Here is a 56,646-nt window from a genome sequence, read left to right on the forward strand (position 1 = left end):
TCGCGCGCGGTAGCGGCGCTGGCGTTGCGCGTGCGCCAGGCGCCCCGCAAAGCTCGCCTGGTAGCGCGTGCCGGCTGCCCGCAGCGAGGCCGCGCGGGCACGCTGGGCGCAGCCGGCGGCGCAATAGCGCTGCCCCCGATCACAGTGGCTGCAGATCAGCACTGCCGCGCGGCACGCGGCACAGAGATAGCGTCGTCCGGTCGACTCCATGGGCCTTGAGGCCCGTGGGAGACTCGACGCCAGCGCCCACTTCGTGAAAGACTACGGGCGCAACGACCGCGCAGCCTTGCGCGGGTGCGGGGCGCGACACTGGGGATGACTTGGCGGTTTGAGCCGGTGTCGCGCCTGCGTTGCCACAGGCCGAGCCCGATTGTGCGCGCATCGGCCACTCGGGTGCCAAACGCCCTCCCTCCCGATTGCACGAACACCCCGCCCGCCATCGGCGCGCCGGGGTCAGGGGCGTTTCCAGTCGCCCTACGGGCGCCTTCCAACGCCCCTGACCCCATCAAGCAAACAGCCGCTATCCGCTCACCAGATCAAGGTCATGCTGTGCCGTGCCGGCGGTGGACGCCGGATTTGTGCGGGAATCGACCGCCGTTAACATGTGTCAGGGGGTATGACCGGGATGAAGGGAAAAACTGTACATATCCGCCGCAAACCGTTGTTTTGCAACAAAAGATTTTGGCTCCTGCGGCGCCGGGATGAAGCCAATATTAGGACTTTCGAGCTGTAAGCGTATGTTTTAAATGTTTAATTATGGTGCGGTGGGCGTTGCGGCTTTCTCGCCGACTCCCGCGACGTGGTCCTGTTTGCCGCTTTGTTTCCGGCGGCTGCCATGACGTAGAAGCTGTGCATGCATGTCCGCAATCACTTTTTCCTGTATGGATAAGGACGCCCGGGCGGCCCCAAGCTCGATTTCCAGGGCTTGACGACGTTCGGCCTGTTCGGCGAGCGTAGCTTCGACCACACTCTTGCCGCGCAGCAGATCCTCGATCTGCAGTTCCCGCTCCGCCAGGCGTTGGCCCAGCGCCTCGACGCGTTGCCCGGTTTCCTTGGCCACCGACAATTCGTCTCGGAGCGATCGCGCCTCCGTCTGAGTCTGGTGAAGCTGCGCATGGGCCTGCGACAACTCGGCCGCCAGGCGGGCGTTGTCCCGGCTGATCCCGGTCAGTTGATCCTGTTTGGTTCCGAGCGTCTGATTCAGTTGCCTCAGTTCGGCCTGCAGGTGCTGGGTCTGCTGCTCATGCTGGCGCTGCTCCTGATCGCGCTGTTCCTTGGCCGCCTGCCGAAAATGGTCCAGGGCTTCGCGGGCGTGACGGTGTTTGTCCTCCAGTGATTGCCGGTGCTGTTCGCCTTGCGCCAGTTGTGACTGCAGATCGGCAACCTGTTGCGCGGCCTGCGCGCGCTGCACGGTCTCCTGTTGCAGCGTGAGTGCCGTCTGGCGATGACGGTCACTCTCCTCGCTCAACAGGGATTCGGTATGCTGCAACTGGGTCTTGAGTGCTTCACCCTCTTGGCGCTGCTGCCGGAGCGCGTCCTTGAGTTGGGCAATTTCGCCGGTATAGCGGGTTTTTGCCTCCGCGATCCGGGCATCGGCCTCTTCGTGCAAGCGGCCGGCCAGCCTGCCGACGAGGTCCTGGATTGCCTCGCTCACGGCAACCTGTGTGCCGCCGGTTCCGCCCTCTTCCTCTTCGATCTCCTTTAAGTAGCGGTGAATCGTTGCCTTTGAGCCGGTATTGCCGAGTTCGACCCGAATGGCGTCGATCGATGGGTGTCGCCCCTGCGCGCGCAACGCGTCACGTGCCCGCACCACCTCGGACTTGTAGATCCCGCTTCTGGCCATCGCGACACCCCTGATTTTTACGTACTGTATTACATGGTACGCCTGTACATACTATTGTCAATGATCGTACGCGTATGAAAATGCATATTACGACACGGGATAATCGCGGATTATCACGCCTGTTGGCCACGTTCTGGGGCAAGAACGAGATTTTCGGTACAACTGCACCGGGAATGCGGTCAGTTCCGGGTCTGTTGCCAGGATCTTGCCTAGAGGTCCGCTGTTCCCGGCCCCGCGCGGCTGGCGAGCAAGGGTGGAGAGGCCGAATCAAATGCCCTCGTCCGAAGTCCCACGCAGGGCACGGTTTGGGCGCGGGCCTCGAGGCCCCTCCAAGATGGCAACGATGTCCTGTCGGCCCAAATTTTTTGCGAGCCAGAGCTCGTCGTGTCCGTCCGCATCGATTTGGTTCCGCTTCGCACCGCCGATCAGGAGATGCCGGACAACTGCTGTGTGCCCCTTGTAGACGGCCCAGAACAAGGGCCACTCCCCGTCCTCGTTCCGCACGTCTGGATTGGCGCCACGGCCGATCAGGAATGAAACGATGTCCGCATGGCCGTTGAAAGCGGCCCAGAAGAGCGGCGTCCATCCCCGACGATCGGGCAGGTCGACTGATGCGCCGTGCGCCAACAGGCCGTCAATAACGGCCCACCGACGGTGATATGCCGCCAGGAAGATCAAGCTGCACCCCTCGGTATCTTGCCAATCGGCGGGAAGTCCGTCCTCCAGCCATCTCAGCACTTCCGGGATCTTGCCCTGGCGAACCGCGTCGAGCAGTTCCGGGGCCACTCGATCGCGCCAGGCTTCGTGATGGACGTCGTCATGCATCGTCTTGGTCCTGACGAGGCGAACCCGGACCCTTGGGGCGTTGATCCGTCGCAACAATCCCTGGCGTCCCGCGCGACAGGCGCATCAATTGAAGTCCTTCTCGTCAGATGTTGATGAGCTGCGCTTCGGGATCGGTGCGTTGCAGTCCTTGAAGTTCACATACACCTTGTCACCGACCTGCAATTGCGCATCGGCAGGCAACTTTGCGGCGCGCGCGTACGGGTGGCCATTGCGCAGAAACGCAACCATCACGTACGGCTTGTCGCCTTCCGCGTCGGACGCCTCGGCCCTGCAGTCATAGAACGAAGGCCGCTTCAAGCTATTCGCCGGACCGATTTCGACAACAGTTCCTTTGCGCCACCCATCGTCCTGCGCGTATTTCCCTTCGAACACGGTGGGGCTCGCACAGCCGCCCAGTCCACCGACGGCAACGGCAACCATTCCTGCCACAAGAGTTTTCATTGGGTCACCTCTGGGTTACATGAGTTGGCCGCCCGCAGCGACGTGCTGCGGGCAAGCGGACGACGTCACTTCAGCGTGAAGCGCGCCGTGGTGGAGGGCTTGCCCGGCAGCGTGACGACGGCCACCAACTTGGTGCCGGCGCCCACCTTGAAGCTTCCCTTGGACTCCAACCGGTCGCCGGCAGGCTTGAGTTCGACTTCCTGTTTGTCGGTGCCGGACAGGAGCGTGAGCTTGGCGCTGCCGTTGGTCACATCAACCGGTTTGCCGTGATCGCGCAGGTGCAGCTGGATGACGTCCGGCTTGGCGACGAGTTCGAGGTCGACATCCTTGACCTCGACCACCAGGCCGCCGTGCATGGACTCATGTTCGTGCGCGTGGTCGTGCTTGTCCGCCGCGAAGGCAGGACCGACGGCCACCAGGGCGGCAAGCGTGATGAGCTTCGAGAGTTTCATGTTTTCTCCTTTCAGGATTCGATTGTGTAAGCGGATCAGCGTCAGAACGCTTCGGCATTGCGGTCGTTGAGCAGGCGCTCGACGTCGCGGCGGCCGAAAAGCCAGAACATCGCCGGGGTGAGGAAGGTATCGAGGAGCGTCGAGCTGATGAGCCCCGAGAAGATCACCACCGCGACCGGGTGCAGGATCTCGGTACCCGGGCGTTCGGCCTCGAACAGCAGCGGTGCCAGCGCAAAGGCCGTCACCAGCGCCGTCATCAGCACCGGCGATAGCCGTTCCAGCGAGCCGCGCAGGATCATCTGGTGATCGAAGCTCTCGCCTTCGATGCGCATCAGATTGATGTAGTGGCTGACCTTCAGGATTCCATTACGCACCGAGATGCCGGCGAGCGTGATGAAGCCGATGAGCGCCGCGACCGACAAGGGCTGGCCGGAGATCCACAGGCCGATCACTGCGCCCACCAGCGCGAGCGGAATGTTGGCCATGATCAGCGCCGAGAGACGCACCGACTTGTAGCGGCTGTAGAGCACGACGAACATCAGCACGAGCGACACGATCGACAGCAGCCCCACGAGACGCGACGCTTCTTCCTGTGCCTGGAACTGCCCACCGAGCGTGATGAAGTAGCCTTCGGGCAGTTTCATGTCGGCCACCACGGCGCGGATGTCCTCGACGATTTCCGAGAGCGGGCGCTGCTGCGCATTGGCCGACAGCACGATGCGGCGCTTGCCGTCGTCGCGGCTGACCTGGTTCGGCCCGTCGCCATCCTCGATCGACGCGAGTTTCGACAACGGGACGTGGCCGGTGGGCGTTTCGATGAGGATCTGCGCGAGCCCCTCGACCGAACGCGCCGATTCGGGCAGGCGCACGACCAGCGCGAAACGCCTTCCACCTTCGACGATCTGGGTGACTTTCTCGCCCTCGACGAGGTTCTGCAGCGCGGCCAGGATCTGCGGTGCCGGCACGCCATAGCGGGCCGCTGCGGCATAGTCGATGCGCACCTTGATCTGCGGCGCGAGCACTTGCTTCTCGATTTCCAGATCCGCGAGTCCGGGGATGCCGGCCAGCCGCGCCCGCAGCGCATCGGCCTGCCCCCGCAGCGTGTCGAGGTCTTCGCCGAAGATCTTGATCGCGATCTGCGAACGCACGCCCGAGAGCATGTGGTCGATGCGGTGTGAGATCGGCTGGCCGATCGCGATCGCAGCGGGCAGGTTCACGAGCCGGGCGCGGATGTCGGCGGCGATCTCCCCCATCGAACGGGTGAGTTCTGACGCCGGCTTGAGCCCGACATCGAGCTCGCTGACGTGCACGCCTTCAGCATGTTCATCGAGTTCCGCACGTCCGCTGCGACGACCAACGTGCGTGACCTCCGGCACCTGTTTCACCAGCACCTCCGCCTGTTGCGCAAGCGCGGTGGACTCGGCGAGCGTCACCCCCGGGTTGAGCCGCATGCCGATCAGCAGGGTGCCTTCGTTGAAGGGCGGCAGAAACGTGGTCGGAAAGAAGGGCACGGCGGCGGCCGCGACGATCACCGCGACTGTGCCGGCGAACACGGCCGCCCTGGGCCGCTCGAGGACGGCCTGCAGACCGTTGCGATAGCGCGCCTTGAGCCAGGCAAGTACGCGCGTGTCGCCATGGTCGAGGGACTTCATGCGCGGCAGCAGATAGAAGGACAGGACCGGGGTCACCGTTACCGAAACGACCAGCGACGCCAACGTCGAGACGATGAATGCCACGCCGAGCGGCACGAACAGCCGCCCCTCCATCCCGGGCAGCGCGAACAACGGCAGGAACACCAGCACGATGATGATCGTCGCGTAGAGGATGGCCGAGCGCACCTCCATCGTTGCATGAGCCACGAGTTCGATCGGGTGCAGGCGATGGTCATGATGCTTCGCGCGATCCTCCTTCAGCCGGCGCAACACGTTCTCGACGCCCACCACCGCGTCGTCGACCAGGCCGCCGATCGCAATCGCCAGCCCCCCGAGCGTCATCGTGTTGATCGACAGACCGAAATACTTGAACACCAGCGCCGTCATGAAGATCGACACCGGGATCGCGGTGAGCGCGATCACCGTCGGGCGCAGCGTGCCGAGGAAGAAGAACAGGATCGCCGCGACGAACACCGAGGCGCCAATCAGCTTGCCCTGCAGCGTGCCGATCGATGCCTCGATGAAGCTCGCCTGCCGGAACGTAACCTGCGGCGCTTCCATGCCGGCGGGCAGCGATTTCTTCATCTCGTCGAGCGCGGCCTCGATCGAGCGGGTGAGGTGAATGGTGTCCGCGGTCGGCTGCTTCTGGATACCGAGAATGACTGCCGGTTTGCCCTCGAAACCCGCATCGCCGCGGCGCAGCGCCGGTGCGAACGTCACGGAGGCAATCTGGCGCAGCAGGATCGGCTGACCGTCGCGTGCCGTGATCGCGAGATTCTTCAGATCCTCCAGGCTCGAGGTGCGTCCGAGGTTGCGGATCAGGTATTCACGCCCGGTGAGTTCGAGGAAGCCGCCCGAGGTGTTCGACGAAAAGCCGCGGATCGCCGCTTCCATCTGTTCCAGCGAAATGCCGAGTTCCGCCATGCGCCGCGTATCTGGCTGCACCTGGAACTGCCGCACTTCTCCGCCGATCGGGATGACCTGCGCGATACCGGGGATGGCCATGAGACGCGGACGCAGCACCCAGTCAGCGTATTCGCGCACCTGCATCGGCGAGATCTTAGCGGTATCGATCGGGATCGCGATCTGCATGATCTCGCCCATCACGGAGCTAATCGGCCCCATGCGCGGAATCACGTCCGCCGGCAGGCCTTCCTCCATCGCCGACAGGCGCTCCGACACCATCTGCCGGGCGCGGAAAATCTCCGTGCTCCACTCGAAGGTCACATAGACGAAGGACAGCCCCGCGCTGGAGATGGAGCGCACCGACTCCACCCCGGGTAGCCCGTTCATTGTCGTTTCGAGCGGGAAGGTGATGAGCTGTTCGACCTCCTCCGCCGCCATGCCGCCGGATTCGGTCATGATCGTGACCGTCGGCTTGTTGAGGTCCGGGAACACGTCCACGGGCGTGCGTGTGAGCGTGAACGCGCCGTAGGCCATCAGCACCAGGCTGGCGATGATCACCAGCAGCCGGTTGCCCAGACTGTTGTCGAGTAGCCATTTGAACATCGGTCAGGCTCCCCGTCAGCGGATCTGGTTGATCAGGGTTGCCGCGTTCGTGGCGACACGCTCCCCGGCCGCGAGGCCCGACGTCACGGCGACGTTCGCCCCATCGAGCGGGGCGATGGTGACGGTGCGCGGCTCGAAGCGTTCCGGCGCGGTCTTGACCCACACGATGATCTGGTTCGCCGGGTTCTTCAGCACCGATCCTGCAGGGACGCTCACGCCCTGCAGCGTGCTGCGCGTCTGCACGAACACCTCGACCGGTTGCCCGACAGCGAAACGCGCCAGGGAATCGCCCGCGGCACCGAAAGCGAGCGGCAGCGCCTGCTCGCGCAGACTGCGCGCCGCGCCGAGGAAGTCGAGCCTCACTCGTTGCTCGCCCACCGCAACGCTCGCGCCGGCCACATCGATGGCGGTGTCGGCATCGTAGGCCAGCGCCTCGACGCGCAGGCGCTTCGGATCGACGATTTCAAACACCAGTTCGCGCGCATCGACGACCTGACCGGCGACGGCGTTGCTCGACGCGATGACGCCCGCGACGGGCGCCACGAGCGCATCGCGATTGCTGAGCCCCGCACCCACCGCCGTCGCGCGGGCCGCGAGACTCGCGAGTTCGCTCTCGGCCGCTTCGATCTCCTTGCGCGGCACCGTGTCGGCGAGCTCCTTCAGCCGCGCCACGCGCTTCTCCGCGAGCACTTTGGCGGCCTGCAACTCGGCGAGCTGCGCCATCTGGTTCGAGCGTTCGATCTGCCCCGCCGACGGCACGACATACGCCAGCACCTCGCCCTTCTTCACGGTCTGCCCGACTCCGGGCAAGCCGCGCGGCCCGGCTTCGAGGCGGCCGGCGACCAGCGCCTGCACTTTTCCGCCCGCGTTGGGGTCCATCACCACTTTGCCGGCGAGCGCCACGGTGCGGGGCAGCTCCCCCGCTTCCGTGACCAGCGTGCGCACGCCGATCTGCCGTTGTGCCGGCTTGGGCAGGAATACGCTGCCGTCGGGCAAGCGTCGCGGACCGTTGCCGCCGACGGGCGCGGAGCCTTCGTCGCCGTGATCGTGCCCGTCGCCAGCGAATGCGTTCCACGATGCACTTGCCGTAACGAGGCACAGCATGACCAGCAGGATTCCCGGTTTCATGCGACACCTCCGGCCGAACGGTTGCGGGCGTTTCCCTTGCGCAGCGCGGCCCAGCCGACCAGTCCGATCACGAGAACGCCGGCGCCGAGCCATCCTGCGTAAGATTGCAAGCTTGGCCCGGCCGATTCGTCGTGCACCTCGGCGGCTTGTTCATGCAGATCCAGCTCGCCCGCAAGAAGGTCCGCGTCTTGTCCGGCGACGACCGTGGCCGTCACGGACACGACCCCGGGCTTGAGTGCGTCCTGCAACGTGGCTTCGAATTCGCCGTCGGCATGGGTTTCGAGGGGGATCGCGTTGCCGTCGAGTTGCAGCTCCAGCGTCGCGTCCTTGACCGGGCTGTTGTCGGTGAAGCGGTCGAGATAGAGTGTGATGTGCTTGCCATCGACCACGCCCACCAGCTCAAAGAGCTCCGAAACGGCGGTGAATCGCGGCAGCGCCGGGCCCGCCACGGGCGCCGGGGCGTCGCCGTGGTCGTGGCCTTCGCCGGCCAGGGCCTGGGGCGTGACGCCCGCAAGGACGGCGGCAAGGCTCCACGCCGCCAGGGTAAGGGAAGCTTTCATGTTCGGGTTCCTGGTGTTCATTCGGGAAGAAGGCCCATGGCCTGCCGCAGCGCGGACACGGCTGCGGCCAGTTCGATGCGGGTACGCGCCACCTGACGCTCGGCTTCGGCGGCTTCGAGTTCGATGCGCAGGCGGGTCGGCAGATCGGTTTCGCCGAGGCGGAACGCCTTCTGGAAGAAACCGCGCGACTCGCGGGCCAACTGCGCGCGCTGTTCGGCAGAGGCGACCAGGGTGCGCGCCGATTCGACCCGGACGCGCGCCGTATCCACTTCGGCCGTCAGGCGTTCGCGTTCCAGCCTCAGCTGGGTTTCGGCTTCGATCGCCTCGGCGCTGGCGCTGGCAACACGGGCGCGGTTGCGGGTATCGGATCCGAAGGGAATGCGTACGCCGATCGTCACCGTCTGTTGCCAGGATTCGCCGGATGCACCGCGCTCACGCGTCGTCGCCAGGTTCAGCTCGGGATTGGCGCGCCCCTGAATCCCGGCGAGAGTCATGCTGCGTTGTGCCAGCTCCGCCCGATCGCGCAGCTCGGCGATGGCCGGATGCCCCGCCCCCAGGGCGACAGGGGGGGCGGCGGGGGCGGGTTCGGCTTCGGCCACGGAAAGTCCTTCCGCGGCAAGCGCTGGTGTCATGCCTGTCAGGGCGCGCAAGTGCTGTTCCGCACCCGCGAGCGCGCCGCTGGCTTCGGCGAGCGACGCTTCGGCGGTCGCCAGCGCTCCGTCCGCCTGATGCTGGTCGGCGCGTGCGAGTTCGCCGGCCCGAACCCGTTTCGACACATCCGCTGCGAGTTCGCGAGCACTGGCAAGCCGCTCGCGGGCGATCAGGACGTCGACCCGCGCACGCTGCCAATCCCAGTACGCGGCCCGCACCCCGGCGGCCGTGCGCAGTTGTGCCGCAAGCGTGCGGCTCGTACTCGCACGCACTTCGGCATCGGCAAGGGCTGCGGTCGATGCGCGTTCGCCGGGCAACCACAGCGGCACCGCGAGGCCAATCTCGTATTCGCGGCTGCCGTCGTTGCGGTGGAGTTGGTCGGTCTTGCCCGACACCTCGAAGGCCGGTGGTTCGGCCGACCAGCTGTCGGCGCTCTCGCGTCGCGCCAGCGCAGCCGCCCGGCGCATGTCGAGCGACTGCGCCTCGGGCTGACGCGCCCACGCGGCGTCGAACGCCTGCCTGAGCGTCGTTACGACAGGCGATGCAGGGGACGCGGCTTGCGCCCACGCCCCGCTGGCCGCGAGTCCGAGCAGCAGGCCCGGCAGCCAGTTGATGCCAATTCTTCGAAACATCCAATTCTCCGTTGATGACAAGACACACGGAAAATCGGCAGGGCGCGATCAGCTCGATCGCAATGGGCGCGCGGCAACACCGTTCAGAACGGTGAAACTGCCGGAATGAGAATGGATGCGACCGCCCTGCCGATCAGGCGGGCTGTCGCCACTTGGGGCGCTCTGGTTCCGAGAAATGCCCGGCAAGGAGCCACACTTGGGCTCCCCCGCGGATCGTCGCAATCGCGAGGTCGAGGGTCGGCAATCCCGTGCCGCTCGGCAACGCGGTGCAACTGGCCGCATGGCAGAAACTGCAGTCGACATCGACTCCGCCGCCCTTGGGCCAGGACTCGTCGTCGACCTCGCTCTGATGTTTATGCTCATGGTGGCCGAGATGGTCCGCCGCAGCACCGGCTTCATGCTCGCAATACGCACTCACAGCCGCCCAACTGAGTTGGATTGGCAGAAACAGCAGGAAGAGAATCGCGAACCAGCGGCGCATGGGGACGGATTGTAGCGGTACGAACGGAAATGAAAAATAGCGTTGCCAACATCTTGTTGCCCGTCATCGTTGCGACGCATGACCGCCCGCCCCGAGGGACCAAGGGCTCCGTGCTCACACCGCCGCGATCATTGCCCGAAGTAGAGTTCGTCCATGCGCGCCCGCTCCTCGGGCGATATGTTCACCAGCTCCTTGAGCACTTGCTCGCGCGTTTTACCCGGGCCGGTATCGCGTGATGGAACGGGCACGCCCCGCTGCAGGTAGAAATAGCTTCCGTCCGCCTTGGCCTGCTCGAGCTCACGCAACACTTCAGCACGCGTCTTGGTGCTCGTCACGTGATCGGGGAAAGAGGTGTAACCCACCTCGCCGCCGGTGAAATGCCATTCCGAGTTCGCCTGAGCGACGCTCGGCACGACCAGGACGACAGCGAGGATAGGGAGGACGGTGGCGGTTCGGATTTTTGACATGATGAGGCTCCTATCGTTGACACGGGATATGCGTCCCGGCGGTGGCCGCTGCATACGCCATGTGCCGGGTACGGGGCGTACTGTAGAAAACCGCCCACGTCGAATCGCGAACAGCCCGATTACGAATTCGTAATGTCGGCGCGCTGCGCTCTTCGAGATAATCCGCGCATGAAGATCCTGGTCGTCGAAGACGAACTCAAACTCGCCGAATACCTGCGCAAGGCGCTGACCGAAAACAGCTACGTCGTCGATGTCGCACACAGCGGCACCGAGGGTCGCTACCTCGCGATCGAAGGGCATTACGATCTCGTCCTGCTCGATGTCATGCTGCCTGGCCTGGATGGTTTCGCCGTCCTGCGCGAATTGCGGCGCGACAAGCACGTACCGGTGCTGATGCTCACCGCGCGCGACAAGGTGGAGGATCGCGTGAAGGGGCTGCAGGCGGGTGCGGACGACTATCTCGTGAAACCCTTCGCCCTGTCCGAACTGCTCGCACGCGTCCAGGCGCTGTTACGGCGTGGCGCCCTCCCAACACCGGGTCAGGATTCCACCGTTCTCAAACTGGCCGACCTCGAACTCGATCTGGTCCGGCGCAAGGCGTCGCGCTCCGGACAGCGCCTCGATCTGACGGCCAAGGAGTTCACGCTGCTGACCTTGCTGCTGCGCCGGCACGGGCAGGTCCTGTCGCGCACGGCACTGGCCGAGCAGGTGTGGGACATGAACTTCGAGAGCAATACGAATGTCGTGGAGGTTGCGGTGCGCCGCTTGCGCAGCAAGCTCGATGACCCCTTCGCGAAGAAGCTGCTGCACACCGTGCGCGGCATGGGCTACGTGCTGGAAGACCGGGAACCCTGAGGATGCGCAATCCGCGTTCGCTGGGCCGCTGGCTGTCATGGTGGCTCGCGGTACAGACCTTCATCGGACTCGGATTCGTCTGCGTCGTCGTGTATGTGGCCACCAGCCTCAACTTTTCTGCGAAGCAGACCGAGGAGCTTCGGCACAAGCAGGACGTGATCCGCCACCTTGTTCGTGAGATCGCGACACCGGAGGAACTGCCGAGCCTACGTCACAAGCTCGACGATTTCTTCATCGGCCATGCCGACCTCAAACTGCGGCTGACCGAGGACGCCGAGACGCTCCTGTACATGACGCCGCCGGCCCCCGAGCCCCCCGCGCACCTGCGTCGGGTTGAATTCGAGATCCCTTCACCGTGGTCGGGCACGGCCGTGCTGCGTGCCGAATTGGCGCTCGACAGCAGTTCCGATGCCCAATTGCTGAGGCAACTGGCGTGGACGTTACTGGCGAGTGCGCTGGCCGGCGCCGTGGTCGTCTCCGCCGGGGGGGCGTGGCTCGTGCAACGCGCGCTGCTGCCCGTTCGCGACCTGGCTCGGCAAGCCGCCGCGCTCAGTCCGGAAAACGTCGGACAGCCGCTGGATGGTTCCGCGCAGGCGCAGGAACTGCAGCCGCTGGTCGCGCAGTTCAACGCGCTGCTCGTGCGGCTGGACAACGCATACTGGCAACTGGAAGGCTTCAATGCGGACGTCGCCCATGAACTGCGTACGCCGCTGGCGACACTGATCGGCGAGACCGAACTCGCCCTGAGCCGCGAACGCGGCATTCCCGAGTTGCGGGACGTGCTGGGATCGAACCTCGAGGACCTGCACCGCCTGGCGAGTCTCGTCAATGACATGCTGTTCCTGTCGAAGGCCGATCGCGGCGAGCGGGCGCGCCGAAGCCCTGTCGGCAGCCTCGCCGCTCTTGCGACCGAGGTGGTCGAATTCCACGATGCAGCACTCCAGGAGGCGGGCGTCAGCGTTCGGGTTTGCGGGGACGGCGGCGGCGGCTTTGATGCGGGTTTGTTGCGGCGGGCGATATCGAACCTCCTCGCCAACGCGACCCGTTTTGCGGAGCGCGGGTCGATGGTTGACGTCGACATCGAGCCGGACGCTGCCGGCGGCGTTCGCCTGTCCGTTAGCAACGTCGGGCCGGTGATTCCTGCGGAACATCTTCCACGCCTGTTCGACCGCTTCTACCGGGCGGACGCGGCGCGCGAACACGGAAGCACCAATCACGGACTCGGATTGTCGATCGTCGCAGCGATCGCGCGCATGCATGGCGGCAAGCCGTTCGCCCGATCGGCCGCCGGCAGGACGACGATCGGTTTCAGTATTCTTGCATTTGCCTCAAGCCGGTAAGCCGTCCAAGTGTGCCGGTTATCTCCGCAACAAGCGGAGTCCATTTGCCACGACCAGCAAACTCGCCCCCATGTCCGCGAATACCGCCATCCACATCGTGGCCTGCCCGCTCACGGTGAGCAGCAGAAACACCGCCTTGATGCCGAGCGCCACTACGATGTTCTGGATCAGCACGTCGGATGTGGCCTGTGACAGGCGCACGAAGGCGGGGATCTTGCGCAGGTCGTCGTCCATCAACGCCACGTCCGCGGTCTCGATCGCGGTGTCCGTGCCCGCCGCCCCCATCGCGAAACCGATGTCCGCGCGGGCCAGCGAGGGTGCGTCGTTGATGCCGTCTCCCACCATGCCGACCTTGCCCCCCTTCCGGTGCGTCAGCAGTGATTCGATGGTGCTGAGTTTGTCTTCGGGCAGCAGATTGCCCCTTGCCTCGTCGATACCCACCGCGCGGGCAATCGCTTCGGCCGTGTGAGTGTTATCGCCGGTGAGCATCAGCGTCTTCACCCCCAGGGAATGCAGATCGGCAATCGCCTGACGGCTCGTCTCGCGCAGCGTGTCGGCGACGGCGAAGATGGCCAGCACCTCTGCATGGTTCGCCAAGAGTACGGCCGTCTTGCCTTGGCGCTCGAGCGTGTCGAGCGCTTTTTCGATGTCGGGTGAGCACAGGCCGATTTCCTCGATCAGTCGATGGTTGCCGAGCTGATAGACGTGACCATCAATGCTGCCACGCGCGCCTCGGCCCGGAATGGCGGCGAAATCGGTCACCTCGCGCAGCACCCATCCGATTTCAACCGCGGTACGGGCGATCGCCAGCGAGACCGGATGATCCGAGCGCGCCGCGAGACTGCCTGCCAGGATATGCGCCTGGTTCGCGTCGCCGCTCAGTACCAGAAAGTCCGTCTGGGCGGGCTTGCCGTGCGTAATCGTGCCGGTCTTGTCGAGGGCCAGCGTGGCGAGTTTGCGCCCCTCTTCGAGATAGACGCCACCTTTCACCAGAATGCCCTTGCGGGCGGCCGCGGCGAGACCGCTGACGATCGTGACCGGCGTCGAGATCACCAAGGCACACGGACAGGCAATCACCAGCAGCACCAGCGCCTTGTAGATCCAGTCCATCCACGCGCCGTCGAAAGCTAGCGGTGGCACGATGGCCACCAGCAGCGCGACGGCGAACACGACGGGCGTGTAGATCCGGGCGAACCGGTCGACGAAGCGCTGGGTGGGCGCGCGGCTGCCCTGGGCGGATTCGACGGCGTGGATGATGCGGGCCAGGGTGGAATGCTTCGCCTCCGCTGTCACGCGATATTCCAGCGATCCCGCTTCATTGATCGTGCCCGCGAACACGCTATCGCCTTCGCCTTTGTCCACCGGCAGGCTCTCTCCGGTGATGGGCGCCTGATTGACCGTCGAACGTCCGCTGATCACCACGCCATCGAGCGCGATGCGCTCACCGGGGCGCACGCGCACCATGGCCTCCAGCGGCACCGTTTTGGCCGGCACGACCACCCAGCTTCCATCGCCCTGGCGCACCGTCGCGGTGTCTGGCGCGAGTTCCAGCAGACCGCGAATCGCATTGCGCGCCCGATCGAGCGATTTCGCTTCGATCACCTCGGCCAGTGCGAAGAGGAACATCACCATGGCCGCTTCCGGCCAGTGTCCGATGAGCATCGCGCCGGTCACGGCAATCGACATGAGTGCGTTGATGTTGAGATTGCGATGCCTGAGCGCGATCCAGCCTTTCTTGTAGGTCGCCAGACCGCCACTGAAGATCGACACCAGCGCGAGAGCCAGGACGGTCCAGTGGTCACCGCCGTTGAGCCAATACACCCCCTCGGCCAACGTCGCGGTGACTCCGGCCAGCGCCATCGGCCACCAGTGGGTCTTGGGCGCGGGTTTGATCGGCGGCGCTGCGCTCTCCGTGCCTGCCGATTCGACCTTCGCTTCGAGACCGATGGCTTTCAGGGCGCCGAGGACCGCTTCCAATGCTCCCGGACGATGCGTCACGCTCAGCCGACGCTGGACGAGGTTGAAATCGAGCGCCGCCACTCCGGCCATGCCAGCGAGCTTGCTCCGGATCAACGCCTCCTCGGTCGGACAGTCCATCCCGGCGATCGCGAGCGTCGTGTGCACGGCAGCAGTGGTCTTATCGATGCGCTGTGCCGGCGCACCGATGGCTGGCACGGCGGCGTCGGCCGCGACCGGCGGGTCGGGGCGATCGCTCACGTCCGACCTTTGCCGGGTCACGGTGAGGTTGAGTCCCGTCACGCCGTCGAGGGGTTCAAGATTGTTGCGGACCAGCGCCGCATCGGTGGGGCAGTCCGTGCTGTCGACGCCGTATAGCTTCCCGTTGGGGCCGTCGGGGGACGAATCACCCGGCGACTGCGACACGATGGAACATCCGCAACTACCAACACTGCATTTGCTCATGCTTGGTTCCCCTGTCTGGACTTGCAGTCATTTAACAATCCGTAGTCACTACAGAGTCAAGGACCTAGAATGCCGGTAGGACCTTCCTTCCCGCCTGGAGGGCAAGCACGATGAAAATCGGTGAGCTGGCCAGAGTGACCGGCACCCCGGTAGAGACCATCCGCTACTACGAGCGCGAAGGGTTGCTGGCCGCCCCGGCACGTACGGACGGCAATTTCCGCATCTACGAGGACACCCACGCCGAGCGTTTGTCGTTCATCCGCCATTGCCGATCGCTGGACATGTCGTTGGACGAGATTCGCATCCTGCTGCGCTTCAAGGATGCGCCGGGCGCGAACTGCGGCGATGTGAACACGTTGCTCGATGCTCACATCGTTCACGTCGCGGCACGTATCCGCGAACTGCGTGTGCTGGAGCGGCAACTCAAGAGCCTGCGCGAACAATGTCCCCAGGCACGGGATGCTGCCCACTGTGGCATCCTGCACGAGTTGTCACAGCCCGCGTGTCCGGGAGCACCTATCAGTGGCGGGCACGTGCATGGCGCGCACGGCGGCGTCCGAAAATGAACGACATTCAGCCACGCCGCACGCTATGCTTGAGTCGGTCATCAGGACGCTCCCATGAATGAGGTCGATGTCTACGTACACGCGGCAACACGCGCCAATACGCGTCGCAGCTACACCTCCGCCGTGCGCCACTTCGAGGAGGAATGGGGTGGCTTCCTGCCGGCGAGCGCGGACAGCATCGCGCGCTATCTGGCGCGGCATGCCGAACTGCTGTCCATCGCTACCCTGCGACAGCGCCTCGCAGCCTTGTCGCGCTGGCACCAGGATCACGGCTTTGCCGATCCTACCAAGGCCCCTCTGGTACGACAGACCATGAAGGGCATTCAAACCGTGCATCCGCCGCAAACCCGTCAGGCGGTGCCGCTACAGATTGGCCAACTGTCCCACGCCGTGACATGGCTGGACCACGCGATCGGGACCCAGGGCGCGGTCGCGCGACTGCGCCACACCCGTGACAAGGCGCTACTCCTCCTGGGTTTCTGGCGCGGATTCCGAAGTGACGAGTTGATCCGCCTGGAAACGCAAGATGTCGAACTCGTGCCCGCCCAAGGCATGACCTGCTTCCTGCCTCGAACCAAGGGCGACCGGCAGGCGGCCGGACGGTGCTTCAAGGTGCCGGCCTTGTCGCGTCTGTGCCCCGTGGCGGCCTATACGGCCTGGAAGGATCTGTCGGGGATCGAGGAAGGGCCGGTCTTCCGCGGGATCGATCAATGGGGACGAATCCGTGTCCACGGCCTGCACGTCAACAGCGTCACGCCGCTGCTGCGCAGCATTTTTGAGCGCGCGGGACTCCTGTCGGCCGACAGCTTCAGCAGCCATTCCTTGCGTCGTGGTTTCGCCAACTGGGCCAACGACAACGGCTGGGATGTCAAAAGCCTGATGGAATACGTCGGCTGGCGCGATGTGAAGTCCGCCCTGCGCTATATCGACGGGGCCGATGCCTTCGGCCGGCAGCGCATCGAACGCGCCTTCTCAGCTGACGATCAGGCGTCGTGATGGGGTTCCAGGTCAGCCAGTGGCTGCAGCGCCGCGGCGATCTCGAGACAGTGATCAGACATCTGCCGGAACTCGTCGATGAGGGCGGCGGCAACTTCCCACAGGTCATCGGCGCTCGATTCGCTCGGATTCGCGCCATTGATGACGGTGTGTGCCATGCGGTGAAGACGCAGCAGTTCATCGCGAACACCACCGGTCTTTTCGAATCGCTGCGCGATCGGCGCCAGCCGCTCGACGAGTTCGAGTAGCGCTGTGGTATCAAAGCTTTGCCGCAGGTTGTCCAGTGCTGCGGCGTCGACATCGCCGTAGGGGGTAACCGCGAAACGGGGTTCAGGGATGTCCATGCTCAGGCTCTGCGCGTCGCGCGCCGCATGTCCTGCACCGACGCGGCCACTTGTTGAAAGGTGTCGTCCGCGATCCAGGCTTCGGGTTTGCGCTTGAGTTTCAGGCTGTACTCGCCGAAGCGCTTGACGTGCGCGACCTGGTAGGGGCTCAGAAAGCTGACATCGTTTTCCGTGATCTGCCAGCCTTCATGCCGGAGGTTGCCCAACGTGCGCATCATGTCGACGGTGTTCTGCAGGATCAGGGCGGAGGCCACGAGATCGTTGTAGCGCAGGCGCTTCTGCTGTTCGTCCGGCTCATTCACGGCGATCACGTCGCCACCGAAGGACAGCCACTTGGCAAAGCCGTTGTAGGACTCGATCTTGTTGGTGTTCGCCGTGATCTCCTGGCGCAGCTCACGACTGCCGATCCACTCCAGCAGGAAGCCCGTGCGGATCACGTTGCCCAGTTCCTGCGCCGCGAAATACAGACGGTTCTTGCGGCTGTAGCTGCCCAGCTTGCGCAGCAGCGTGGCCGAAGAAATCTTGCCGGCGTAGATCGACAAGGCCACCTGCATCAGATCCTGCCAGTGCCGCTCGATGAGATTCCAATCCACGCTGTCGCCGAACAGCCGATTGATGTACTTGTACTTCACCGTCTTGTCCGGCCGGAACAGCGTCAAATTCTTCCAGTTCCGGATCCGCGGCATCAGCTTGATGCCCAGCAAGTGGGTGAAGGCAAACACGGTGGCCGACTGGCCCTGGGTGTCGGCATGCACCGTATCCGCCTCGACCGACAAGCCCGCCTTGAGTAGCCCCTCGATCACGTAGATCGCTTCCCACACGCCGGGCGGGATGAAGTGACGGAACACCGCGATGTAGTTGTTGGCCACGTGGCGGTAAGCGACGGCGCCCATCTTGCGGTAACGGAAGTGGTAGCCCGCGAGCAGGTTTTCGTCGTAGAAATCGTACTGCGTACCGTCGGCGGCGACCGTCTTGCCATCACCCCATATCTTGGGGAGATCCAGGCGCAGATATACCTCGTTGAGCTCGCGTTGGGCCGCTTCCAGGCTCTCCAGTGAGAGGTGGCGCCGATTGACGAAGGACAGCATGTGCGGCGTGACGCCGCTGTTGCCCAGATGGCGCGCCGCCTGTGTGGGCCCGAGGTTGCAGCCCATGGCGAAGATCGTCAGCAGGTAGCGCTCGGCCGGCTGCTTGAGCTTGGCCATGTTGCCCGATAGTGGCCCGAAGTGCCGCGTGAAGCCCATCCAGTGTTCGATGTTGGCGAGCACGTCCAGAATGTGCCGCGCCGGCATGCGCTGGGTCAGCGCGTTCTGCAGCGACATAACCGAAGGCGGGATTTCGCGCGCAATCGGCTTGCGCAACACGGGTTCTCCGCTGGCAGTCAGGGCCACATCGCCGCGGCATTCAGGAAACGTGTCATCCAGGTGCTGCGCGGTGTCGGTGAGCCAGTCGCGCAAACTGCTGGCAAAGGTCGTTGCGTCCTGCGGCAGGCCAATCTTGTCGCAGTAGGCGGGTAACAACTCCTGGCATTCCTCCCACGAAAGCAACTGATCGCGGTAATCGGCGAACTCCTCCGAGCCGACGATACTGAGATCGCCAGAGCGCAACTCCTCGGCGAGGTAGGAGAAGACACAGATTTCGAGGTTGCGCCGGCTTAAGCCCAGACCGAAACCATCGCCGCTGTCGCCCTCGCGCAGGAGCTTGCGCCAGCGGTCCGAGGCGAAGGAAAGGTCAATGCTCTCCGTAATCCACTCGATGCGATGCTTGTCCTGGTAGGTCTTGATGAGGTTCAAAGCGTCGATCAGCGTCCGATCCTGGGTGGTGGCGCGGATGTCGAGCAAATGCACGAGCCGGAACAGGATGGAGCGATGGCTCTTGAAGTGTTTCCACACGAGCGGCAGGTAGTTGTTGCCGCTGGTCGCCTGCACCTGGGCACAGGTCTCGCGGACCCCGTGGACTCCACCTGCGGGTGCAAGGTATTCGCGTATCTGAGCGCCGGCCGCCGCATTGTCCGGTTCGCCGTCGAGGATGGCGAGCACGCCATCCAGCGTGCCGATCAGGCGCTCGATCTGGCCGCGCTGCCCGAACTGGATCTGGTCGAGCTCTTCCTTGGCGCGTTTGTGAATCGTGGCCACGCGGCGCAGGAACATCTCGGCCAACTGATCCCGCGCGCGCACCTGCATGCGCCGGATCAGGGCCACCAGCAGGGTGTAACGCTTGGTCTCGGCGCATTCGCGCAACTCGGACACGTCATAGGCCATGGCCTGGGCGGCGAAGTGGCGAATCTTGGTGTCGGGAAGGCCTGCAAGGACGTCATCCCCCGCCGTGATCGAATCCAGCCATTCCAGATGCTCCACCAGCATATCGAGATGCTTGCGGGTCGGGCGTTTCGCGGATTTCTTGAGCTCGTTGTATTCGCTTTGGCGGCGTTCCAGTTTGTCCGTGACCAGCAGCGCCTGTAGGGCTTCGAGTTGTTGGGGGGTGATACGGTGAAATACCTTACCGAACACCCGGTTCTGCACGGCAGCGTGGGCCTTCTCTGCCAAATCGTCGAGCGTCGAGAAGGCGGGGAGTTCGTAGCGCGCCTGGAGCACCCCCTCGATTATCCCATTGATGATGTCGGCACGCTGATCCATGAGCTCAGCCGCATCGCAGGCAAAGCGTTCTGCTTGGCGCATCGCATCGTGCCCATGGAAGGGTTTGACGTTAAGCAAGCCCAGCACCATGGCTTTGTGCCGAAAGAGGGTGCGTTCGACGGGGTATTCGATCCGTATCGCGTCACCGAAACCGAGGCCATTCCGGACGTGGGTGATCACCTCGGAAGGTATCTTGTCGAGGCTAGGAAAGTAGCGCAAGTGCTGGAAAACTTTGAGCAGGACGGCCAGTCCGAGTCGGGTCCCGGCAGAACGGCCGGCCGACTTCAGCCAGTTGATTTCTTCATCCTGCAGAGTAAAGAACTGTCGCAGGTCACTCGGTGAGTAGTAGCTCAGAAACTGCGGGTATGCAGTGCGCTCCAGTGACGCCATCCTGATCCTCCGGTATCCGTGCCAGCATGCAAGGGTAACGGAGAATTGCAGCGGTTGGCACGTCATCAGGATTAGTTGTAGATCAACCGGTTACAGGTGATATGTACAGTTTTTCCCCTTATCCCGGTCATACGCCCTCGACATCAGCCCGAAGACGGTGGACGTCCATCGCGCCAACGTAATGCGAAAAATGGAGGTCGCAAATGCTGGTGAATTGCAGCGACTGATGGCTGAGTTTTCCGGTGGGACCTACGCGCAACGGCCAGGCGCATGAAACCGTACGGCGTATCGAAGCGGATCCGCAGGTGCCGTTAACGACGACCACGGAACGCATCGCAGTCATTCTTAGTCGGAGTAGGTTGGTCCGCAGAACTGGACGACATACTCGCGTAATGCACCGATTGCGGTGCGGACCAGCCGTTCGAATAACAGTTCTTTGGAATTGGCGAGGGGCGGCAGTTGGCCGGGGGCCGACTTCGCCAAACGTTGCTCCGATGGCCGGTGCCCCCATAAAGCTGCCCGTCGTCCGCGAAAACTGACATTGCCAGGTGAATGACGGCTTACCGGTGCGAGGTTCTGCTCAACGTCGGCTTTTGAGAAGAATCGCCACCGGCGGGTCGTGGCCGCCTGCCGCCGACCGCGGTCTGGCTCGAAAGCAGTCAGTCAACGCGCCGTTTCATCGTTGCCATGATTGTTTCTTAATCGCGCACAGGCGGCCACAGGCGGGCCGTGTGAACCAGCGTCAGTATCCACGCCGTTTCGCCGTCGATCTGGTACACCAGGCGATAGCTTTCATGCGGGATCAACTCGCGGGTGCCAGGAACGATTCCCGGCTTGCCCAACATGGGGTGCTGGGTCAACCGGGCGGCCGCATCGCTGAAAATCTCATCCATCCGGGCCGCCGCGCGCGGATTGTCGGCTGCGATGTAGTCCCACACATCGGCACGGTCTTGCTGCGCTTCGGGCGTCCAAACAACTCTCACGACTGCCTCGCCACACTGGCACGCCGTGCGGCGAATTCGGCCTCAACTTCATCGTTCGATCGCCCCAATCCAGCGCGCATTGAAGCCCGGCCGGCCTCGACCTTGCGGCGCAGGAACTCGTCGTACTCGCGCGACTTGCGCTGGCTCTGAATGAACTCGCGCATCAACTCGCGCAGGACTTGCGACGCCGGGCGATGGGCCGCTTCGGCTTCGGCCATGAACTCGGCGCGCAACTCGGGCTCCAGCTTCATCGTGAAAACGGCTTGTTTTGACATGATCGGGGCCTCCTGCCACTTAATACTAACAAAGTATATACGTCGTCTTTACTAAGCGCTACTCACAGAACACTGCAAGGCGGGCCTGCGCTATGCCAAGACCTGTCGGAAAACATTTGATTGTCGACAGATCTTCAACAGCCCTCTGCACCAAGCTCCGAGTGGCCGCAAAATTGTGCGGAAAACTGTGTCGCCAGACGCTACCATGCGGAAACCGCGTCTTGATGGTTTTCCGCTTATGTTAGTAGGTTACATGCGCGTGTCGTCAGATTCCGACCGGCAGAGCACGGACTTGCAGCGCGACGCGCTGCTCGCCGCCGGCGTCGATCCGCGTCACCTGTTCGAGGATTACGCCTCCGGCGCGAAGGACGACCGCGCCGGCTTGGTGCAGGCGCTCGAATTCGTCAGGCCCGGCGACGTACTGGTCGTGTGGAAGCTCGACCGGCTCGGCCGATCGCTGTCGCACCTACTCACCATCGTGACCTCGCTCAAGGACAAGCGGGTGGCGTTCCGCTCGCTGACGGAGAATCTGGACACCACCACGCCATCGGGCGAGTTTCTATTCCAGGTGTTCGGCGCGCTCGCGCAGTACGAGCGCGCCTTGATCCAGGAGCGTGTCGTTGCCGGCCTGGCTGCTGCCCGCAAACGTGGCCGGATCGGTGGGCGGCCGCAGGCAATCACCGGCGAGAAGCTGGATGCCATTATCGCCGCGCTCGAAGGTGGCATGTCCAAGGCAGCCGTGTGCCGCAACTTCGGCGTGAAGCGGACCACCTTGATCGAAACTCTGACGCGGGCCGGCTGGCCCGCGTCAGTGCCCCCAGGAGCGTAGCGGTATGGCGGACGGCGGCGGCAGTAAGGAAGATCAGTGGGTATTGGCGCCAGCCGAACGCGAACTGGTGATGACCAAAAACCGGGCGAACCGGTTGGGCTTTGCCATCCTGCTGACCTTCTTCCGCGATCGCGGCCGTTTTCCGCGCGACGAAACCGAAGTCGAGGTACAGGGCATAGCCGCGCTCGCCAAACAACTCGACGCACCCGCGCCCATCGATGGCGAAGCCTTCCTCACGGGCCGCACTGCCGAGCGGCTGCGCGGCGAAATCCGCGTGCGTTTCGGCTTCCGCGAAGCGACGGTAGCCGATGCCGAGATGCTGACGGAGTGGCTGCGTGATCATGTTGCCGGAGAAGTTGGCGGTGACATTGAGCCGATGATCGAGCGGCTGGAAGGACGTTGCCGCGAACTCGCCATCGAGCCGCCGAAACCAGACCGGATGGAGCGCATCGCGCGCAGTGCGTTGCGCTCCCACGAAGACCGCTTCCATAGCTGCGTGTATGGGCGGCTGCCGCCCGCGACTCGCGAACGCCTGGATGCCTTGCTGCGCCCAGAAGAATCGGGCCACGGGGAGAGCGCCGTTGAAGATGCTCAAGGCGAAGCCGCAGGCAACGCGCCGGCCGTCTTGCTGAAACTGCGCGGCAGTCCCGGCCGCCCAAGCCTTGCCAGCATGCAGGATGAGTTGGCGAAGCTCGAACTGATCCGGGGGATCGAGCTGTCTGCCGATCTGTTCGACCGGACTTCGCCGCGTGACCTGGAGCGCTGCCGCCAGCGTGTGTCGGTCGAGGTTCCCCGCGACCTGCGCCGACATCCCGATGCAGCGCGCCTCACCTGGCTGGCCGCTTTCGTCCACCTGCGCGCCCGCAGCCTGACCGACGACCTGGTGGACTTGCTGATCGAGACCATCCACCAGATCGGCGCGCGTGCCGAACGCAAGGTCGAACGCGAACTGCTGGAGGACCTCAAGCGCGTGTCCGGCAAGCAGAACCTGCTGTTCAATCTGGCCGACGCCACCTTGGCCCAGCCGGACGGCGTGGTGCGCGACGTGGTGTTTCCAGTGGTCGGCGAGCAGACGCTGCGCGATCTGGTCAAGGAGTGGAAGGCCACCGGCCCGACCTACCGCATCACGCTGCGCACTGTGATCCGCAATTCGTACCAGGGCCACTACCGGCGCATAGTACCGACCTTGCTGGCCGCGCTGGTATTCCGCTCCAACAACGACCGCCACCGCCCGGTGATGGACGCGCTCGACCTGGTGAAGCGCTTTGCCGACACCAAGGTGCATACCTTCCCAGCCGACATCGAGGTGCCGCTCGATGGCGTGGTACGTGGCCTGTGGCGAGAAGCCGTCATGGAGACGGACGCCGCCGGCCGGGATCGGGTCAACCGCGTCACCTATGAAATCGCCGTGCTGGAAGCCCTGCGCGAGCGGCTGCGCTGCAAGGAAATCTGGGTGGTCGGCGCGAACCGCTACCGCAACCCCGACGACGATCTGCCGGCTGACTTCGAGCAAAACCGCGAGGACTACTACCGGGCGCTGAACCTGCCTCTCGATGTGGAGCGCTTCATCGCCGACTTGCAGGCCGAAATGCGCGCGGCGCTGTCCACCTTCGACGCTGGCTTGAAGAAGAATCCATCCGTCCGGCTGAGCAGCAAGGGCGGTGGCTGGATCACGCTGACGCCGCTCGATGCGCAACCCGATCCCCCCAATCTGACCGCGCTAAAGGCCGAACTCAATGTCCTCTGGCCGATGACCAGCCTGCTCGATATGGTCAAGGAAACCGATCTGCGGTTGAGCTTTACCGATGCCCTGAAAAGCCCGACCTCCTACGAGTCGATGGATCGCTCGGTGTTGCAGCCGCGCCTGCTCCTGTGTCTGCACGGCCTGGGCACCAATGCTGGCTTGCAGCGCATGGCCGGGCTGGATTCCGGCACCACGGCGCGCGACCTGGCCTATGTGCGCCGCCGTTACATCAGCGTGGACGCGATGCGCCGCGCGATTGCCATCGTCGCAGACGGCACGCTGCAAGCCCGCAACCCGGCGATCTGGGGTAGCGGCACCACCGCTTGCGCGTCGGACTCGAAACACTTCGGCGCGTGGGATCAGAACCTCACCACGCAATGGCACGTCCGCTACGGCGGGCGCGGCGTGATGATCTACTGGCATGTCGAGCGCAGCTCGCTGTGCATCCATTCGCAGCTCAAGTCGCCGTCGTCGTCGGAGGTGGCGTCGATGATCGAGGGCGTGATCCACCATTGCACCGAGATGGAGGTGGATCGGCAGTATGTCGATTCGCACGGCCAGAGCACGGTGGCGTTCGCCTTCTGCCGCCTGCTGGGCTTCCAGTTGCTGCCACGGCTGAAGGCCATCCACTCACAGAAGCTGTACCGGCCAGAGACCGGCAAGGCCGACGCCTACGCGAACCTGCAACAGATTCTGACCAAGCCCATCGACTGGGACTCGGTGCGGCAACAGTACGACCAGATGGTCAAGTACGCTACCGCGCTGCGCCTGGGGACAGCGGACACCGAAGCCATCCTGCGCCGCTTCACCAAGAAGAACGTGCAGCACCCGACCTACAAGGCATTCGCTGAGTTGGGCAAGGCGATCAAGACTATCTTCCTGTGCCGCTACCTGCACGACGAGGCGTTGCGCCGGGAAATCAACGAGGGGCTGAACGTAGTCGAGCAGTGGAACGGCGCGACCGACTTCGTGTTCTTCGCCCGCCGGGGCGAGATGGCGAGCAACCGCCGCGAGGATCACGAGGTCAGCATGCTCGCGCTGCACTTGATCCAGAACTGTATGGTCTACATCAACACGCTGATGATCCAGAAGGTCTTGGCCCTGCCGCATTGGCAGGGCAGGTTCACACCACGCGACTACGCCGCCCTGACGCCGCTGATCTGGGAACACGTCAACCCGTATGGTCGGTTCGATCTCGATATGAACACCCGGCTCGACCTACCGTGATCGAAATGGCGGCTGGTGACACGACTGCTTGCTCTACCCCACTTCCCGGGCTTCGGGCGATAGGGTCGCAGTTCGCTTCGTCCAATTGGGAAGGCGGAAAACCAAGGCGACCAAGCCTTTGGCCGCTTCCAACGGATCGCTGGCCGGAGCCGCGGCGCCGATTGACGCCAGAAGATTCGAGATCCCGGAGAGGATTCGGGTCTTCTCGTCGTCGACGACCACCCAACGGAATGAAAAGCGCTTCTCGTCCTGCAAATACTCGTCGAGGTCGGCGTCGTTCAAGCTGGGGATGAACATGCCGTCCTTGTAAACCGCGAGGTTTCCCTTGTGAGCCAAAAGGAACGCCGTCATCAGGATGGGCCTGACCCCCGAGCGAATTCCAAAAGGCTCGCCGGCCCACAGCTTGTCGATTTGAACGGCCTCCACGCGTTTGGAGGCGTCGGAGAACAGTTTGCGGGTTTCGTCCCACAAGCGGATTAGGGTCGCTCCGCGCCGCTCATCCGGCGGCTGAAAGCGCCAAGCATCCGAGCCCTCGTCCTTGCGATGCAGCCCTGTCCCTTTCAACAGGGACTCATAGAGCCCGCGCTCCGCCGGGAAGGCTTCAAATCCGAGGTTTTCCAGATGCTCGGTTTCCAGCATCGCATGAATCAAGTCGCGTCGGGCTTTGACGCTCGCGCTCGAAGGGGCGTCGCGGTTGATCAGCTCGCTCCAAAGGCGAGGTGAGTCCCGGTAAAGGTCGTCCGCCAGATCCGAGGCGCAGCGGGCGATCGGTGTTCCGGGCCGGTAGGTTCGTTCTGCTACGGTCCAGATCGCTCGGGTCACGGCAGAGCGAAGCTGTTCTTCCAGGGCCGAGCGTGCGGCTGAAATTCGGGCGGTAACTTCGCGCTTCCCGATTTGGTCGCCTTCGAGCTCCGGCCGGCCTTGCACGGACTGCAAGCAAACTAGCTCCAAGCTAAGCTCTTCGATCCGGGCGTAGTTTGGCGGGATGCCGACGACCACCGGCCAAGGGCGGCTGCGGGCGATCTTTTCGCAGGCGTCAACTGCGGCCTCCAGCCGGACGTCCTTGGACGGAAGCGCCAACAAGAAGAGGCCGAACTCGCCTTTCTTAGGAGTGAAGTTGGAGGCAATCCCTTCGGCGTCTTCGAGGCGGCACAAAGCTACATCCATCCAACGGAGCGTCCCGGTCTTGTGATAGTGCCGCTTGGCGATCGCAGGGTAGAGGTTGGCGAGACTCGTCAAGACCGAGAAGTCGATGCCCGGAAGGGTCGACTTGGCTTGGGCCAAGGCTTTTTCGATGTCGAAGTCGCTGCCTTCGAAAATCGACCAAGCGCCGAGATGTTTTTTGTAGATCGCGACGCGCCACTTTGAAAGCTGCTCCAACGCCGCGTCAACTTCCTTGCCGAGCGTCTCCGGGAAAAGCGAGCGCAAAACATTAGAGTCGGCGGCCAAGCCGGAGGCGCTGCGAAGCAGGTCGATTACGGCGATGTTCTTGATCAGGGCGGAGTGAAGAGGACTGTGATGCGCCTCAGTCCGCTCAACGGCGTCCGCAGCCTGCGCCCAGCGATGGCCGTCGGGCGAGGAAAGAATCGCCGGTTCAAGGTTGACCCGGAGGTAATCCCAGTAATGGTCCGGGCGGTATCGGCATTCGTCGGATAGGGTCTGCTCTTTGAGAAAGGAGCGAAACCCGTGAGGCTCCACGGATCCGAGGAAGCCAAAGGTGCTGCGTTCGTTCTGGCCAAATTGCCGACGGGATACCGGGCCGAGGAGGGCCGCCATCGCGGGGTGCAACGGCCAGCATGCGTCCAAGCTTTCGGCGAAGGCTTCCACGCCGATGGCGGGCCGCCGAGCCGCCATCGAGGAGGCGATGGCTCTGGCGTCGGCTCGATTGGATTTGGGACGGGCGTCCGTTTCGACCGCGCGGCCGATCAGCTCCACAACCTCGTCGCTTGCCGCGACCAAAGGGATGTCCGCGTAGCGGCCTTGGACCTTCGCCCAGTCGTCGCGGGACTCGCTCCCCAAGCGGGAGGCATACTGCCGGAAGGATTGATGCAGAACGCCGACCACGACGATCTTGCCTTGGGCTCGGGCCGCCGATTCAGCCAGGTCCTGAAAGAAGTAGACGTCGTCGCCGAGGCCGAGGACCGCGGCTTCGAGGAACTTGCCCATTTCGTCGATGACGAGCAAGACGCCGTCGTATCGCTCGTCGGCCGCCGCCGAGCACAGATCCACGACGACTTCCGCAGCCGAGCCGGGGGCCGTGTTTGATCCGAGCGCGTGATTGAGCGTCTTCGAGATTTCCTCGGAGACGAACCCTCGCCGGCCGACAACCGGAAGAACGAGCCAGCCGCGTCTTACGGGGAGGGCTTCGTCGAAATTCGGATGGGAGTCCAAGCGCAAGACGTCCCGAGCTTTTGCCCGAAGGTCTTTGTCGGGACCGAGAGCTGACGCCAGAGCAATGGCGAGCGAAGATTTGCCGCCTCCAAACGGGCCGGTCCACGTGAAGGCCCGTTGATTACTCCCGCTGATTTGCTTCGCCATGGCGTCAAGCACATCAGCGGCTGTCTTGTGGCATACGTAGCCGTCGAGCGCGTCCATGCGCCCGAGATCGGCGTCCAGACGGATGGAGCGTTGGTATTGCCGGCGAATCCGAACGAGCTCGGAGAGTTTCTTGGTGTTGTGAGCGTTCATTCGTAGGCCTTTTTCAGCATCGAGTCTTGGAACGCTGAACTGTTCCAGCTCTTTCGAAGCACTTGCCGAAGACCAGAGGTGTCGGTCCAAGAAAGGGCGCCCGCGGTGTCTTCCTCAAGAGAGAAGAGGCGTTCCGCAACGGACTCCTCGTCGAGTTTGAAGACTCGTCCAGGAGAACCCTCACCATAGACTACGGACTCGAATCCCATTGAGCTCGCAGAGGGATCGAGCAGCTCCCAATAATCGATCAATGCGTAGATGAAGAGTCCGTTGCTGAGCGTGGGCTTCGGGCCGCGCCGAAAGGTGAAGACCCCCTTAGTTTCTTCGGAAATCAAGCCTAGTTCTCCGAGCATGGGCTCGGCGAAATCTTCCGGCGAACTGCCCCCTGACCTAGGAGCATAGCTGCGGACGCACGTGTCGATGTCGCGGGCAAGGGTCGAGGCGGAGATGCCACGTTTGATATTGAATTTGAACGCAAAGTCAGCCAAGGGCTTTTCAAGGTCCGTCTTCGTGAATGTCGGCGCTGTTACCTTGTTGAAAAGCCAGAACCAAGTCGTCGAGCGCGTGGCCAATCCTGCAAGTTGCCAATGAACGAACCAAGCAGTGTTCGGATTCTCCGAATAGGGATCGAAACCGTCGTTGGAAAACATCCATTGAGCTCTTTGCGACACGACATAATCGTCCGGGCCGCCTTCGCTTATCAAATTGGTGGCGAGGGCCCAATGCCGCATTGAGCCGACCATGTTCTTACCGACGCCAAAGCGCGCGATCGACTCGTCGTCGGTGAAGACCGATTTCTTGATCCTGTTAGCTTTCGTTCTCTGATCGAAGACCTTCTTGAGCCACATTTGCCTCAGTGTGAAGGTCTCGTGTCCGGAGAAGTGAGGTGTGTATCCGGGGGAGATGGCAGCGGTCGTCATGCGTGGATTTTACACTGGTGAACCCCTCCAGTCATAAAGAAGCCGACTGGAGGGGTTCACCAGTTCATGAACAGGACCTTCCTGTAGGGCAAAGAACGACCCGTTCACCGGCTCAGGCAGAGAGCTTGCAGGGAAGCGGTTTCTATCTATATTGGATGAATGATTCTTTTTTTAGTGAGCTGCTTGGTCTTGTACGTCTAACCAAGGAGACTGTTTGACGTCGCGGTGGGCCACTTGAAGGACGCGAACTTGTCCGGTGTGAGGGCCTTTGGTACAAGCTGAGCTGGAGTCGCTGTCGGGCTCATCACTACGACTTGGTGGGCACCCTCTGGGCCATAGCTGATATGGATGGGTCGATCTGGACCGTAGACGTATAGCCTATCGAATGGGATATTGGCTGTCATCCATTTGGCAACCTCCACCATGTCTTCGTCCTCGACCAAGAAGTCGACTGCAGCGCCAAGTCGCGAGCAGATCGGCTTGCCAGCGCGGTTGAGTTCGTGTCCGGCATGTTGGTCGAGGTGTGGTGCGATCCGGCCCGGGATCTCTTTGGCTAGTGCGGCCGAGGCGAAGCCGTAGGTCAGCCGGATCATTCCGAAGTAATCGATGACTGGGTCCAGGATGTTTGTCGCAAGCGCGTGGAGAGCGTTGAACGTGGCAGCCTGCTGGGGGACGTTGTGCAGTCTGGTCCTCTCCCAGGTTTCGCCACACTCGATGAAGTGCCGGAAGGTGAAGTGCGCCCCGCATGGTTCGTCGAGGCTGGGGATCGTTGAGGACGGGGCAAGCGCATAGTCCGAGACCTCCAGCCGCCGCGATGCTAGTGCCTGCTGTAGTTGTTGCAGCGGAAGACCAAAACCATCGGGGTCGAAGAGGCTCAGTGCTTCCAAGTCTTCGTCGAAGCGGGACTGCTGCTCGAACATGTGATGGTCCTCGTTGAGGTAACGGGACTTAAAGTACAGGGGCGGGGGCTCATGGGGTGAGCCATAGACGAAGAAGTCGATGTCCTGGTCGCGCAGGCGGATCTTGATCCGCTCGGTCATGAGGGGGATGGGCTGGCCGTCAAAATCGTCAAACTTCATCAGGCTCAATTTGCCCGAGCGGATGTGGATCTTGACGAGGTCGATCCCGTCGAGGTCGCCATAGAGGATCGAGCCACACCCCACGTACACTCGCAACACGGCGGGCAAGCGCTCGATTAGGGATGCGTGGAGTTGCAGTAGTCGCTCTCGACGTAGTAGCCCAAACCCCTCGCTTGTGCGGCACGGCAGCGTCATCAAGTGTGGATGGATCTGCGACGCTCAGCAGCAACGCCTGCGCGGTGGCGAGGGGCCTTCTGGTAGTCGCCGAAGTGCGCTTTGACGTCGCGCTGCAGGCTTTCATCGAGGTGGCTGTAGCGCTTCCGCTTCGAAAAGAGCTGGAGAGCGAGGTACACGAGAAGATCGGCGCGACGCTCGGCTGCCGCGAGCTCGAACTCTGCGGTGTCCTTGACCTCGAGTACGAATCGAGTCGCGCGCGCCCACGAGCCGAAAGCCTCAACAGTTGCCGCGTAGTCCGCAAACTCGAATGGCTCGGGCGTGCGACCGAGGTTCAGCATCGCCTGCCACAGCGCGTCGATGAGGTCGTGATGCGCCGCGAGTTGTTGTTCGCGTCTGGAAGGCCGTGGCACCCTCGGGCTGCGAACTGCCTGCGCGCGGCGGTAGCCCAGTAGCTTCACGGCATGATGGCTGCGTTGTCGGCCGTACAGGAATCGCTGCTCAGCACCCTTACCCGCGAAAACGAACATGATGCCCGGTCCGACGGCGACGACCTCTGTGTCGAGAACGGACTCGACGAATTCCTTGAGTTCGTTCTGGGTGAAGTATTTCTGGAACGTTTGACGCCCGGTCAGGTAGCCATCCCGATAGGGTTGTCCGGGCGGTGGCGCGCTTCCATAAAGCATCGTCGAAACGACGAGCAGTTCTTCTGCAAGTTCGAATGCACCTCGCAGGGCGGCGATGCGCTCGTCGAAGTCCTCGATGACGTTGATGACGAAGCCGAGGTTGACGACCTTGGCGGGCCGCTTCTGCTGGTCGGGTGCGAAGTAGGGGTCCCAACCATTGGCTGCAATTCCGTTGCTGCGCAGTGCGGTCAGGTCGTCGCCACGACCGCAACCGTAGTCGAACAGGGTTGTTTGCTCGCCGAGCAGGCCGTGGCGAGCAAGGGCCTGCATCGGGGCGGAGAGGCCCGCTCGACTTAATGCGGTGCGGTGTCGTTGGATCTCCGCTGCCGTTGTGTCGAGCGTGTCGCCTTGCTCTGCCTCGGAGACTTCGTTACCTACCGGGAGGAGGGTGTGGCCATCGAGGTAATACCCGGCTGCGCGTATCTTCTCCTCCCACGTGCGCTTGAAACCGATCAGGTGATTGTCACGAAACAGCCCAAGCTGCTCAGCTTGGGCAGTGAGCGTGGCGAAGGCTTCGCGGTCCGGGTGGTTGGGCGGAAGGAGGAGTTCCTTCCTGTGCAAGATGGGTGGGTTGAGTGACTCGGCATACGAGCGATAGCTGACTCGATCGCCATCGAGATGGATGCGCCGGCTCTCCGCCAAGGTGGGGAAGGGATCCTCGAAGAAGGACGGATAGCGAAGGAGGGAGACCGTGCGGTTGGAAGTCCCGATCTTGAAGACGTCTGCCAACTCGAAGGCTTCCGCCGAAGCATGCCGAGCTTGAGTGATCGTCTCTCCCAACTCGTCTGGGAGGTAATCGAGGCATTGCCGGTGAATGTAGAGGTTGTCTCCGACGAGTTTTCCGATCGTTGGCCGCATCTGCGTTTTCCGGATGAGGGTTGGGTGCTGACTCGATCGATTGTGTCAGGGGCGGGGGATGACAGCTAGTTTCATGGCAAAGCTCGGGGCCTAGTCGGCGGCGCCTGCAACGGGGCATGCCAAAGCCTGACCGGTAGCCGCCCGACCCTCCCGCCAATATCAGCGAGGCCCTATTGACGTGCGCGGCGAGAAAGCTTCCGCCTGCGCTCATCGTCCATCCTCTGTGTCGGCCAGGCTTGCGGTCGGCACCTCGAAGCTGAAGCCTCGCGCCATCAAGAAGCGCACGATTCCCTCGCCCTCGCGCGCCATCTCGATCGGATCATCGCGCACGAGCCGCGCCTCCAGCCCCGCGAATTTCGCTGAGTCGCAGAAGCTGAAGACGATGTCCGGGTGGGACAGGAGGGCTCCGCCGGTGCGGTCGGCCAGCGCTCCGTCACGGGTGAGCTCGATGTTTGCCACGGCCAACTCTGTCAACAATTCATCCATCTCCTGCCCCGACATGCTTGCGAGTCCGAAGAGGTAACGATCCTCAGCCGCATACGGATAACGCACCCGGAAGGCCGCCTCGCCCCCGGCATAGTGGTAGCGCACTGCGCTTTTCTTGAGCACGGCTGTCAGAAAGACGACGGGAATGGTCATCGCGCACCTCCCTGAGCGAAAGACGGGTACTCGCTGATGGGTGAGAACGGGATGAACAACGACATGACACACTCCTCTTTAGCGGCTTTGCCGGCGTGGCGGGGGCCGCAAGTTGGATCAAATCCCCCTGGCTCGTGAGGTGAGCCAGACCGTGTGTTCGGTTGCCGGGCCTTTAGCGCGACGCCGGCCAGTGCAGAAAGCGCACGCAACTTGGTGCTGCGCCGCCCTGATCGAGCCGGGTGTCAGGCTTCCTCCTCATCATCGCCCCCGAGCGCCCAGTCGGGCCATACGAAGACTTCCTTCGGCCGTAGTGAACCGTCCGGCTCCAGGCTGCGCTCAAGCAGCTCGTAGGTCGCGGCGTAGATACCGGGCCGCTTGCTCTCGCGAGGGCCGGCGACGTTGAGCGAGCAGAACCGGTTCGCTTCAACCCAGGTGCGCAGGCGCACGGCCGCCTCCTGGATGGGCGTCTCGTCGAGCTGCAGCACCAGGACCGGCTTTTTGTGCTGGCGGGCGATCTGCACGGTCTCCAGCGTGCCGCCGTCGAGTTCGCCGAGGTTGACGATCAAGGTGGCGTCGCTCTCGAGCACGTTGCGCTTGGTGCGTTGGCGATAGCCGGCAGATTCCGTCTCCCTGAGCTGATAGCGGCCGGCAAGCGGGCCGTCCTCGGCCTTCCGGCCCTTGGGACACCACCCCCCGTGAATGATCCGGCAGGCAATGGCCCAGTCCAGCGCCGCCCGGTCGGCGCCGGTCTGTCCCCCTGAGTGGATCTGGCGAGCGGGCCAGGGCTCCTGCTCGTCAGGTTCTTCGCTCTCCTCGGCGACGACCGAACCATCATCGAGCACGTACCGCAGCGGCTCGAGCTGCTGGTTGGGGTCTTCCATCGGCTTGCGGTACCGCACCTCGGCCGTCGGGCCGACCTCCGCCTTGAGCCGGCGCGCAAGCTCGAGCCCCTGCGCAGGGAAGTCGATCCAGTCGAGGTCGAGGTTGGTCATCAGGCCCGGGACCTCCGGAGCGCGACAGAATCGCCGGTACCATTCGACCAGGGCCTCGAAGAGTTCTTCCGAGATCGGGTGCGAGCCGTTCCAGCCGCAGCAGTCCCCGCACAGGCTGTAGCGCGAGTCACGGCCGAGAACCCGTTCCCAGCAGAATGGATCGCCCTCATCGGGGCTGAGGATGTACTGCGAGACAACGCCCTCCGGGGGCTGACTCGGGGCTTTGGGTTTGGCTGTCATCGCGGCACGCCCTCCATCCGTTTCCTGGTTCTCATCATGTTCGATCACACGATCGGCTTGCGGTCGTAGCGCACGATGTCTTCGCCGTCATGGACGAAGCGGATCGTCCAGTCGCGCTCGGCGGCGATGCGGTTGGCCGCCTCGACCTCGGTGTGCAGTTCGGCGGCGTAGTAGCTGCTGCCGGGGCAGTCGCCCTCGACCACGACGATGCCGAGCGCATCCATCAACTCCGGATCTTCGCGCAGGAAATGGTCGTACGCAGCCCCCTGGGCGTCGCCGGTCTTGTAGTAGCGCTCCCACTCCTGGCAGGGATCGGGCGCTTCGGAGAGCCAGTCGTCGATGATCCTGTCGATGCTGGTCCGATCAGTGCCGCTGGCCTGCTCACACCACTCGAGCCAATCGTCCTCGACCTTCTCGTCGACCGTCGCCTCGTCAAGCGCGGGATCCTGCTCGAGCAGGTGCTCGCGGTAGAGCGCCTGGATGGGGTCGTAGAGGTCGTAATGGCTTTCGAGCATCGAGGCATCGACGTCGCTCGTGTCGCTGAAACCATAGGCGTCGTAGCGTGTGGTGGGCTCCTCGAAGTTGGCGTACGAGAGCGCGCGGAATTCGCTGACCTCGAACAGATCCCAGGTGCTGACGGCTTCGGTCCAGGCGGTGTCGATCTCGGCAGCGGACGCGGTGGCCAGATCCAGGGGCAGGGCGATCGAGGCGCCGAACGAGGCCAGCGCCTTGAGGAAAGTACGGCGATCCATGGCGGTCACCTCGTTCAAGCTGCGGCGGTGCTGACCGAGGCGCGGATGAGCGCTTCGGAAGCAGCCAGGATGGCGGTGAGTTCGTCGTCCGCCGGCGTTGCCGCAGCGCCGTCACGGCGCCACTGCCACTGCTGGCCGGCCTGCTCGACGTGGTAGCCGTGCTTGGAGAGGTAGAGCCGGATCAGTCGCTGAACGGCCTTGATTGCTTTGTCGCGGGACATGTTCGCCTCCAGAACAGAAGCGCCCTCTTTAGGTTCTGTTCACATATAACGATATGAGATCACCGCGCAAACGATTCGCACGAATGCCATGTAGCTGCATGCGAGCTTGTCGTAGCGTGTGGCGATCCGACGGTAATGCTTGATACGGTTGAAGAAGCGCTCGATCAGATTTCGCGCGCGGTACGCGCAGCGGTCGTAGTGCCTGGGGGTAATGCGGTTGGATCGAGGCGGGATGACTGCTTGGGCACCGGATGCTTCGATACTCATGACCAAGGCGTTGGCATCGTATCCTTTGTCGGCAACCAAGCTGGCGCACGGCATATCGGCAATCAAATCGTGCGCACACTCGATGTCGGCGACCTGTCCTGCGCTCAGAATCATGCGCAGCGGTTTGCCCAAGGCATCGACGGCAAAGTGCAGCTTGGTCGTCAGGCCTCCACGCGAGCGCCCCAGCGCCTGCGGTCCTACTTTTTTTGGGCGCCTGAGGCGTGCTGGTGGGCGCGAACGATGGTCGAATCGATGAACACCCGCCCCAGATCGCGCTCGCCGGCCAGTGCGAGGGCGACCCGATTCCAGACGCCTGCATCGCGCCAACGCGCAAAGCGTACATACGTCGAATGCCAGTTGCCGAACTCGGGCGGAAGGTCGCGCCACGGACTGCCTGTGCGTGCCAACCAAAGGACCGCCTCAACGAACAGCCGGTTGTCTTTGGCCGAACGCCCTCTATCGCCGGGTTTGCCGGGTAGAAGCCCTTCGATTGACTGCCACTGTTCATCTGTCAGCACCATTCGAAGCATCCTGATCTCCGCCCAAAGATCAGGATGTAAACACAAATCAGCTAATGTGAACAGCCCCTAGCGGTATGCGTTTAACGTCCCCCGCAAGTGGGGCTAAATCAGGGACCGGATGCCGTTGCGGCATGGGTGAAAGACTACCGGGCCGGCCGAGCCTGCGGGAGAAATTCCCCGCAAACTGCGCTCGGCCGCGCCCGGGTGGGTGGCCATGCGCTAGCGCGAGAGGACGATGTCCGACTCGTGCCGGGCCGCCTCGGCGTTGGCCTTGGCGAGCGCTGCCTGCCACTCGCGGAAGAAGCGTTCGCCGAGCAGGTGACGGGCGAGCACCGCGCGAAGGTAATCGGAGAGCGGCTGCTTTGCGGCGTCGGCCAGGTCCTGCAGCTCGAGCTTGAGCCGCGCGGGCAGGAAGAGCTTGAGATCCTCAGTGGCCTTGCCCAGGTGGCGGGCGTTGATCTCGCGGGGTGTCGGCCCTTCTTCGGTGGCGCTGCGCCGGACGGATCCCATGATCTCGATCTTCTCCATCTCCTTGAGCCGAGCGCTCATTCGACGCTTCAGATGCGCGAGTTCCACTCGCCCGAACACGTGCTCGAAGAGGATCCAGCGCAGCACGTCAGGGCGGCTCGCGTCGTGCTGATTGCAGAGCACATCGATGGCAGCGACCAGCTTCTCGGGGAGCCAGAGCTTGATCGACACCGCATTGGTGCTGAAGTCTTCGTACACGAGCGCGCTGGGGCTGATCTCACTGACGTCGCCCATGAAGCGCGAGCCACGGGTTGCGTAAGGCCACATGATGATTTTCTCCTCGTGTGACCGGGCTCAACGCCAGCCGAGCCAACTTGGGCGGATCGGCAGGGGCTCGCTCGACGATTGGCGCAGAGGCGCGCTTGCCTGCGCAGGCGGGAAGGGATTGGGAACGAACTTGCCGAGCGCCTCGCGCTGGCTGGGGGTCAGGCGCCGGTCGCCCGTGGATTGCGTACTGATCATGGTCTTGCTCCTCGCCCCCTGTTGAGCCGGCGTGACCGGCCTCGCGGGGGCGAAGAGGCGGTGACGCTTTAGCCGGTATTTGTCATCCGCCCCGGCAAGTTGTCGTTAATGCCGGCGGTTGGGCGCTGGGCGCCCGTGAGGTGCTGCAAAAAGCAAAAGACCCGATGGCCATGCAGGCTCAGCGGGTCTGGTCAGGCCGCTTTAGCTGCATTTATTACGCGCCCGCAAGCTGTGATTTCAAATCGGCGCGATGACCGGATTAAAGCGGAGGGGCATTGGGGCTGTCAAGGCGAAGGCAGTCGTTGGGCCCTGGCCGCCGTGCCTATAATCGCGGCCGGTCATCAAGGTGCGCATGGCCCATGCGCCACGTCCTGGAGAAAGGTGTCGAGCATGGAAGCGGTGGCAGTCATAGATTTCGAGACCACGGGGTTGTCACCCGCGCAGGGCGATCGCGCCACGGAGATCGCAGCGGTCATCGTGGAGGACGGTCGTGTGGTCGACCGCTATCAGAGCCTGATGAACGCGGGCGTGCGGATTCCCGCCTACATCGAGGCGCTGACCGGGATCACGAACGCCATGGTCCGCAGCGCACCTTTGGCGGGCGAGGTCATGCGCGACGTCTCCGATTTCGTCGGCGACATGCCGATCGTCGCCCACAACGCCTCGTTCGACGCCAAGTTCTGGGACGCGGAGCTCGGGCGCATCCAGCGCAACAGGAAGCAGGATTTCGTGTGCTCGCTGCTGCTGTCCCGACGTCTCCTACCACTCGCACCGAGCCACAAGCTGGGCGTCCTGGTCGAGTACGCCAATTTGCCGGTCGCCGGGCGCTATCACCGCGCACTGGCCGATGCCGAGATGGCCGCGAGCCTGCTGCTGCGGCTCGAGGATGAGCTGCGGCTGCGGCATCAGGTGCCCAGGGTGTCGGTCGAACTGCTGCGGCAGATCCAGCGCGCGTCGAAGGCGCAGCTGCCAAGATGCCTGGCCGCTGCCCGGGGATGCTGATGCGCGTGCGACGTGGGGCGCGGACAGGGACTCAGCGATGACGACCCGCTTCATCCTTTCCCCCGATGAGATCGAGATCACCGCGATTCGCGCGCAAGGCGCGGGCGGCCAGAACGTCAACAAGGTGTCGAACGCGGTGCACCTGCGGTTCGACATCGCCGCGTCGAGCCTGCCCGATGACATCCGCGCGCGTCTGCTCGCCCTGCACGACCATCGGATCAGCAAGGAGGGCGTGGTGATCATCAAGGCGCAGAAGTTTCGCAGCCTGGAGAAGAACCGCGCCGAGGCGCTGCGCCGGCTGGAGGAGCTGATCGAGCGTGTCGCGGTGCCCCCGAAGGCGCGCCGTGCGACCCGGCCAACCCGCGCGTCGGTCACCCGCAGGCTGGAGGGGAAGGCGCGGCGGGGGTCGATCAAGGCTGCGCGCGGAAAGGTCAGCGACTGACGGATCGGTGCCCTTGAGGCTCAATCAGCGTCTCGCATCACTCAGCGTCCAGCAGGCGCGCGCATTCGTCCATCATCGAGCGCGCCAACTCCGAGTCGTAGTTCGGATCGAGCGCTTCCATCATCTCGTGCGTGGTGTAGAGACCCGCTTCCCGTGACAGCGAGCCCGCGATCTGGCGCGCCAGCCCGTCGCTGCGCGCGGAGAGCTGGCGGCGATCGGCCAGTGGCAGTGCGCGCTCGCTGCGCCGGAGCCAATCGGCGATGAAGCTCGCGCCCTGGGCCTCGGTGAGCCACTGGCCATGTTCGTAGTGGATCGACAGGCGCTCGGCAGTGAGCGCGAAGATCAGCGCGGCGCGCGTGCCTCGGCTGTCTGCGGGCGGTGTCGGGCGGGGAGGTGGGGACATGGTGTAACGGCCAGGTTGGGTCAGGAGACGGCCGGATGCTATCAGCCCTCTGCTGGTTTTAAGGCACAGTTGTACTGTTCAAATAAAAGTGGCTTAATAGGTGCCATGAACACCGACGCCTCCCCAAGCTATCCCCTGGCCGAGTTGGCCGTGCTCGCGGACCTGCCGCCCCGCACGGTGCGCTACTACGTGCAGATCGGCCTGGTCGACCGCCCCGAGGGCGAGACCCGGGCGGCCCGCTACGGCGCGCGGCATCTCGAGCAGCTGCTGCAGATCCGCAAATGGACCGCTGCCGGCGTCTCGCTCGAGCGCATCCGCGAGTTGCTCCACGGTGCGCCACCGCCGGTGCCGCCTCGCGAACGCGCCATCGGCAGCGTGTCGGTGCGCAGCCATCTGGCGGTGGCCGAGGGGGTCGAGGTGGTGATCGATCCGCAGCGCGCGGGCCTGAGTCCCGAGGCGGTGCGCCAGTTCATCCAGGGCGTGATGGCCGCCTTCGAGGCGGTGCAGGGGCAAGGCGGGGCGGTGTCGCAGAGCGCTGCTTCGAACAACACGGACAAGAACGACCGACAGGCGGGAGAACGATGATACAACAACAATCGGCACGACTCGAGACGAGGGCGGGTGAGGCACTGACGCTGCAGGGCGTGCGGTTCACCGGCACCTTGCGCGGCACGCTCTTCGAAGCGGATCTCGAACAGCGCTTTGCCAACCCCTTCGAGCGCCATGTCGAGCTCGTCTACAGCTTCCCGCTGCCCTGGGCGGCGGTGCTCCTCGGGGTGGAGGTGCGGATCGGCGAGCGCCGCCTGTCCGGTGCGGTCATCGAGAAGAGGCAAGCCGAGCAGGGCTACGAGGACGCGCTGGCCGAGGGCAACACCACCATCCTGCTCGAGCAGAACGTCGATGGCAGCTACACGCTGAACCTGGGCAACCTCGCACCCGGGGAGACCTGTGTGGTACGGCTGCGTTACGCCCAGGTGCTGCAGTTCGAGCAGCATGGCCTGCGCCTGGTGGTGCCCACGGTGATCGCCCCGCGCTACGGCGACCCGGTGGCCGATGCCGGCCTGAAGCCACATCAGCTGGTCGAGCACGACCTGATGGCCGTCTATCCGTTCGAGCTCACCTTGCGCATCGAAGGCGAGCTCGCGCGGGCGCGCATCGGCTCGCCGAGCCATCCGTTGTCGACGCGGCTCGAAGGAGAGGGGGAGACGGCGGCGATGCTCGTATCGCTCGGTCGCGGCGGGGCACTCGATCGCGACTTCATCCTGGTGCTCGACGAGGTTGCGCAGGATTCGCTTGCCGTGTGCGCGCACGACACCCTCGATGAGGGCGCGGTGAATGTGCTGGCGAGCTTCTGCCCGCGTGTGCCGGCGGCGGCCCATCCGCTCGCGGTGAAGATCCTGGTGGACTGCTCGGGCTCGATGCAGGGCGACAGTATCGCCGCTGCGCGACGTGCGCTGCAGGCCATCGTCGCCGGCCTGCGCGAGGGCGAGCGGTTCTCGCTGTCACGCTTCGGCAGCACTGTCGAGCATCGCTCGCGCGCGCTGTGGCGCACGAGCCCCGCTACCCGGCTGGCCGGGCAGCGCTGGGCGGCACAGTTGCAAGCCGACCTGGGCGGCACGGAGATGGAGAAGGCGCTGGACTCCACGCTGGCCCTGGCCGGAGACGCATCGGTAAGCCCCGGTGCTGGGGAAGGTGCCGCGCCGGTCGATCTGCTCCTCATCACCGATGGCCAGATCCACGCCATCGACCGAACGGTGGCGAAGGCGCGCGCGCTGGGTCACCGGGTGTTCGTCGTCGGTATCGGCAGCGCCCCTGCCGAGGGTGTGCTGCGCCGCCTGGCCGAGGAGAGCGGCGGGGCCTGTGACTTCGTCGCCCCCGGAGAGACTGTGGAGCCTGCCGTGCTGCGCATGTTTGCGCGCCTGCGCTCGCAGCGCATGGCGTCCCTGGCGCTTGCGTGGCCGGCTGGTGCGAAGCCCCTGTGGATGAGCGCGCTACCCGGCTCGGTGTTCGATGGTGACGCGGTGACCGTGTGGGCACGCTTCGCGCAGGTGCCGGATGGGACGGTGCGTCTGATCGGCCGGCGCACGCACGCCTCGGTGCCCGAGTCGCTGGGCGAAGCCTGCCTGACGGCTGCGGAGCATGATTCGGCGCTCAGCCGGATGGCCGTGGCCGCGCAGATCGAAACCCTGCTCGCGACCGAGGGCGCCCAATCGCGTCAGGCGCTGGAACTGGCCGTCGCGTATCAGCTGGTCAGCCCGCTGACGCATTTCCTGCTCGTCGAGACGCGTGCCGAAGCCGACAAGCCGGCGGACATGCCCGATCTCGTGAAGGTGCCCTCGATGCTGCCCGCCGGCTTTGGCGGGCTCGGCAGTCTCGACTTCTGCATCGACCCCTGCATGGCGCCGCTCACTGTTAATGAGGCACCGGAGCACTACGGCTCGCCGGCTGCGGCAAGCGGTGCGTATCTCGACTTCGACGATCCCTTCGATGCGCCCGTGGTGCTGCGCTCGGGTCGACGTGCGGATCACGGCGATACGCCCAACAAGGCTGGGACCTATGACATCCCGGCTTTCCTGCGCCGAAGCTCGAACCAGGACGCCGGGCAGCCCCCCCGGGACGATCCGCGTTACTGGTGTGCCGAACCGCATTACACAGGTCTCACTCCCCTCGGTCTGACACAGTGGCTCCGCAGTCACCCGCAGGCCGAATGGCCGCAACGTTATGCCGAGTTGCGCCGACTCGGTGTCGGTACGGCAGTGCTCGACTGGCTCGAGTTCGTGTTGGCTGAAGGGGAGGGTGAGTCGCTGGTGGTCGCCTGCTTCGTTCAGGTGATGGCGCAGCGCGACCTGTACGAAGCGCTGCTGTCGGACACCGGCGCGCTTGGTAGGCTTAAGGCCTTGGCACAACGCGTGGCACCGGGCGCGGCGCTGAAGGTCAGCCAGGATGACCCTGCGGCTGCGTCGATCCTTGCTCGCCTGCAGGTGTTTGTAAGTACGCTGCGGGCAGAGCGCTGGCCCGACTGCGTCTTTGCGCTCCAGGACGGGGCGTCGGCGCTCGAACAGTCGGGTGTCGGCGTTGGATAGAGGCAGGGAAACGTAAGGGAGCAGTCATGCCCGTGAAGACCGTCCTCGACGGCAGCGCCGTACCGGTCAGGATCTGGACCGACGACATCGACGAGGGCTCGAAAGCGCAGCTCGCCAACATCGCCAGCCTGGCCTTCATCCACCATCACGTGGCTGCCATGCCCGATGTGCATCTGGGCATCGGCGCGACCATCGGCTCGGTGATCGCCACCCATCAGGCCATCATTCCGGCGGCGGTGGGTGTCGACATCGGCTGCGGCATGGTCGCGGCGCGCCTGTCGCTCACCGCCAACGACATCGACGAGAAGCGCCTGAAGAAGGTGTTCGATCAGATCAGCCGCGATGTGCCGGTCGGCCGCGACCAGCATGCGGACGGCCGGGTACTGGTCGACGCGGTGCGCCCGTTCGAGCCGGGCCTCAAGGCCCTGACCGAGCGTCACCCGCAATTGCTCAAGGCCTTCGGCAAGTTCTCCAAGTGGGCGAACCAGATGGGCACGCTCGGGGGCGGCAACCATTTCATCGAGGTCTGCCTGGACGAGCACGAGCAAGTCTGGGTGATGCTGCACTCGGGCAGCCGTGGCATCGGCAACGCCATCGCGACGTACTTCATCGAGCTGGCGAGAAAGGACATGGCGCGCCACATGATCCACCTCCCCGATCGCGATCTGGCCTACTTTGCCGAGGGCAGCGAGCACTTCGCCGATTACGTCGAGGCTGTGCATTGGGCGCAGGAGTACGCGATGGCCAACCGCCAGGCGATGCTCGATCTCGTGCTCACGGGGCTGGCGCGCCACCTGCCGCCCTTTACCGTCACCACCGAGGCGGTGAACTGCCACCACAACTACGTCGCCCGCGAGCACCACTATGGCGCCGATGTCTGGGTGACGCGCAAGGGCGCGATTCGTGCAGGGAAGGGGGAGCTCGGCATCGTCCCTGGCAGCATGGGCGCGCGCAGCTACATCGTGCGCGGCAAGGGCAATGCGGAGAGTTTCTGCTCCAGCGCGCACGGCGCCGGCCGGCGCATGAGCCGCACGGCCGCGAACAAACGCTTCACCGAGGCCGACCTCGCACGCCAGACCGAAGGGGTGATCTGTCGCAAAGACAAGGGCGTGGTTGATGAGATCCCCGGCGCGTACAAGGACATCGACGAAGTGATGGCCAACCAGCGCGACCTCACCGAGGTCCTGCATACCTTGAAGCAGGTGGTGTGCGTGAAGGGGTAGGGGGCGACGGCGCGTCAGGCAATCTCTCACATCGCTTGCCGGTCTTGCATTGATGCCGGATGCAAGCCGCCCATAGAATCCGCGCATGAGCACTCCACACCTCGATCGGCTTCTCTTCATGCAGGGCGGCCAGTGTTTCTTCTGCCGGCAGCCCTTGCCTCGCGGTGAGGCCTCCATCGAGCATCTGGTGGCCAGCGCCAACGGGGGCACGAACAGCGAGGAGAACTGTGTCGCCTGCTGCCGTACCCTCAACAGCCTCCTCGGATCGAAGTCGATCAAGGAGAAGTTGCAGATCGTGCTGAACCAGCGCGGCGACTTCCGCTGCCCCCGGCCGCGAGAGTCCGCGCCCGCGCCAGGTGCGCTGCCCCTGCCTGAAGGCGACAACCCGACTCCACCGGTCGTGAAGCCGACCGCTGTCGCCGCCAGTGCGCCTGCAGCCGTCGCGCCGACCCGGGACACCCATCAGGAACGCCTTGCGCTCGTCCTCGAGGACCTTCGCAAGCGCGGCAACTCGCGACCGCGCAAGGAGGCGACCCTGATGACCACGATCCAGGCCCTGATCAAGCAGCGTACGAACCAGCCGATTTCCGACGCCAACCTGAAGAAGCTGCTTGCCGAACTTCAGCAGCGCGGGCAGGTGACGATCGCGGAGGGGAAAGTTGCCTACAAACTCTGATCCCAACACTGCCGTCGCGGCGGGCGATGGGGTACGGCTGGACGCCGACAACCTGGTGCAGCGTGTCGCCGCACGCATCCGGTCCCGGTTCGCCGAGGAGGCCTCGGGCCATGACTGGCACCACATCCACCGTGTCTGGCGCCTGGCCCGGAAGATCGCCGTGGCCGAGGGCGCGAGGCTCGACGTGGTCGAGTTGGCCGCACTCGTCCATGACATCGCCGACTGGAAGTTCCACGGGGGTGACGACGCCATCGGGCCACGCGAAGCCGAGTGGCTGCTGCGCGAGGAAGGCGCCGGCGACGACCTCGTTGAGCCGGTCGTCGAGATCGTGGCGACGATCTCGTTCAAAGGCGCAGGGGTCCGGCAGCCCATGCGGACGCTCGAGGGGCAGTGCGTCCAGGATGCCGACCGGCTCGATGCGATCGGAGCGATCGGTATCGCCCGCTGTTTCGCATACGGCGGCCATGCGGGTCGCCTGATGTACGACCCTGAAGTCCCGCCCGTACTGCACGCGACCGCTGATGCCTACAAGGCCGCGAAGGGGACCAGCGTCAATCACTTCTACGAAAAGCTCTTTCTGCTGAAGGACCGCATGAACACCGCGACCGGACGCCTGCTCGCGCAGGAGCGACACCAGTTCATGGCCTCCTTCGTCGAGCGCTTTCTCGAGGAGTGGAACGGGGACGAGGGCTCAGCCCATCATGGTCCAGCGGTGCTTGTGGAGGCCAGCAGCGACGCCTTAGGCGGGAATGAACTTCGTTCCAGTGGATCGCGTTCGTAACCGCTTACCGACGTCAATGTTTGGAGCGACTTCTTCCGTCAGGAATGCATACCAGTCGTCTGTCGTCATCGTCTCCGGAGATTCGGCGCGCAGACGATAAAAGGGAAGTCCAACGAGACCGAAAATCGCGTTCTTCATCTCATCGCGGGTCTTGATTTCGGGCCGATCATGATATGAGCTATCGAGCTCGAACGCGGCAACGGGATCCCCTTCATCCGGCACGATCAGCACCGCATCGACCCGGGAGTTTTTTGCGTAGGCCCACGTCGACTTACCTACGAGCTCACGCAGGCGACTGAACTCGATCATCTGGTCAAGTGGATAATTCGGCAGCGCAAGTAGCGCGGGAAATCTCAGCGACAAGGCCTTGAGAAACGCTCTCTCCTGGCTACTCCTGAAAACCGAACGCCGGATTCCCATTGCGTCGGACGCGTTTGGATCGCCGAAGCGCATAAGTGTGCTGCTGACAACGCGCCGCACTTCAATGACGGGCTCGGAAAGAGCCTTGGCTGCTTCCAACTGCTTTCGATTGGTATTCTGGCGTCGTTCGGACCAACGTCGATGCTCGTCGCGAAGTGTCCTCGCGATAGCGTGCAACGTGCTTGAATCCAGGCGCTCGGCGAGGCCGATAACGGTCGAGTAAGGAGCTGATATCTCGCCGGCGAGAAGGAGCTGCTCATACTCAGTCAGCAGATCCTCTGCGGCTTGCGGTGCTTCGAGGAGGAGACATAAGGCCTCGCCGGCGAGGGCCTTCAAGTAGTCGTCGTTCCTCCGGAAAACCTGAACCTCACCGTCGAGAAATAAAGTGACAAAGGCGGCATGCTCCCGCCGATGCAGATGCCCACGCAACGTCCGAATGACGCTTGCTTTATCCCTTGTCTGCACGAAGTCTCGTCGTCTAAGTCGTCAGAATCGAGTGGGAATAGTACGTGTCGGCGCGCCCATTGTCACTCATAGAGCGTCGCCTCATAGAGGCCACACTCCTAGCATCAGTCGAAAATCCATTTCCGACTGCTGTGACTTCTTCCTCCGACCCCAGGGTCCTCTTCGGTAAGCACCTTGCCGAGCTTCGCCGAAGCCGCGGATGGTCCCAGGAATACCTCGCGCTTGAGAGCGGTCTCGCGCGGAGTTACTTAGGCGGCGTTGAGCGTGGACAGCGGAACATCGCGCTTCTGAACATCATTCGCTTGGCAAACGCGCTGGAGCTTCCACCCTCTAAGCTTCTTGAGTTCGAGGATCGCAACGGCGGCCGTGTTGCATCGGGCCTGAGTTAGAGATCAATCGAGGGCCCGCACACCAGCATCAGGACCAGGCGATGCGGTGACCGCGCTCTGTAGCCTTGTGGCGTTCATCATCGTCGCCATGGAGGTATAGGCTCGTGGTTGTGATTGACTCGTGGCCTAAGTTATCGCGGACGAACCGCAAGTCGACCTCGGCGCCTGCCATGTTCGAACCGGCCGTGTGACGTAGCCAGTGCGCCGAAGCCGCACGCAGTGCGTTTGCCCGCGACACAAACTCATCGCCACGCTCCTCAACTCGCTTCGCTGCACGCTCAAAGACTTCTTTCACGACTAGATGCACGGCCCCGCGCGTCAGAGCCCGACGCTGTCCGCCGATTGGAAGGAGGAGGGGGGTCGGCTCGCCTGGAACTGGATAGGGCGCCAACGCGTACTCCCGGCGGTAGCGCACCAACTCCATCATCAGTTCGTTCGTGGCAGGGACGATCCTCGTCTTCTCACCTTTGCCCGTTACTTCAAGCCACCAAAGGTCGTCCCCGTTTCGGTCACGCCGGGAAAAGAAGCACCCCATGGTATTGGTCGTGACCTCCGTGATACGAAGGCCGCACAGGTAGAGCAGACTAAAGAGCCAGCGCACGCGGAAGTAATGCTCGCGCTCGCGATCCGTCTCGTTTGGCATCGCTTCGATCGATGCCTTGACTTCCACCCAGGTAGGCTCATCGAGGAATCGGGTGATTCGGGGCTTCGACCGCCGCTGGCGCTGTCGAGAGATGGATAGTGGATTGCCGGCAAGGTACCCAGCATTCACAAGCCAGGCGAACATCGTGTTCAGGATGACAATCGCTTGTCGCTGACTGCTGGCAGACAGCGACCCAGAAAACGGTCTCCAGGCAGGATCGTTTCGGGGCCATTTGCGGCCTTTGGCCATGACCCAGCGTGCAACGGGCTGTGGATCTGCGAGAAATCGCCTGTACAACAACAGATCCTCGTGACTGAGGCTGGAAAGGGGTTTGCCCAACTCCGTGACCGACCAGAGGAGGAGGCGCTCAGCCTCCTTTCGGTAGCTATCGAACGTCGTTCGGGTCTCGACAAAGCGGGCGAGCCACGCTTTGACGGCATCGACGTCGTTCTGCGCCGAAATCTGCGGCCGACCGCCAACGGCGCGGTTATTACCGACACTTCCGTTGAGTTCGCTTGGCAAGTTGACCAGTTCCAACGGGCCGAACGCGTTTCGGGGCATCAAATTCACGAGGGTCACCTCCAGAACGGCGGATTCCGCACGTTACTACACATTATAGGAATAATGTCTAAATTTAATGATTATACGGCCGGATTTGTCCGGACACCGGACAGCGCTGCCCTGTATATTGTGTTTCTACCGCCAAGGCGGCTACCATCCTGAAATTGGTCGAAAACCCGAGCCCAAAAAATGAGCCGTAGCTCCGTTATTACATACGAGCATGTCCGTCAGGCCTGCTACGAGATCCTCGCCAAGGGGGAACGACCAACCCGCCCAGCGGTTCAAGAACTACTCTCCAGTGACCGGTATGTTGGCCAGAAAGGCAGCAACGCCGTCGTCCAGAACCACATCCAAGAGTTCTGGAGTGCCATGGCAAACACGTTGCAGGTGCCCGTGCGGACGGTGGACGGGATCCCCGAGGCCTTCGTAACGATCATCGATCGCGCACTTGGCGATATGGTGCAGGTTGCCAAGAGACTTGCTGAGGAGGGCCTCAGGGAGCGGGAGGCCCATCTGGACAAGCGATCCAGAGAAATGGAGGCAACCGCTCAGGAGGCAAACGAGCGTGCCCTCGAATCCCATCAACTCCGCCTACGCATGGAGAGTGAGGTCGCGGCCTTGAGAATGAGGATCGGAGACCTGGAGGCCAACCTCGCGGAGTCTCAGAAGAAGCTGGCCGAAGAGTCGCATAGGGTCCTTGAGCACCAGCGCACGATCGACGAAAAGGATGCCGAACTCGTGCGCCAGTTCTCCTCGCTGGACGCGGCGAGACTCGCCATCGAGCAAGCTAATGAACATCACCGCCTGGAGACCCATCGACTGTTGCAGCAACTGGACAACGAGCGTCAAACCGCAAGCAAGGAGCGGAGGCAGCAGAACGAAGAGGTAGAGCGCACACGCAAGGACGCTGCCACTGCGCGAGAGGAGATCATTGCGTTGCGTGAGGACTGCGCTCGACTCAAGGCAGAGAGCGTCAAGATATGCGAGAGGCTGACAGAGGCAACAGCCTCAATGGAGACCCTGCGAAGCAGCCTCGAGAAAGCTGAGGCCCAACTCTCCATATCGGAGCGTGACCTTGCAGCGGTGAGAGTGCGGCACGAGGTGGCTGATCAACTCCGGCAAGAGGCAACGGTCAGGCTTAACGTCCAAGCTGAGGAAATCGGCCAACTTCGGCAAGAAATTGCAAATCTTAGGAGGCGACGCGTCAAGAGCCGTGCACCAGAAGAGATCGCTCTTACGAGTAAGGAAGAGACAGATACGAAACGGGCAAATAGTGACTAGCCATTCGCGTCAGGCCCTTGTAGCTCTCCACGACGGTGGTTACAAAATTACTAAAATACTGGTAACAACTTTAGTTAAATGAACGGCGAATTCTTCGCACCGAGATGCCATGTCGGGTATTTGTTTACATAACACATATTCTCGCTGTTTTAGTTGCACCTACTGCAGGGGGACTTCCTGGCCGCGAGCGCGCTTGCGGGAACGCTGCAGCACGCGCGTGCAATGCCAGATTGAAAACCCTGGTGCGGGGAAAGAGACTCGAACTCTCACGCCTTGCGGCGCTGGAACCTAAATCCAGTGCGTCTACCAATTCCGCCATCCCCGCACACTTCAGCACAAGTGAAGCGGCGCGCATTATACACGCGCCGCTTCGCGTACCGGGCGGCAGCGGCTGGTCCGACGCTCAGGCCGTGCTGCGGCCGTAAGTGTCCTCGAAGCGGACGATGTCGTCCTCGCCGAGGTAGCTGCCCGACTGCACCTCGATGATCTCGAGCGGGACCTTGCCCGGGTTCGACAGGCGGTGGGTGTGGCCGAGCGGGATGTAGGTCGATTCGTTCTCGGCGAGCAGGAAGCTGCGCTCGCCGTTGGTGACCTCCGCCGTACCCTTCACCACGATCCAGTGCTCGGCGCGGTGGTGGTGCATCTGCAGGCTGAGCTTGGCGCCCGGATTGACCACGATGCGCTTGACCTGGAAGCGCTCGCCGGCGTCGATCGAGTCGTACCAGCCCCAGGGACGATAGACCTTGCGATGGCTCTGGGTGAGCGTGCGGCCCTCGGCCTTCAGGCGCGCGACCACCTTCTTGACGTCCTGCGTGCGATCCTTGTGCGCGACCATCACCGCGTCGGGGGTCTCGACCACCACCATGTCCTCGCAGCCCACCGCGGCGACCAGGCGGCTGCCGGCGTGCACCAGGGTGTTGCGGCAGGCCTCGAAGAGGACCTCGCCGCGCGCGGCGTTACCCTCCCCGTCCTTGGCCGACACCGCCCACAGCGCGTCCCAGGCGCCCACGTCGGACCACCCGGCCGACAGCGGCACGACCACGCCCTGCCCAAGCTCCGGCGCTTCGGCGAGCTTCTCCATGACTGCGTAGTCGATCGAGTCGCTCGGGCTGCGCTCGAAGGCGGCGGTGTCGAGACGGATGAAGTCCGCGTCGTGGGTGCAGCCGGTGACCGCCGTCGTGCAGGCCGCGGCCATTTCGGGCGCGAAGCGACGGATCGCCGCCAACCACACCGAGGCCTTCATCATGAAGATGCCGCTGTTCCAGTAGTAGGCGCCGCTCGCCACGTAGGCCTCGGCGGTGGCGCGGTCGGGTTTCTCGACGAACTCGAGCAGTGCGCGCGCGCCCTCGCCCTCCGCCAGCGCCTCGCCGCTGCGGAGGTAGCCGTAGCCGGTCTCGGGGTGGTCGGGCACGATGCCGAAGGTCACCAGTGCACCCTTGGCTGCCGCCTTGGCGCCGATCGCGATCGCATGCTGGAAAGCGACCTGTTCGGTGATGACGTGGTCGGCAGGCATCACCAGCAGGATCGGATCGCCCTCCTCCACCGCAACCAGCGCGGCCAAAGTGAGCGCCGGCGCGGTGTTGCGTCCCACCGGCTCGAGTACGATCTGTGGCGAACGTACGCCGATCTGGCGGAGTTGTTCGGCGATGATGAAGCGATACTCCTCGTTGGTGACGACCAGCGGACGCGGGTCGACCTCGCCGCCGGGGAAGTCCTTCAGGCGCAGCGCGGTCTCCTGCAGCAGCGAGCGCTCGCCGGTAAGGGGGAGGAGTTGCTTGGGATAGCTCTCGCGCGACGCCGGCCACAGTCGGGTGCCGGAGCCGCCGGAGAGGATCACGCTCTTGATGGTCATGAATCGGGTCCTTGCGTTGTTCTGTCGTTCGGCCGGGTGCTTCAGTCCAGGATCTCGCGCAGCATGCGGGCGACGCCGTCGCGCCAGTCGGGCAGCGCGAGACCGAAACGTTCGCGCAGCCGCGAGGTGTCGAGCCGTGAATTGAGCGGCCGCGCCGCGGCGGTCGGATAGTCGCGGGTGCCGATCGGCGCGATCTCGCCTGCCTTGAGCGTCGCCCCGAGCTTGCGCGCTTGCTCAATCACGAAGCTTGCGTAGCCATGCCAGCTCGTCTCGCCGCCCGCGGCGAGGTGATAGGTGCCGCCCAGGCTGCGGTCCGCGTGTTCGGCACGGAGGGCATGCGCGCTGACGTCGGCGATCAGCTCCGCGCCGGTGGGTGCGCCGTGCTGGTCGGCGATGACGGTCAGGCGTTCGCGCTCGGCCGCGAGGCGCAGCATCGTGCGGGCGAAGTTGCCGCCGCGCGCCGCATACACCCAGGAGGTGCGCAGGATCAGGTGACGGCAGCCCGCGGCGCGGATCGCCTCCTCTCCGGCGAGCTTGCTGCGGCCGTACACGGAAAGCGGTGCGGTCGGGGCATTCTCGCGCCAGGGGGTGTCACCGCTGCCGTCGAAGACGTAGTCGGTCGAGTAATGCACCAGCAGCGCGCCCACGGTCGCCGCGGCCCGGGCCAGCACGCCCGGCGCCTCCGCGTTGATGCGCTGCGCGCGCTCGACATCGGTCTCGGCCTTGTCGACAGCGGTGTAGGCGGCGGCGTTGACGATCACGTCGGGGGCCAGGCTGCGCACGGTGCGGTCGATGCCATCGAGGTCCTCGAGGTCGCCATGCAGGCCGTCGGCGCCGCCACGGTCGAGTGCGACGACGGTGCCGACCGGCGCGAGCGCGCGCTGCAGCTCCCAGCCGACCTGGCCGTTCTTGCCGAGCAGCAGGATCTTCATGCGCGGGCCTCGCGTCCGGCGTAGTTGCGCGCCACCCAGTCGCGATAGGCGCCGCTCTGCACGTTGGCGATCCAGGCCGGGTTGTCCAGGTACCACCGCACGGTCTTGCGGATGCCGCTCTGGAAGGTCTCCGCCGGCCGCCAGCCGAGCTCGCGTTCGATCTTGCGCGCGTCGATCGCGTAGCGGCGGTCGTGGCCGGGGCGATCCTTGACATAGGTGATCAGGCGGGCGTGGCTGCCGGCTGCACTCGGGCGCAGCTCGTCGAGCAGCGCACACAGGGTGTGCACGATCTCGAGGTTGGCCATCTCGTTCCATCCGCCGACGTTGTAGGTCTCGCCGAGGCGGCCGCGCGCCAGCACTTCGCGGATCGCGCTGCAGTGATCGCCCACGTAGAGCCAGTCGCGCACGTTCTGGCCGTCGCCGTAGATCGGCAGCGGCTTGCCGGCGAGCGCGTTCACGATCATCAGCGGGATCAGCTTCTCGGGGAACTGGTAGGGGCCGTAGTTGTTCGAGCAGTTGGTGGTGAGCACCGGCAGGCCGTAGGTGTGATGCCAGGCGCGCACCAGGTGGTCGCTCGCCGCCTTGCTCGCCGAGTAGGGGCTGTTGGGCTCGTAGGCCTTGGTCTCGGTGAAGGCGGGATCGTTCGGGCCGAGCGAGCCGTAGACCTCGTCGGTGCTCACGTGCAGGAAGCGGAAGGCCTCGCGCTCGCCGGCGGGAAGCGCGCTCCAGTGCGCGCGCGCCGCTTCGAGCAGGGTGAAGGTGCCGTCTACGTTGGTGCGCACGAAGGCGCCGGGACCGTGGATGGAGCGGTCGACGTGGCTCTCCGCGGCGAAGTGCACCACCGCGCGCGGCTTGTATTCGGCGAACAGGCGCTCGACCAGGGCGCGGTCGCAGATGTCGCCATGCACGAAGAGGTGCCGCGCGTCGCCTTCCAGGCGCGCGAGCGTCTCGCGGTTGCCGGCATAGGTCAGCGCGTCGAGGTTGATCACCGGCTCTTCCGAACCCTGGAGCCAGTCGAGCACGAAGTTCGCGCCGATGAAGCCGGCGCCGCCTGTCACGAGAATCACGTGGGGAATCCTGTTCGAGTCTGGAAAGCTGCCATTATCGCATTCAGGGCAATGGCCGACGAGGAAGGACGCCACTCCGGATCACAGGTTTTGAGTCTCGCTGCACCGCTGCGTCCTTGGGCAATCACTGCGGCGATCGAGCGATGCCCGCCGCGACAAGGGCCGAGAGATCCGGCTCGCAGAAGTTCTCAGGCGTGGCATCGAGTTCGGAAAGGCTGCGGGGAAAGGCGAAAAGGCAGGCATCGCTCGACGCGTATCCCATGAGTCGGGCGGTGTTCTTGGCGATCAGCTTGAACGCGCGTTGCGCGGTGCGGTCGGGGTCGCGATCCACGCGCCCACGGTCGGTGAGTTGCTGCAGCCTTGCAAGCGAAACGATCGAAAGGTGAAACGGCGTACTCGTGTCTCCCGCACTGGCGGCAAAGTTGAAACGCGCCGGTTTCAATTGCATGTCGTCGGCGATCACGACGACGCGAACGACCGTTCCATCCCCTCGCCAGTCGATGCTGCCGATCAATGCATCGAGGAGCGGACGCGCATCCATGAGCCCGAGCGTTGGCCGAAAAGGCGCGAGATCCATCTTGGTCGGGATCGTCACGATCGGTGGTGCAAGGCTGCCTTGCAGGCGCGCGACCAGTTTCGGAACAAAGCGTTGGTCGGCGATCTCCTCGTGGATGTGAAGGGCTACCGCCGTCGGACGCAAGTTCCGGCCGGCAGCATGGTCGTTGGCCTGGCTGTGGCCGGTAGCCAGAAACGACAGCAACATGCCCATCACAAGTCGGTTGTACCTTGTGGGCTTGAAGTTCTTCGGCATAATCCAGGGCAGCTCCTGATCGGCGGGAAACGCATGCAGCATAGCTACAGTTTCGACCTCGTGCTCGGCCACCTCCGCCTTCTGCAGCAGGGCTCGGACCTGACGAGCGATGCGCGTTGGGCGGCCGACGAGAGCCCTGAAGCATGCGCGACCCTGTCCACGCGTGCGCGTGAAACCGTCGAACGATTGAAGAAGGCGTTTCCCGATCTGCAGCCATTGCCGGTGGAGGCAGAAGAAGTACCGGATCTGCTCGGCCGCGTTCAGGACCCGGAGGTTTCCATCCGGCGCCTGCATCGCTTCGTACGCCTGGTCGGCACCTGGGAGTGCGGGAGCGTCCTGATCGGCACCTACGACAACTCGATCGAGGTGAGCCTCGCCGTCGACGCCGAGCGCTTGAACAGCGGCAACCTGAATGAATCCCTTGCACGCTTGCTGACCTGCCTTGAATCCGCGACGCACTTCAACTTCCTGGACCAGGAGGGGCGTCGAACGCTCGAGCCGGTGTCCGCCGCTGCCTTGCTGCTCGAGCGGCACCACAAGGGCCGCTTGGCGCTGCAACGCGCAACGCGCCGATCGCGGCGGCTGCAAGCCCTCGCAGCACCTAGCGCCATCCTGATGACGATAGTGGTCGCGACCCTCGCGTTCCTGATCGTTCGAGGCGCCGTCGAGCACGGCAGCCTCGTGCTGCGCACCGATTGGGCCAGAGACGCGGTCTTCGTCACGACCGCCCTGACACCACCCGCATCGGGCTTCAGCCTGTCACCCGGCTACACGCTCGAGGGCCACATCCTGGAGACGGGCGAGCGCGCTCGTCTTGCGGTGTCGCGGGATGTGTATATCCGTGCGGCGCCCGGTGCCCGCCACACTGTCCTGCGCACCAACGATCCCGCCACGCCCTGGGTGTTGAGGGCGACGTTCAACCCCGGCGAGGCTGTCTTACGGGTCGGAGATGGCGGCGTCGCCTGGTTCGCGCTCGTCGCGCTGCTGCCCGTCGCCCTGTGGGGCGTGCTCGTGTTCTATCCGTGGGTGCGGGTCCGGGGTGAAGGTCGAGCGCTGATGAAGGAGCAGATGAGCAGGAACCTGCTGTCGATTACCAAACTGACACTGCTGCTGGGCGTCGTGGCGCTGATCAAGCGGCTTGCCTGACGGCGCAAGACAACCCATGAACCGGAGGACTCCGTGGAAATCAACCAGAAGAAGCGTTCCAACCGATTGAAGTTCACGTTCAACGACGACAGCTTCAACTATGCGTACAAGGACCGCAGCGGCTCCGGCGACATCGACGTGCAGTACGCCGGCTTCCCGACGAAGGCCTCGGTCTCGATCGAGCGGAACGAATGGCTGCGCAATGCCGGACTGATCTGGTGCGTCATCGGTGTGCTGCAATTGGGGCACGCGATGGTCACCGGCGACTCGCTTCAGGGGCGAGGCTTCTGGCTTCTCATCGGGGTGATCTGCCTTGTCTGGTACCGCTGGGCAACCGTCAAGTATTCGGTTTTCCGCTCGCAAGCGGGTAACGTCCTCGTGATTCAGGACCGCGAGCATGATCGGATCGTCGATGAAATCAACCGCCGGCGAAAGGACCAGCTCCTTGCTCTCTATGGCGAACTGGACATGCGCAACACGCTCGAGGACGAGATCGCAAAGTTCTCTTGGCTGCATGAGCAGGACGTCTTGTCCAAGGACGAACTGGAAGGACGCCTTGCACAGGCGCGCGCGGCCTTTCAGGCGCCAGGGCCGGCAGCATCCAGCCAGCTTCATTGACGGCTGCGCTGGCGAAACGGGCGCGATGAGGTGTTGCCGGCACCGGGCTCGCGTGGCTGGTCCGGCGGGCGTTGGCGTTCTACGCGTCAGACGGAATTTCGCTCTGCCGCGAGCTCCCGTGCAACGGGGTCAGGTGGAGAGGGAACGGATGGCCCTTCATGGTTTCTACATGCGCAAGCGCTCGGCGTAGCCGGTCATCTCCAGGTAGCCGCGCCCGAGCTCGGGGCCCTCCCCGGCACCCCCCCCCGCCTCGTGCAGGCGCACCGCGCCCTCCCAATAGATCGCCCCGGTGGAGGCGCGGCTGTCGAGCTCCTGGTCGTCCATCAGCGGCCGCAGCCGGTAGCGCCGTTCGCCCACCGTGACCGCCCACTCCACCGGGTACTCGATTCCGGTGCGCGGCGAGCGCCAGCGGCGCAGCGGTTCGAAGCGCACCTCCGTGGGCGGGTGGATGCGGACGCTGCCATCGCGCGTGCTCGTGGTCGCGGCCGCCCAGAGCGCGCGGCCCTCGTGGTCGCGCATGCGGAAGGCCATCAGGCCGCCGCCGTCGCCGAGGTTGATGCCGATCCAGTCCCAGCCGCGCGCGCCCTCGGGCAGGATCTCGCTCGACCACTCGTGATCCAGCCAGGCATGGCCGCTCACCGCCACCGGCTCGCCATCCAGGCGCAGCGAGCCGCTCACCGCGAGCTGCGGGCGGCTGTAGTAGTAGCTGGCATTGAGCGGATCGGGCGCCTTCTGGCTGTAGCCATCGCGCCCGTTCGGCACTGGCGCGCGGTCCGGGGTGAATTCGAGCTCGAAACCGAAGTCCTCCGCCTCGATGCGGCTGCGGTAGCCGGCCGCCGGGCTCTCTCCTCCTTCGAGGAACCAGTCATCCACCCGTACCGCGGTACGCCCTTCCAGCGCCTCGACCAGTCCGGGATAGGCGCGTCCCGAGCGCTCGGCGTGGCGCAGCCTGCCGGTCGCCGGGTCGGCCACCGCGGCATGCGCGAGCACCAACTGGCGTGGCGCGAAGCGGCTCGGGTTGTCCTCGCCGATGCGCGTGCGCACGCGGAAGAAGGTGAGCTGGAACCCGCGCTCCACCCCCGCCGCATCGCGCAACCAGCCGGTGATGTACCACCACTCGGTGCGATAGGCCGGATGCGCGCCGAAATCCTGCGGAAACACCAGCGCCTTGCCCGGCACGACCGGCGGGTAGGGCGGTCCGGAATCCTGCGCCTGCGCTGCCCCACCGCACACCAGCATCAGCGCTCCCAGGAGCAGCACGCGCAGCCGGACAAGCCGCCTCTCCAGCGCCACAAGCGCAACGCCCGCCGCGAGCCTGCCCGCCCCCACCGCTCCTGACTCCTGACTCCTCACGCCTCACCCCCTACCAATCCGCCTTCACCGCCAGCACCGCCGACCGCCGCATCGCGTGCCTTCCGGCGAGCCGGGCCACCAGCGCCGCCAGCAGCACCAGGCAGACGGCGAAGATCGCCAGCCCGCTCCACGGCACGGCCAGCTCCATGCTCCAGTGGAAGCTCTGCCGGTTGATGATCTCGATCAGCACCCAGGCGATCGCCGCGCCGCCGGCGAGTCCGGCGATCACGCCCAGCCCTGCGGTCAGCGCGCCCTCGGTGGCGATCAGGCGACCGATCTCGGCGCGCGTGAAGCCGAGATGGCGCAGCATGCCGAACTCGCCCTGGCGGGTGGCGGCGAGCGCGGCGAAGGTGGTGGCGATGCCGAACAGGCCGATCACCACCGCGACCGCCTCCATCAGGTAGGTGATCAGGAAGGTACGATCGAATATCTGCAGGCTGAGCGCGCGGATCTCGCCCGGCAGCGCGATGGTGATGTGCTCGGCGCCGAAGCGCTCGCGCAGCGCCTGCGCCACCGCTGACGGAGTGGCACCCGGCTCGAGCAGTAGCGCGGCGTCGTTTACCCGGTCGTCGCCGGTGAGGGCGACGTAGTCGCGGCGCTCGATCAGCGCGGCGCCGTGCTGGCGGGCGTAGTCGCGCCACACCCCGGCGACGCGGAAGGCCTGCATCCGGCCTCCCAGCGGCAGCTCGAAGCGGCTGCCGCGCGCCAGATCGTGGCGGTCGGCAGCCGCCTCCGACACCCAGGCCGGAGGCAGGCCTTCCGCGTCCCCGGCCACCGGCTCCATCGATCCGCTCACCAGCGGCAGCCCCCGGTTGCCCTGCGTCGCGCGCGCCAGCACGCTGAACAGCGGCTCGGTGTCCGAAACGCGCAGGTTCACGAGCCGCGTCGTCTCTACTCGCGCCACGCCGGGCGTGGCCGCGATCGCCACGAGCGCAGGCGGATCGAGGTAGCCGCTGCCACTCGCCGCCGAGGCACGCACGTACAGGTCTGCCGGCAAGACCTGGGCGAGCCACTCATCCACCGAGACGCGGAAGGAATTCACCATGATCGCCATCGACACCGCGAGCGCGACGCTGGCGATCACCCCTGCCCCCGCCACCACCGCCTGCCCCGGCGCCGCCGCCAGGCGCGCGTGCGCCAGCCGCCAGATCGCGCTGCGCCCGCGCGCGAGCAAGGGCAGCACGAGGCGCGCGAGCACCGGCA

The 56,646-nt window shown here is 64.3% G+C and carries 52 protein-coding genes, 1 tRNA gene, 1 pseudogene and 1 riboswitch (1 of these 55 cut by a window edge); of the genes and pseudogenes, 18 read left to right on the forward strand and 36 right to left on the reverse strand.

Annotated elements, in window-relative coordinates; translation table 11 throughout:
- Positions 1-754: 754 nt before the first annotated feature.
- From TMZ1T_RS10360 to TMZ1T_RS10405, 10 genes are all read right to left on the reverse strand, one after another.
- A complete protein-coding gene (locus TMZ1T_RS10360) occupies positions 755-1,843 on the reverse strand; it encodes a DNA-binding protein (protein WP_012585352.1) in 1,089 nt (362 codons plus the stop codon).
- A gap of 267 nt (positions 1,844-2,110) precedes the next feature.
- Positions 2,111-2,668: an ankyrin repeat domain-containing protein gene (locus TMZ1T_RS10365; protein ID WP_004355824.1), complete on the reverse strand. Its 558-nt coding sequence runs from the start codon at positions 2,666-2,668 to the stop codon at positions 2,111-2,113.
- A gap of 84 nt (positions 2,669-2,752) precedes the next feature.
- Positions 2,753-3,130: a hypothetical protein gene (locus TMZ1T_RS10370; protein ID WP_012585353.1), complete on the reverse strand. Its 378-nt coding sequence runs from the start codon at positions 3,128-3,130 to the stop codon at positions 2,753-2,755.
- A gap of 65 nt (positions 3,131-3,195) precedes the next feature.
- Entirely contained in the window at positions 3,196-3,582 is a 387-nt protein-coding gene (locus TMZ1T_RS10375) for a hypothetical protein (protein ID WP_004355830.1), read from the reverse strand.
- Between the two features lie 41 nt (positions 3,583-3,623).
- Complete coding sequence (locus tag TMZ1T_RS10380; RefSeq protein WP_012585354.1) at positions 3,624-6,743, reverse strand: efflux RND transporter permease subunit; 3,120 nt, start codon at positions 6,741-6,743, stop codon at positions 3,624-3,626.
- Positions 6,744-6,758: 15 nt separating this feature from the next.
- Positions 6,759-7,871 carry an efflux RND transporter periplasmic adaptor subunit gene (locus TMZ1T_RS10385; RefSeq protein WP_012585355.1) on the reverse strand — a complete coding sequence of 371 codons (1,113 nt, stop codon included), beginning with the start codon at positions 7,869-7,871 and terminating at the stop codon, positions 6,759-6,761.
- Positions 7,868-8,431 carry a hypothetical protein gene (locus tag TMZ1T_RS10390; RefSeq protein WP_012585356.1) on the reverse strand — a complete coding sequence of 188 codons (564 nt, stop codon included), beginning with the start codon at positions 8,429-8,431 and terminating at the stop codon, positions 7,868-7,870. Before TMZ1T_RS10390 ends, TMZ1T_RS10385 begins: the two co-directional genes overlap by 4 nt.
- Before the next feature lie 17 nt (positions 8,432-8,448).
- Positions 8,449-9,714, reverse strand: coding sequence for a TolC family protein (locus TMZ1T_RS10395; RefSeq protein ID WP_012585357.1), 1,266 nt, complete (start codon positions 9,712-9,714; stop codon positions 8,449-8,451).
- Positions 9,715-9,847: 133 nt separating this feature from the next.
- The gene (locus TMZ1T_RS20550; protein WP_012585358.1) at positions 9,848-10,195 is read right to left on the reverse strand and encodes a hypothetical protein; all 348 of its coding nucleotides are present in this window, start codon (positions 10,193-10,195) and stop codon (positions 9,848-9,850) included.
- A 128-nt stretch (positions 10,196-10,323) separates the two neighbouring features.
- On the reverse strand, positions 10,324-10,662 hold the full coding sequence (locus TMZ1T_RS10405; protein WP_012585359.1) for a DUF4148 domain-containing protein: 339 nt from the start codon (positions 10,660-10,662) through the stop codon (positions 10,324-10,326).
- 168 nt (positions 10,663-10,830) lie between these two features.
- Here TMZ1T_RS10405 and TMZ1T_RS10410 point away from each other — a divergent pair, with 168 nt between their 5' ends.
- Together TMZ1T_RS10410 and TMZ1T_RS10415 are read left to right on the forward strand one after the other, a co-directional pair.
- Entirely contained in the window at positions 10,831-11,517 is a 687-nt protein-coding gene (locus TMZ1T_RS10410) for a heavy metal response regulator transcription factor (RefSeq protein WP_012585360.1), read from the forward strand.
- A 2-nt stretch (positions 11,518-11,519) separates the two neighbouring features.
- Positions 11,520-12,857 carry a heavy metal sensor histidine kinase gene (locus TMZ1T_RS10415; protein ID WP_012585361.1) on the forward strand — a complete coding sequence of 446 codons (1,338 nt, stop codon included), beginning with the start codon at positions 11,520-11,522 and terminating at the stop codon, positions 12,855-12,857.
- Positions 12,858-12,875: 18 nt separating this feature from the next.
- On the opposite strand, the gene TMZ1T_RS10420 is transcribed toward TMZ1T_RS10415, so the two are convergent.
- On the reverse strand, positions 12,876-15,278 hold the full coding sequence (locus TMZ1T_RS10420) for a heavy metal translocating P-type ATPase (protein WP_012585362.1): 2,403 nt from the start codon (positions 15,276-15,278) through the stop codon (positions 12,876-12,878).
- A gap of 110 nt (positions 15,279-15,388) precedes the next feature.
- Between TMZ1T_RS10420 and cadR the strand changes: the two genes are divergently transcribed.
- Both cadR and TMZ1T_RS10430 read left to right on the forward strand, forming a co-directional pair.
- The gene (cadR, locus tag TMZ1T_RS10425) at positions 15,389-15,844 is read left to right on the forward strand and encodes a Cd(II)/Pb(II)-responsive transcriptional regulator (protein ID WP_004355852.1); all 456 of its coding nucleotides are present in this window, start codon (positions 15,389-15,391) and stop codon (positions 15,842-15,844) included.
- Between the two features lie 54 nt (positions 15,845-15,898).
- Complete coding sequence (locus TMZ1T_RS10430) at positions 15,899-16,840, forward strand: site-specific integrase (protein WP_012585363.1); 942 nt, start codon at positions 15,899-15,901, stop codon at positions 16,838-16,840.
- Here TMZ1T_RS10430 and tnpC read toward each other — a convergent pair.
- Together tnpC and TMZ1T_RS10440 are read right to left on the reverse strand one after the other, a co-directional pair.
- Entirely contained in the window at positions 16,828-17,184 is a 357-nt protein-coding gene (gene tnpC / locus TMZ1T_RS20555) for a Tn3 family transposase post-transcriptional regulator TnpC (protein ID WP_012585364.1), read from the reverse strand. The genes TMZ1T_RS10430 and tnpC overlap by 13 nt on opposite strands.
- 2 nt (positions 17,185-17,186) lie before the next feature.
- Entirely contained in the window at positions 17,187-20,210 is a 3,024-nt protein-coding gene (locus TMZ1T_RS10440) for a Tn3 family transposase (protein WP_012585365.1), read from the reverse strand.
- A 139-nt stretch (positions 20,211-20,349) separates the two neighbouring features.
- Here TMZ1T_RS10440 and TMZ1T_RS21795 point away from each other — a divergent pair.
- Positions 20,350-20,484, forward strand: a pseudogene (locus TMZ1T_RS21795) (LuxR C-terminal-related transcriptional regulator); the annotation flags it as partial.
- Between the two features lie 424 nt (positions 20,485-20,908).
- On the opposite strand, the gene TMZ1T_RS10445 reads toward TMZ1T_RS21795, so the two are convergent.
- Positions 20,909-21,193 (reverse strand): type II toxin-antitoxin system RelE/ParE family toxin, encoded by a 285-nt coding sequence (locus TMZ1T_RS10445; RefSeq protein WP_012585366.1) that lies wholly within the window; start codon positions 21,191-21,193, stop codon positions 20,909-20,911.
- The gene (locus TMZ1T_RS10450) at positions 21,190-21,468 is read right to left on the reverse strand and encodes a hypothetical protein (protein WP_012585367.1); all 279 of its coding nucleotides are present in this window, start codon (positions 21,466-21,468) and stop codon (positions 21,190-21,192) included. Before TMZ1T_RS10450 ends, TMZ1T_RS10445 begins: the two co-directional genes overlap by 4 nt.
- A gap of 253 nt (positions 21,469-21,721) precedes the next feature.
- On the opposite strand from TMZ1T_RS10450, the gene TMZ1T_RS10455 reads away from it, so the two are divergent.
- Positions 21,722-22,297: a recombinase family protein gene (locus TMZ1T_RS10455; RefSeq protein ID WP_012585368.1), complete on the forward strand. Its 576-nt coding sequence runs from the start codon at positions 21,722-21,724 to the stop codon at positions 22,295-22,297.
- 4 nt (positions 22,298-22,301) lie between these two features.
- On the forward strand, positions 22,302-25,268 hold the full coding sequence (locus tag TMZ1T_RS10460) for a Tn3 family transposase (RefSeq protein ID WP_012585369.1): 2,967 nt from the start codon (positions 22,302-22,304) through the stop codon (positions 25,266-25,268).
- 33 nt (positions 25,269-25,301) lie between these two features.
- On the opposite strand, the gene TMZ1T_RS10465 is transcribed toward TMZ1T_RS10460, so the two are convergent.
- The 11 genes from TMZ1T_RS10465 to TMZ1T_RS21335 form a co-directional block, all read right to left on the reverse strand.
- A complete protein-coding gene (locus TMZ1T_RS10465; protein WP_012585370.1) occupies positions 25,302-27,956 on the reverse strand; it encodes an ATP-binding protein in 2,655 nt (884 codons plus the stop codon).
- Positions 27,953-28,876, reverse strand: coding sequence for a DUF4007 family protein (locus TMZ1T_RS10470; protein WP_012585371.1), 924 nt, complete (start codon positions 28,874-28,876; stop codon positions 27,953-27,955). The genes TMZ1T_RS10465 and TMZ1T_RS10470 overlap by 4 nt, the downstream gene beginning before the upstream one ends.
- Before the next feature lie 197 nt (positions 28,877-29,073).
- The gene (locus TMZ1T_RS20265) at positions 29,074-30,063 is read right to left on the reverse strand and encodes a class I SAM-dependent methyltransferase (RefSeq protein WP_144312157.1); all 990 of its coding nucleotides are present in this window, start codon (positions 30,061-30,063) and stop codon (positions 29,074-29,076) included.
- Positions 30,064-30,149: 86 nt separating this feature from the next.
- Positions 30,150-31,673, reverse strand: a complete 1,524-nt coding sequence (locus TMZ1T_RS20270; RefSeq protein WP_012585373.1) for a DNA phosphorothioation-associated putative methyltransferase — start codon at positions 31,671-31,673, stop codon at positions 30,150-30,152.
- A gap of 207 nt (positions 31,674-31,880) precedes the next feature.
- Complete coding sequence (locus tag TMZ1T_RS10480; protein ID WP_012585374.1) at positions 31,881-32,312, reverse strand: hypothetical protein; 432 nt, start codon at positions 32,310-32,312, stop codon at positions 31,881-31,883.
- Between the two features lie 242 nt (positions 32,313-32,554).
- Positions 32,555-33,544, reverse strand: a complete 990-nt coding sequence (locus TMZ1T_RS21330) for a putative molybdenum carrier protein (protein WP_012585375.1) — start codon at positions 33,542-33,544, stop codon at positions 32,555-32,557.
- Positions 33,545-33,588: 44 nt separating this feature from the next.
- The gene (locus TMZ1T_RS10490) at positions 33,589-34,296 is read right to left on the reverse strand and encodes a hypothetical protein (RefSeq protein WP_012585376.1); all 708 of its coding nucleotides are present in this window, start codon (positions 34,294-34,296) and stop codon (positions 33,589-33,591) included.
- A gap of 14 nt (positions 34,297-34,310) precedes the next feature.
- Positions 34,311-34,517, reverse strand: coding sequence for a hypothetical protein (locus TMZ1T_RS10495; RefSeq protein ID WP_012585377.1), 207 nt, complete (start codon positions 34,515-34,517; stop codon positions 34,311-34,313).
- 39 nt (positions 34,518-34,556) lie between these two features.
- Positions 34,557-35,314 (reverse strand): IS5 family transposase gene (locus tag TMZ1T_RS20570; RefSeq protein ID WP_086014417.1). Its coding sequence is split into 2 segments (ribosomal slippage): positions 34,557-34,990 and positions 34,990-35,314, totalling 759 coding nucleotides; the frame shifts between segments, so codons are not numbered across the junction.
- A 210-nt stretch (positions 35,315-35,524) separates the two neighbouring features.
- On the reverse strand, positions 35,525-36,100 hold the full coding sequence (locus TMZ1T_RS10510) for a hypothetical protein (protein WP_012585380.1): 576 nt from the start codon (positions 36,098-36,100) through the stop codon (positions 35,525-35,527).
- Between the two features lie 27 nt (positions 36,101-36,127).
- Entirely contained in the window at positions 36,128-36,295 is a 168-nt protein-coding gene (locus TMZ1T_RS21335) for a hypothetical protein (protein WP_012585381.1), read from the reverse strand.
- 180 nt (positions 36,296-36,475) lie between these two features.
- Positions 36,476-36,554: riboswitch (SAM riboswitch) on the reverse strand.
- Positions 36,555-36,685: 131 nt separating this feature from the next.
- Between TMZ1T_RS21335 and TMZ1T_RS10515 the strand changes: the two genes are divergently transcribed.
- Together TMZ1T_RS10515 and arfB are read left to right on the forward strand one after the other, a co-directional pair.
- Entirely contained in the window at positions 36,686-37,297 is a 612-nt protein-coding gene (locus TMZ1T_RS10515) for a 3'-5' exonuclease (RefSeq protein WP_012585382.1), read from the forward strand.
- 37 nt (positions 37,298-37,334) lie between these two features.
- Positions 37,335-37,739: an alternative ribosome rescue aminoacyl-tRNA hydrolase ArfB gene (gene arfB / locus TMZ1T_RS10520; protein ID WP_012585383.1), complete on the forward strand. Its 405-nt coding sequence runs from the start codon at positions 37,335-37,337 to the stop codon at positions 37,737-37,739.
- A 37-nt stretch (positions 37,740-37,776) separates the two neighbouring features.
- On the opposite strand, the gene TMZ1T_RS10525 is transcribed toward arfB, so the two are convergent.
- Complete coding sequence (locus TMZ1T_RS10525) at positions 37,777-38,142, reverse strand: hypothetical protein (protein WP_012585384.1); 366 nt, start codon at positions 38,140-38,142, stop codon at positions 37,777-37,779.
- A 105-nt stretch (positions 38,143-38,247) separates the two neighbouring features.
- Between TMZ1T_RS10525 and TMZ1T_RS10530 the strand changes: the two genes are divergently transcribed.
- From TMZ1T_RS10530 to TMZ1T_RS10550, 5 genes are all read left to right on the forward strand, one after another.
- Positions 38,248-38,727 (forward strand): helix-turn-helix domain-containing protein, encoded by a 480-nt coding sequence (locus tag TMZ1T_RS10530; RefSeq protein ID WP_012585385.1) that lies wholly within the window; start codon positions 38,248-38,250, stop codon positions 38,725-38,727.
- On the forward strand, positions 38,724-41,225 hold the full coding sequence (locus tag TMZ1T_RS10535) for a VIT and vWA domain-containing protein (protein ID WP_012585386.1): 2,502 nt from the start codon (positions 38,724-38,726) through the stop codon (positions 41,223-41,225). Before TMZ1T_RS10530 ends, TMZ1T_RS10535 begins: the two co-directional genes overlap by 4 nt.
- Positions 41,226-41,251: 26 nt before the next feature.
- A complete protein-coding gene (locus TMZ1T_RS10540) occupies positions 41,252-42,448 on the forward strand; it encodes an RtcB family protein (protein WP_012585387.1) in 1,197 nt (398 codons plus the stop codon).
- Positions 42,449-42,533: 85 nt separating this feature from the next.
- A complete protein-coding gene (locus TMZ1T_RS10545) occupies positions 42,534-43,124 on the forward strand; it encodes an HNH endonuclease (protein WP_041589652.1) in 591 nt (196 codons plus the stop codon).
- On the forward strand, positions 43,108-43,905 hold the full coding sequence (locus tag TMZ1T_RS10550) for an HD domain-containing protein (protein ID WP_012585389.1): 798 nt from the start codon (positions 43,108-43,110) through the stop codon (positions 43,903-43,905). The genes TMZ1T_RS10545 and TMZ1T_RS10550 overlap by 17 nt, the downstream gene beginning before the upstream one ends.
- Here TMZ1T_RS10550 and TMZ1T_RS20575 read toward each other — a convergent pair.
- Positions 43,864-44,790, reverse strand: coding sequence for a DUF2726 domain-containing protein (locus TMZ1T_RS20575; protein ID WP_012585390.1), 927 nt, complete (start codon positions 44,788-44,790; stop codon positions 43,864-43,866). The genes TMZ1T_RS10550 and TMZ1T_RS20575 overlap by 42 nt on opposite strands.
- Positions 44,791-44,921: 131 nt before the next feature.
- Here TMZ1T_RS20575 and TMZ1T_RS20580 point away from each other — a divergent pair, with 131 nt between their 5' ends.
- Positions 44,922-45,179: a helix-turn-helix domain-containing protein gene (locus TMZ1T_RS20580; protein ID WP_012585391.1), complete on the forward strand. Its 258-nt coding sequence runs from the start codon at positions 44,922-44,924 to the stop codon at positions 45,177-45,179.
- Between the two features lie 28 nt (positions 45,180-45,207).
- On the opposite strand, the gene TMZ1T_RS10555 is transcribed toward TMZ1T_RS20580, so the two are convergent.
- The gene (locus TMZ1T_RS10555; protein WP_041589653.1) at positions 45,208-46,383 is read right to left on the reverse strand and encodes a tyrosine-type recombinase/integrase; all 1,176 of its coding nucleotides are present in this window, start codon (positions 46,381-46,383) and stop codon (positions 45,208-45,210) included.
- A gap of 189 nt (positions 46,384-46,572) precedes the next feature.
- Here TMZ1T_RS10555 and TMZ1T_RS10560 point away from each other — a divergent pair, with 189 nt between their 5' ends.
- Positions 46,573-47,664 carry a DNA-binding protein gene (locus tag TMZ1T_RS10560; protein ID WP_012585393.1) on the forward strand — a complete coding sequence of 364 codons (1,092 nt, stop codon included), beginning with the start codon at positions 46,573-46,575 and terminating at the stop codon, positions 47,662-47,664.
- A 240-nt stretch (positions 47,665-47,904) separates the two neighbouring features.
- Here TMZ1T_RS10560 and TMZ1T_RS10565 read toward each other — a convergent pair.
- The 5 genes from TMZ1T_RS10565 to TMZ1T_RS10585 form a co-directional block, all read right to left on the reverse strand.
- Positions 47,905-47,989, reverse strand: a tRNA-Leu gene (locus TMZ1T_RS10565).
- A gap of 78 nt (positions 47,990-48,067) precedes the next feature.
- Positions 48,068-49,516, reverse strand: a complete 1,449-nt coding sequence (locus tag TMZ1T_RS10570) for a mannose-1-phosphate guanylyltransferase/mannose-6-phosphate isomerase (RefSeq protein WP_012585394.1) — start codon at positions 49,514-49,516, stop codon at positions 48,068-48,070.
- 41 nt (positions 49,517-49,557) lie between these two features.
- Positions 49,558-50,448, reverse strand: a complete 891-nt coding sequence (gene rfbD, locus TMZ1T_RS10575) for a dTDP-4-dehydrorhamnose reductase (RefSeq protein WP_012585395.1) — start codon at positions 50,446-50,448, stop codon at positions 49,558-49,560.
- Complete coding sequence (gene rfbB, locus TMZ1T_RS10580; protein WP_004310864.1) at positions 50,445-51,515, reverse strand: dTDP-glucose 4,6-dehydratase; 1,071 nt, start codon at positions 51,513-51,515, stop codon at positions 50,445-50,447. Before rfbB ends, rfbD begins: the two co-directional genes overlap by 4 nt.
- Before the next feature lie 124 nt (positions 51,516-51,639).
- Positions 51,640-52,398, reverse strand: coding sequence for a hypothetical protein (locus TMZ1T_RS10585; RefSeq protein ID WP_261788891.1), 759 nt, complete (start codon positions 52,396-52,398; stop codon positions 51,640-51,642).
- Between TMZ1T_RS10585 and TMZ1T_RS10590 the strand changes: the two genes are divergently transcribed.
- Together TMZ1T_RS10590 and TMZ1T_RS10595 are read left to right on the forward strand one after the other, a co-directional pair.
- Positions 52,360-53,472, forward strand: a complete 1,113-nt coding sequence (locus tag TMZ1T_RS10590) for a hypothetical protein (RefSeq protein ID WP_012585397.1) — start codon at positions 52,360-52,362, stop codon at positions 53,470-53,472. The genes TMZ1T_RS10585 and TMZ1T_RS10590 overlap by 39 nt on opposite strands.
- Positions 53,473-53,505: 33 nt before the next feature.
- Complete coding sequence (locus tag TMZ1T_RS10595) at positions 53,506-54,090, forward strand: hypothetical protein (protein ID WP_004310869.1); 585 nt, start codon at positions 53,506-53,508, stop codon at positions 54,088-54,090.
- A gap of 165 nt (positions 54,091-54,255) precedes the next feature.
- Here the strand turns inward: TMZ1T_RS10595 and TMZ1T_RS10600 are convergent, their stop codons facing one another.
- Both TMZ1T_RS10600 and TMZ1T_RS10605 read right to left on the reverse strand, forming a co-directional pair.
- A complete protein-coding gene (locus TMZ1T_RS10600) occupies positions 54,256-55,347 on the reverse strand; it encodes a carotenoid 1,2-hydratase (protein WP_041589846.1) in 1,092 nt (363 codons plus the stop codon).
- Positions 55,348-55,453: 106 nt separating this feature from the next.
- Positions 55,454-56,646, reverse strand: the 3' portion of a protein-coding gene (locus tag TMZ1T_RS10605; protein ID WP_012585399.1) for an ABC transporter permease. Its footprint extends 34 nt past the window's final position; 1,193 of the gene's 1,227 nt are visible here — the last part of the coding sequence; its start codon lies beyond the right edge, outside the window — the gene reads right to left on this strand; it ends in the stop codon at positions 55,454-55,456.

It is taken from the genome of Thauera aminoaromatica (assembly GCF_000021765.1).
Lineage (GTDB): Bacteria > Pseudomonadota > Gammaproteobacteria > Burkholderiales > Rhodocyclaceae > Thauera > Thauera aminoaromatica.

Coding starts and splice junctions, on each gene's coding strand:
- TMZ1T_RS10360 (WP_012585352.1), bottom strand. CDS start 1,843: ATGGCCAGAAGCGGGATCTACAAGTCCGAGGTGGTGCGGGCACGTGAC.
- TMZ1T_RS10365 (WP_004355824.1), bottom strand. CDS start 2,668: ATGCATGACGACGTCCATCACGAAGCCTGGCGCGATCGAGTGGCCCCG.
- TMZ1T_RS10370 (WP_012585353.1), bottom strand. CDS start 3,130: ATGAAAACTCTTGTGGCAGGAATGGTTGCCGTTGCCGTCGGTGGACTG.
- TMZ1T_RS10375 (WP_004355830.1), bottom strand. CDS start 3,582: ATGAAACTCTCGAAGCTCATCACGCTTGCCGCCCTGGTGGCCGTCGGT.
- TMZ1T_RS10380 (WP_012585354.1), bottom strand. CDS start 6,743: ATGTTCAAATGGCTACTCGACAACAGTCTGGGCAACCGGCTGCTGGTG.
- TMZ1T_RS10385 (WP_012585355.1), bottom strand. CDS start 7,871: ATGAAACCGGGAATCCTGCTGGTCATGCTGTGCCTCGTTACGGCAAGT.
- TMZ1T_RS10390 (WP_012585356.1), bottom strand. CDS start 8,431: ATGAAAGCTTCCCTTACCCTGGCGGCGTGGAGCCTTGCCGCCGTCCTT.
- TMZ1T_RS10395 (WP_012585357.1), bottom strand. CDS start 9,714: ATGTTTCGAAGAATTGGCATCAACTGGCTGCCGGGCCTGCTGCTCGGA.
- TMZ1T_RS20550 (WP_012585358.1), bottom strand. CDS start 10,195: ATGCGCCGCTGGTTCGCGATTCTCTTCCTGCTGTTTCTGCCAATCCAA.
- TMZ1T_RS10405 (WP_012585359.1), bottom strand. CDS start 10,662: ATGTCAAAAATCCGAACCGCCACCGTCCTCCCTATCCTCGCTGTCGTC.
- TMZ1T_RS10410 (WP_012585360.1), top strand. CDS start 10,831: ATGAAGATCCTGGTCGTCGAAGACGAACTCAAACTCGCCGAATACCTG.
- TMZ1T_RS10415 (WP_012585361.1), top strand. CDS start 11,520: ATGCGCAATCCGCGTTCGCTGGGCCGCTGGCTGTCATGGTGGCTCGCG.
- TMZ1T_RS10420 (WP_012585362.1), bottom strand. CDS start 15,278: ATGAGCAAATGCAGTGTTGGTAGTTGCGGATGTTCCATCGTGTCGCAG.
- cadR (WP_004355852.1), top strand. CDS start 15,389: ATGAAAATCGGTGAGCTGGCCAGAGTGACCGGCACCCCGGTAGAGACC.
- TMZ1T_RS10430 (WP_012585363.1), top strand. CDS start 15,899: ATGAATGAGGTCGATGTCTACGTACACGCGGCAACACGCGCCAATACG.
- tnpC (WP_012585364.1), bottom strand. CDS start 17,184: ATGGACATCCCTGAACCCCGTTTCGCGGTTACCCCCTACGGCGATGTC.
- TMZ1T_RS10440 (WP_012585365.1), bottom strand. CDS start 20,210: ATGGCGTCACTGGAGCGCACTGCATACCCGCAGTTTCTGAGCTACTAC.
- TMZ1T_RS10450 (WP_012585367.1), bottom strand. CDS start 21,468: ATGTCAAAACAAGCCGTTTTCACGATGAAGCTGGAGCCCGAGTTGCGC.
- TMZ1T_RS10455 (WP_012585368.1), top strand. CDS start 21,722: ATGCGCGTGTCGTCAGATTCCGACCGGCAGAGCACGGACTTGCAGCGC.
- TMZ1T_RS10460 (WP_012585369.1), top strand. CDS start 22,302: ATGGCGGACGGCGGCGGCAGTAAGGAAGATCAGTGGGTATTGGCGCCA.
- TMZ1T_RS10465 (WP_012585370.1), bottom strand. CDS start 27,956: ATGAACGCTCACAACACCAAGAAACTCTCCGAGCTCGTTCGGATTCGC.
- TMZ1T_RS10470 (WP_012585371.1), bottom strand. CDS start 28,876: ATGACGACCGCTGCCATCTCCCCCGGATACACACCTCACTTCTCCGGA.
- TMZ1T_RS20270 (WP_012585373.1), bottom strand. CDS start 31,673: ATGCGGCCAACGATCGGAAAACTCGTCGGAGACAACCTCTACATTCAC.
- TMZ1T_RS10480 (WP_012585374.1), bottom strand. CDS start 32,312: ATGACCATTCCCGTCGTCTTTCTGACAGCCGTGCTCAAGAAAAGCGCA.
- TMZ1T_RS21330 (WP_012585375.1), bottom strand. CDS start 33,544: ATGACAGCCAAACCCAAAGCCCCGAGTCAGCCCCCGGAGGGCGTTGTC.
- TMZ1T_RS10490 (WP_012585376.1), bottom strand. CDS start 34,296: ATGGATCGCCGTACTTTCCTCAAGGCGCTGGCCTCGTTCGGCGCCTCG.
- TMZ1T_RS10495 (WP_012585377.1), bottom strand. CDS start 34,517: ATGTCCCGCGACAAAGCAATCAAGGCCGTTCAGCGACTGATCCGGCTC.
- TMZ1T_RS10510 (WP_012585380.1), bottom strand. CDS start 36,100: ATGTGGCCTTACGCAACCCGTGGCTCGCGCTTCATGGGCGACGTCAGT.
- TMZ1T_RS21335 (WP_012585381.1), bottom strand. CDS start 36,295: ATGATCAGTACGCAATCCACGGGCGACCGGCGCCTGACCCCCAGCCAG.
- TMZ1T_RS10515 (WP_012585382.1), top strand. CDS start 36,686: ATGGAAGCGGTGGCAGTCATAGATTTCGAGACCACGGGGTTGTCACCC.
- arfB (WP_012585383.1), top strand. CDS start 37,335: ATGACGACCCGCTTCATCCTTTCCCCCGATGAGATCGAGATCACCGCG.
- TMZ1T_RS10525 (WP_012585384.1), bottom strand. CDS start 38,142: ATGTCCCCACCTCCCCGCCCGACACCGCCCGCAGACAGCCGAGGCACG.
- TMZ1T_RS10530 (WP_012585385.1), top strand. CDS start 38,248: ATGAACACCGACGCCTCCCCAAGCTATCCCCTGGCCGAGTTGGCCGTG.
- TMZ1T_RS10535 (WP_012585386.1), top strand. CDS start 38,724: ATGATACAACAACAATCGGCACGACTCGAGACGAGGGCGGGTGAGGCA.
- TMZ1T_RS10540 (WP_012585387.1), top strand. CDS start 41,252: ATGCCCGTGAAGACCGTCCTCGACGGCAGCGCCGTACCGGTCAGGATC.
- TMZ1T_RS10545 (WP_041589652.1), top strand. CDS start 42,534: ATGAGCACTCCACACCTCGATCGGCTTCTCTTCATGCAGGGCGGCCAG.
- TMZ1T_RS10555 (WP_041589653.1), bottom strand. CDS start 46,383: ATGCCCCGAAACGCGTTCGGCCCGTTGGAACTGGTCAACTTGCCAAGC.
- TMZ1T_RS10560 (WP_012585393.1), top strand. CDS start 46,573: ATGAGCCGTAGCTCCGTTATTACATACGAGCATGTCCGTCAGGCCTGC.
- TMZ1T_RS10570 (WP_012585394.1), bottom strand. CDS start 49,516: ATGACCATCAAGAGCGTGATCCTCTCCGGCGGCTCCGGCACCCGACTG.
- rfbD (WP_012585395.1), bottom strand. CDS start 50,448: ATGAAGATCCTGCTGCTCGGCAAGAACGGCCAGGTCGGCTGGGAGCTG.
- TMZ1T_RS10590 (WP_012585397.1), top strand. CDS start 52,360: ATGCAGCATAGCTACAGTTTCGACCTCGTGCTCGGCCACCTCCGCCTT.